The sequence below is a fragment of the Cryobacterium sp. TMB3-10 genome, from assembly GCF_004402305.1.
GTDB classification, from domain to species: Bacteria; Actinomycetota; Actinomycetes; order Actinomycetales; family Microbacteriaceae; genus Cryobacterium; species Cryobacterium zongtaii.
Genome location: NZ_SOGH01000021.1, coordinates 1 through 57,671, shown reverse-complemented (window position 1 = coordinate 57,671; position 57,671 = coordinate 1). Strand labels below are relative to the sequence as shown.

At 69.4% G+C, this 57,671-nt stretch carries 48 protein-coding genes (1 of these 48 running past the window's edge); 20 read left to right on the top strand and 28 right to left on the bottom strand.

Going from position 1 to position 57,671, the window contains the following annotated elements:
- The 5 genes from E3T22_RS11700 to nirD form a co-directional block, all read right to left on the bottom strand.
- Positions 1 to 431, bottom strand: partial view of a molybdopterin oxidoreductase family protein gene (locus tag E3T22_RS11700; RefSeq protein ID WP_134480638.1) — the beginning only. It extends 1,726 nt beyond the left edge of the window; 431 of the gene's 2,157 nt are visible here — the first part of the coding sequence; it begins with the start codon at positions 429 to 431; its stop codon lies beyond the left edge, outside the window.
- A gap of 102 nt (positions 432 to 533) precedes the next feature.
- Positions 534 to 1,952, bottom strand: coding sequence for an MFS transporter (locus E3T22_RS11695; protein WP_103459460.1), 1,419 nt, complete (start codon positions 1,950 to 1,952; stop codon positions 534 to 536).
- 229 nt (positions 1,953 to 2,181) lie between these two features.
- A complete protein-coding gene (locus E3T22_RS19045; protein ID WP_166789297.1) occupies positions 2,182 to 3,099 on the bottom strand; it encodes a hypothetical protein in 918 nt (305 codons plus the stop codon).
- A gap of 70 nt (positions 3,100 to 3,169) precedes the next feature.
- A complete protein-coding gene (locus tag E3T22_RS11680; protein ID WP_134480635.1) occupies positions 3,170 to 3,979 on the bottom strand; it encodes a sirohydrochlorin chelatase in 810 nt (269 codons plus the stop codon).
- Positions 3,976 to 4,428, bottom strand: a complete 453-nt coding sequence (gene nirD / locus E3T22_RS11675; RefSeq protein ID WP_134480634.1) for a nitrite reductase small subunit NirD — start codon at positions 4,426 to 4,428, stop codon at positions 3,976 to 3,978. The genes E3T22_RS11680 and nirD overlap by 4 nt, the downstream gene beginning before the upstream one ends.
- Before the next feature lie 251 nt (positions 4,429 to 4,679).
- On the opposite strand from nirD, the gene nirB reads away from it, so the two are divergent.
- The 3 genes from nirB to E3T22_RS11660 are packed head-to-tail and all read left to right on the top strand — an operon-like array spanning position 4,680 to position 9,806.
- Entirely contained in the window at positions 4,680 to 7,526 is a 2,847-nt protein-coding gene (gene nirB / locus E3T22_RS11670) for a nitrite reductase large subunit NirB (RefSeq protein WP_134480633.1), read from the top strand.
- Positions 7,527 to 7,530: 4 nt separating this feature from the next.
- Positions 7,531 to 8,631 (top strand): uroporphyrinogen-III C-methyltransferase, encoded by a 1,101-nt coding sequence (cobA, locus tag E3T22_RS11665; protein ID WP_134409546.1) that lies wholly within the window; start codon positions 7,531 to 7,533, stop codon positions 8,629 to 8,631.
- Positions 8,632 to 8,633: 2 nt separating this feature from the next.
- Positions 8,634 to 9,806, top strand: a complete 1,173-nt coding sequence (locus E3T22_RS11660; protein WP_370291491.1) for a uroporphyrinogen-III synthase — start codon at positions 8,634 to 8,636, stop codon at positions 9,804 to 9,806.
- A 206-nt stretch (positions 9,807 to 10,012) separates the two neighbouring features.
- On the opposite strand, the gene E3T22_RS11655 is transcribed toward E3T22_RS11660, so the two are convergent.
- The gene (locus tag E3T22_RS11655; RefSeq protein WP_088455668.1) at positions 10,013 to 10,891 is read right to left on the bottom strand and encodes an LLM class flavin-dependent oxidoreductase; all 879 of its coding nucleotides are present in this window, start codon (positions 10,889 to 10,891) and stop codon (positions 10,013 to 10,015) included.
- Positions 10,892 to 11,035: 144 nt separating this feature from the next.
- Between E3T22_RS11655 and E3T22_RS11650 the strand changes: the two genes are divergently transcribed.
- The 5 genes from E3T22_RS11650 to E3T22_RS11630 all read left to right on the top strand — a co-directional run bounded on the left by E3T22_RS11650 (position 11,036) and on the right by E3T22_RS11630 (position 15,028).
- On the top strand, positions 11,036 to 11,797 hold the full coding sequence (locus E3T22_RS11650; RefSeq protein WP_088455667.1) for an SDR family NAD(P)-dependent oxidoreductase: 762 nt from the start codon (positions 11,036 to 11,038) through the stop codon (positions 11,795 to 11,797).
- A 66-nt stretch (positions 11,798 to 11,863) separates the two neighbouring features.
- Positions 11,864 to 13,009: a M4 family metallopeptidase gene (locus E3T22_RS11645; RefSeq protein WP_088455666.1), complete on the top strand. Its 1,146-nt coding sequence runs from the start codon at positions 11,864 to 11,866 to the stop codon at positions 13,007 to 13,009.
- A 92-nt stretch (positions 13,010 to 13,101) separates the two neighbouring features.
- Entirely contained in the window at positions 13,102 to 13,368 is a 267-nt protein-coding gene (locus tag E3T22_RS11640; protein WP_134480632.1) for a protealysin inhibitor emfourin, read from the top strand.
- 109 nt (positions 13,369 to 13,477) lie between these two features.
- On the top strand, positions 13,478 to 14,539 hold the full coding sequence (locus tag E3T22_RS11635) for a hypothetical protein (protein ID WP_088455664.1): 1,062 nt from the start codon (positions 13,478 to 13,480) through the stop codon (positions 14,537 to 14,539).
- Positions 14,540 to 14,602: 63 nt separating this feature from the next.
- A complete protein-coding gene (locus E3T22_RS11630) occupies positions 14,603 to 15,028 on the top strand; it encodes a pyridoxamine 5'-phosphate oxidase family protein (RefSeq protein WP_088455663.1) in 426 nt (141 codons plus the stop codon).
- Between the two features lie 3 nt (positions 15,029 to 15,031).
- Here the strand turns inward: E3T22_RS11630 and E3T22_RS11625 are convergent, their stop codons facing one another.
- From E3T22_RS11625 to E3T22_RS11615, 3 genes are all read right to left on the bottom strand, one after another.
- Positions 15,032 to 15,472 (bottom strand): hypothetical protein, encoded by a 441-nt coding sequence (locus E3T22_RS11625; protein WP_088455662.1) that lies wholly within the window; start codon positions 15,470 to 15,472, stop codon positions 15,032 to 15,034.
- A gap of 185 nt (positions 15,473 to 15,657) precedes the next feature.
- Positions 15,658 to 16,029: an FKBP-type peptidyl-prolyl cis-trans isomerase gene (locus E3T22_RS11620; protein ID WP_088455661.1), complete on the bottom strand. Its 372-nt coding sequence runs from the start codon at positions 16,027 to 16,029 to the stop codon at positions 15,658 to 15,660.
- A 178-nt stretch (positions 16,030 to 16,207) separates the two neighbouring features.
- Positions 16,208 to 17,431, bottom strand: coding sequence for a PrsW family intramembrane metalloprotease (locus tag E3T22_RS11615; RefSeq protein WP_088455660.1), 1,224 nt, complete (start codon positions 17,429 to 17,431; stop codon positions 16,208 to 16,210).
- A 122-nt stretch (positions 17,432 to 17,553) separates the two neighbouring features.
- On the opposite strand from E3T22_RS11615, the gene E3T22_RS11610 reads away from it, so the two are divergent.
- From E3T22_RS11610 to E3T22_RS11600, 3 genes are read left to right on the top strand one after another with little or no spacing between them, the layout of a single operon-like run.
- On the top strand, positions 17,554 to 19,155 hold the full coding sequence (locus tag E3T22_RS11610; RefSeq protein ID WP_255453158.1) for an AlkA N-terminal domain-containing protein: 1,602 nt from the start codon (positions 17,554 to 17,556) through the stop codon (positions 19,153 to 19,155).
- Between the two features lie 4 nt (positions 19,156 to 19,159).
- Complete coding sequence (locus E3T22_RS11605) at positions 19,160 to 20,035, top strand: fumarylacetoacetate hydrolase family protein (RefSeq protein WP_088455658.1); 876 nt, start codon at positions 19,160 to 19,162, stop codon at positions 20,033 to 20,035.
- Positions 20,025 to 20,798, top strand: a complete 774-nt coding sequence (locus tag E3T22_RS11600) for a glycosyltransferase family 2 protein (protein WP_134480631.1) — start codon at positions 20,025 to 20,027, stop codon at positions 20,796 to 20,798. The genes E3T22_RS11605 and E3T22_RS11600 overlap by 11 nt, the downstream gene beginning before the upstream one ends.
- Positions 20,799 to 20,839: 41 nt before the next feature.
- Here the strand turns inward: E3T22_RS11600 and E3T22_RS11595 are convergent, their stop codons facing one another.
- From E3T22_RS11595 to E3T22_RS11580, 4 genes are all read right to left on the bottom strand, one after another.
- Positions 20,840 to 21,754, bottom strand: coding sequence for an alpha/beta fold hydrolase (locus tag E3T22_RS11595; RefSeq protein WP_370448629.1), 915 nt, complete (start codon positions 21,752 to 21,754; stop codon positions 20,840 to 20,842).
- Between the two features lie 38 nt (positions 21,755 to 21,792).
- Positions 21,793 to 23,313 carry an aspartate ammonia-lyase gene (locus E3T22_RS11590; protein ID WP_103431286.1) on the bottom strand — a complete coding sequence of 507 codons (1,521 nt, stop codon included), beginning with the start codon at positions 23,311 to 23,313 and terminating at the stop codon, positions 21,793 to 21,795.
- A 384-nt stretch (positions 23,314 to 23,697) separates the two neighbouring features.
- The gene (locus E3T22_RS11585; protein ID WP_241983671.1) at positions 23,698 to 25,164 is read right to left on the bottom strand and encodes an NCS2 family permease; all 1,467 of its coding nucleotides are present in this window, start codon (positions 25,162 to 25,164) and stop codon (positions 23,698 to 23,700) included.
- Positions 25,165 to 25,326: 162 nt separating this feature from the next.
- On the bottom strand, positions 25,327 to 26,937 hold the full coding sequence (locus E3T22_RS11580) for a carboxylesterase/lipase family protein (protein ID WP_134480629.1): 1,611 nt from the start codon (positions 26,935 to 26,937) through the stop codon (positions 25,327 to 25,329).
- Positions 26,938 to 27,062: 125 nt separating this feature from the next.
- Between E3T22_RS11580 and E3T22_RS11575 the strand changes: the two genes are divergently transcribed.
- Positions 27,063 to 28,337 carry a uracil-xanthine permease family protein gene (locus E3T22_RS11575; protein WP_134480628.1) on the top strand — a complete coding sequence of 425 codons (1,275 nt, stop codon included), beginning with the start codon at positions 27,063 to 27,065 and terminating at the stop codon, positions 28,335 to 28,337.
- A gap of 84 nt (positions 28,338 to 28,421) precedes the next feature.
- On the opposite strand, the gene E3T22_RS11570 is transcribed toward E3T22_RS11575, so the two are convergent.
- The 3 genes from E3T22_RS11570 to E3T22_RS11560 all read right to left on the bottom strand — a co-directional run bounded on the left by E3T22_RS11570 (position 28,422) and on the right by E3T22_RS11560 (position 30,588).
- The gene (locus tag E3T22_RS11570) at positions 28,422 to 28,754 is read right to left on the bottom strand and encodes a peptidase (RefSeq protein WP_088455652.1); all 333 of its coding nucleotides are present in this window, start codon (positions 28,752 to 28,754) and stop codon (positions 28,422 to 28,424) included.
- The gene (locus tag E3T22_RS11565) at positions 28,751 to 29,941 is read right to left on the bottom strand and encodes an inorganic phosphate transporter (RefSeq protein WP_088455651.1); all 1,191 of its coding nucleotides are present in this window, start codon (positions 29,939 to 29,941) and stop codon (positions 28,751 to 28,753) included. Before E3T22_RS11565 ends, E3T22_RS11570 begins: the two co-directional genes overlap by 4 nt.
- Positions 29,942 to 30,111: 170 nt before the next feature.
- Complete coding sequence (locus tag E3T22_RS11560; RefSeq protein WP_088455650.1) at positions 30,112 to 30,588, bottom strand: 8-oxo-dGTP diphosphatase; 477 nt, start codon at positions 30,586 to 30,588, stop codon at positions 30,112 to 30,114.
- Between the two features lie 57 nt (positions 30,589 to 30,645).
- Between E3T22_RS11560 and E3T22_RS11555 the strand changes: the two genes are divergently transcribed.
- On the top strand, positions 30,646 to 30,909 hold the full coding sequence (locus E3T22_RS11555) for a mycoredoxin (RefSeq protein WP_088455649.1): 264 nt from the start codon (positions 30,646 to 30,648) through the stop codon (positions 30,907 to 30,909).
- Positions 30,910 to 30,976: 67 nt separating this feature from the next.
- Here E3T22_RS11555 and E3T22_RS11550 read toward each other — a convergent pair whose 3' ends face one another.
- The 6 genes from E3T22_RS11550 to E3T22_RS11525 form a co-directional block, all read right to left on the bottom strand.
- Entirely contained in the window at positions 30,977 to 32,005 is a 1,029-nt protein-coding gene (locus E3T22_RS11550) for a 6-phosphofructokinase (RefSeq protein WP_088455648.1), read from the bottom strand.
- A 132-nt stretch (positions 32,006 to 32,137) separates the two neighbouring features.
- Complete coding sequence (locus tag E3T22_RS11545; protein ID WP_088455647.1) at positions 32,138 to 34,312, bottom strand: DEAD/DEAH box helicase; 2,175 nt, start codon at positions 34,310 to 34,312, stop codon at positions 32,138 to 32,140.
- A gap of 202 nt (positions 34,313 to 34,514) precedes the next feature.
- Entirely contained in the window at positions 34,515 to 34,853 is a 339-nt protein-coding gene (locus tag E3T22_RS11540) for a DUF6804 family protein (RefSeq protein WP_240632417.1), read from the bottom strand.
- Complete coding sequence (locus tag E3T22_RS11535; RefSeq protein ID WP_134480627.1) at positions 34,853 to 36,751, bottom strand: DUF2207 domain-containing protein; 1,899 nt, start codon at positions 36,749 to 36,751, stop codon at positions 34,853 to 34,855. The genes E3T22_RS11540 and E3T22_RS11535 overlap by 1 nt, the downstream gene beginning before the upstream one ends.
- Before the next feature lie 76 nt (positions 36,752 to 36,827).
- Positions 36,828 to 37,388 (bottom strand): GDSL-type esterase/lipase family protein, encoded by a 561-nt coding sequence (locus tag E3T22_RS11530; protein ID WP_088455645.1) that lies wholly within the window; start codon positions 37,386 to 37,388, stop codon positions 36,828 to 36,830.
- Between the two features lie 131 nt (positions 37,389 to 37,519).
- On the bottom strand, positions 37,520 to 39,091 hold the full coding sequence (locus tag E3T22_RS11525; protein WP_134480626.1) for an SDR family oxidoreductase: 1,572 nt from the start codon (positions 39,089 to 39,091) through the stop codon (positions 37,520 to 37,522).
- Between the two features lie 109 nt (positions 39,092 to 39,200).
- Between E3T22_RS11525 and E3T22_RS11520 the strand changes: the two genes are divergently transcribed.
- On the top strand, positions 39,201 to 40,106 hold the full coding sequence (locus tag E3T22_RS11520) for a TOMM precursor leader peptide-binding protein (RefSeq protein WP_166789296.1): 906 nt from the start codon (positions 39,201 to 39,203) through the stop codon (positions 40,104 to 40,106).
- On the opposite strand, the gene E3T22_RS11515 is transcribed toward E3T22_RS11520, so the two are convergent.
- Positions 39,997 to 41,718, bottom strand: coding sequence for an ATP-dependent helicase (locus E3T22_RS11515; protein ID WP_241980347.1), 1,722 nt, complete (start codon positions 41,716 to 41,718; stop codon positions 39,997 to 39,999). The two genes, E3T22_RS11520 and E3T22_RS11515, sit on opposite strands and share 110 nt — an antisense overlap.
- Positions 41,711 to 42,676 (bottom strand): NAD(+) diphosphatase, encoded by a 966-nt coding sequence (nudC, locus tag E3T22_RS11510; protein WP_088455642.1) that lies wholly within the window; start codon positions 42,674 to 42,676, stop codon positions 41,711 to 41,713. Before nudC ends, E3T22_RS11515 begins: the two co-directional genes overlap by 8 nt.
- Before the next feature lie 93 nt (positions 42,677 to 42,769).
- On the opposite strand from nudC, the gene E3T22_RS11505 reads away from it, so the two are divergent.
- Positions 42,770 to 44,008, top strand: coding sequence for a phosphotransferase (locus E3T22_RS11505; protein ID WP_088455641.1), 1,239 nt, complete (start codon positions 42,770 to 42,772; stop codon positions 44,006 to 44,008).
- Here E3T22_RS11505 and E3T22_RS11500 read toward each other — a convergent pair.
- On the bottom strand, positions 43,897 to 47,319 hold the full coding sequence (locus tag E3T22_RS11500; RefSeq protein WP_134480624.1) for an ATP-dependent DNA helicase: 3,423 nt from the start codon (positions 47,317 to 47,319) through the stop codon (positions 43,897 to 43,899). The two genes, E3T22_RS11505 and E3T22_RS11500, sit on opposite strands and share 112 nt — an antisense overlap.
- On the bottom strand, positions 47,316 to 50,732 hold the full coding sequence (locus E3T22_RS11495; protein WP_241983670.1) for an ATP-dependent DNA helicase: 3,417 nt from the start codon (positions 50,730 to 50,732) through the stop codon (positions 47,316 to 47,318). Before E3T22_RS11495 ends, E3T22_RS11500 begins: the two co-directional genes overlap by 4 nt.
- Positions 50,733 to 50,771: 39 nt before the next feature.
- Between E3T22_RS11495 and E3T22_RS11490 the strand changes: the two genes are divergently transcribed.
- Both E3T22_RS11490 and E3T22_RS11485 read left to right on the top strand, forming a co-directional pair.
- The gene (locus E3T22_RS11490) at positions 50,772 to 50,996 is read left to right on the top strand and encodes a DUF3107 domain-containing protein (RefSeq protein WP_088455638.1); all 225 of its coding nucleotides are present in this window, start codon (positions 50,772 to 50,774) and stop codon (positions 50,994 to 50,996) included.
- A gap of 7 nt (positions 50,997 to 51,003) precedes the next feature.
- Complete coding sequence (locus E3T22_RS11485) at positions 51,004 to 51,306, top strand: hypothetical protein (RefSeq protein WP_088455637.1); 303 nt, start codon at positions 51,004 to 51,006, stop codon at positions 51,304 to 51,306.
- Positions 51,307 to 51,373: 67 nt separating this feature from the next.
- Here the strand turns inward: E3T22_RS11485 and E3T22_RS11480 are convergent, their stop codons facing one another.
- Positions 51,374 to 52,075, bottom strand: coding sequence for a ferritin-like fold-containing protein (locus tag E3T22_RS11480; RefSeq protein ID WP_240632414.1), 702 nt, complete (start codon positions 52,073 to 52,075; stop codon positions 51,374 to 51,376).
- A 183-nt stretch (positions 52,076 to 52,258) separates the two neighbouring features.
- Here E3T22_RS11480 and E3T22_RS11475 point away from each other — a divergent pair, with 183 nt between their 5' ends.
- Positions 52,259 to 53,749: a DEAD/DEAH box helicase gene (locus E3T22_RS11475; RefSeq protein WP_088455636.1), complete on the top strand. Its 1,491-nt coding sequence runs from the start codon at positions 52,259 to 52,261 to the stop codon at positions 53,747 to 53,749.
- A 179-nt stretch (positions 53,750 to 53,928) separates the two neighbouring features.
- On the opposite strand, the gene E3T22_RS11470 is transcribed toward E3T22_RS11475, so the two are convergent.
- Entirely contained in the window at positions 53,929 to 54,801 is an 873-nt protein-coding gene (locus E3T22_RS11470; RefSeq protein ID WP_088455635.1) for a PHP domain-containing protein, read from the bottom strand.
- A 55-nt stretch (positions 54,802 to 54,856) separates the two neighbouring features.
- On the opposite strand from E3T22_RS11470, the gene E3T22_RS11465 reads away from it, so the two are divergent.
- The gene (locus E3T22_RS11465) at positions 54,857 to 55,915 is read left to right on the top strand and encodes an endonuclease/exonuclease/phosphatase family protein (protein WP_134480623.1); all 1,059 of its coding nucleotides are present in this window, start codon (positions 54,857 to 54,859) and stop codon (positions 55,913 to 55,915) included.
- Positions 55,916 to 55,957: 42 nt separating this feature from the next.
- Positions 55,958 to 57,514 (top strand): aminopeptidase P family protein, encoded by a 1,557-nt coding sequence (locus E3T22_RS11460; RefSeq protein WP_088455633.1) that lies wholly within the window; start codon positions 55,958 to 55,960, stop codon positions 57,512 to 57,514.
- Positions 57,515 to 57,671: the final 157 nt, after the last annotated feature.

The following is a 57,671-nucleotide window of genomic DNA, read 5'->3' as shown; positions in this document are numbered from 1 at the left end:
AACCGGCCGTTGTAATCGATTCGGGAGGAACCGAGCGCCAGCCGGGTGAACTTGCCCAGCTGGTAGGCCTTCTCGTTGGTCAGGCCCCCGCCTCCGAAGACGCCCACGGAGTCGGCGCCGTGCTCGGCCCGGCTCGTGCGGAGCTTCTCGGCGACAAGGTCGAGCGCCTCGGTCCAGGAGACCGGGGCGAAGCTGCCGTCGGACGCACGGAGCATGGGCTGCCGGATGCGGTCGGCCGAGCCGAGCAGGTCGGCCGCGGTCCAGCCCTTTTTGCAGAGGCCACCGCGGTTGGTGGGGAAGGCCCGGCCGGCGATGGTGACCGGCAGTCCGATCGCATCCGCGGGCCGGGCGGGGGTGCTGGCGGGCGAGGGTGTGAGCGTCATCGCGCACTGCAGTGCGCAGTACGGGCAGTGCGTGTCGACGGGGGTCACGGAGGTGCCTTTCGTGTTGGTACGGGTTCGCGAGAGCGGCCGTTCGGTTGCTTCGGTCGTGCTGAAGCAACCGAACGACCGCTTTCGCGGATGCTGCGGGAGCTAGATGCGGTGTCCGGCCACGGAGGAGTTGCGGCGGAGGTAGACGAACGCGGTGACGGCCATCATCACCAGATAGGCGCCGGCGAAGGCGTAGATCGCGCTGGAGTAGTCACCCGTGGAGGTCTTCGAGAATCCGAGCACCTGCGGGATGACGAACCCGCCGTAGGCCCCGATCGCGGAGATCAGGCCGAGCGCGGCCGCGGTCTTCCGCTGCGTGCCGACATCGCCGGAGTCCTTGTGCGCATCCGCGACCCCGCTCCTGGCGGCGAAGACGCTGGGGATCATGCGGTAGGTGGAGCCGTTGCCGACCCCGGTGGCCACGAAGATCAGCAGGAAGGTGACCAGGAAGAGCCAGAAGTTACCGAGTGGCAGTACCAGGTTCACCAGCACCGCCCCGGCGGCCATCACGCCGAAGGCGAAGACGGTGACCAGGGCGCCGCCGAACCGGTCCGCGAGGCGGCCGCCGAACGGTCGGGCCAGGGAGCCGGTGAGCGCGCCGAGAAAGGCGAGCGAGAGTGACGCGGAGACGACCTGGAAGGAGGAGTAGTCGGGGAACTGGTCGGCGATCAGCTTGGGGAAGACGCTCGCGAAGCCGATGAACGAGCCGAAGGTGCCGATGTAGAGGAACGCCATGATCCACAGGTGCGGTTCCTTCACCGCGGCGATCGAGCCGGCGAAGTCGGCCTTGGCGTTGGAGAGGTTGTCCATGTACTTCCAGGCGCCGAACATGGCGAGCAGGATGAACGGCACCCAGAAGAACCCCGCCAGCGGCAGGTTGAGCGTGCCGAGGGCGCCGAGGGTGATCACGATCGGAACGATCAACTGAGCCACAGCGGCACCGAGGTTGCCGCCGGCGGCGTTGAGGCCGAGTGCGTAACCCTTCTGGCTCTGCGGGTAGAAGTAGGTGATGTTCGACATCGAGCTGGCGAAGTTGCCGCCGCCGAGCCCGGCGAGCGCTGCGATGAGAAGCATGACCGGGAACGGGGTGTCCGGGTTGCCCACAGCGAAGCCCAGGGCGATCGACGGGATGAGGAGCAGGCCCGCGGAGATGATGGTCCAGTTGCGGCCGCCGAACTTGGGCACCAGGAAGGTGTACGGAAACCGCATGGTGGCCCCCACGAGCGTGGGGATGGAGATGAGCCAGAAGATCTGGCCGGTGTCGAAGGTGAAGCCCGCGTTCGGCAGCTGCACCACCACGATGCTCCAGAGCTGCCAGATGACGAAGCCGAGGAATTCGGCGAAGATCGACCATTTGAGGTTGCGGGAGGCGATGGCCTTGCCCCCATTGGCCCACTGCTGGGGGTTCTCGGCGTTCCAGTTGTCGATCCACCGGCCCGGGCGGTGCACCAGTTCGGCGGATGCGGCGGGGGCGGTGAACGTGGCGGGCGGGGCTGTCGCGGTGCCGGTCGTCGGGGTCATCAGGTTCTCCTCGCGAGAAATGGTGCGCTGTGAGTACGTGTCGCCGACGTTACGCAGGCCGTGTTTCCGGCAGCGGATGCCGCAGTTACCGTTCGATCACCGTGTACTCACACCCGCAACGGGCCGCTGATAGGCCTCCGTCACATGACCGACACAAAGCCAGGCGGGACCGGGTATCCCGGTCGGTCCCGGCCTCACATCCTCCTCCGGCGCTCGCCGGAACTCGGGCCTACTCGGAGCCGTCCGCGGCGCGGAGGGCCTGCACTCGGTGCAGCATCTGGCGCATCTCGTTGCTGGGCTGTGACGTGGCCCGATCGGCCTCCGGGAACAAGACCTGAATGTCGGGTCCCACCTCGGTTTGCACCGCAGCGGCAAGGTCGTGCCCGTCGATCAGGTAACCCAGAGTCGGCTCCGTCACCGCGATCCAGCGTTCGTTCCAGTCGGCCAGTCGGCCGACGAGCGGCCCGGACAGGCCCAGCACCGCAGGTTCAAGCCTGTCGTCGACCAGGTCGAGGAGAGGCGACCGGTTCCGCAGCGGGAGGCCGCCGTCCCGCGGCTCGAGGAGAATCCGCGTCGGTGTACGGCCGGGCGTCCACACCCACGCCGCAACATCGACGGTGCGGGTCATAGCTCTGAACTCGGCGTCGGGCATCGCCCACATCTGCTCCACGATTGACGATCGCGGGGGCGCCGGGCTGAACGTCTGACCGTCCCCGCCGACGGCGTGCCAGGCCGCGGCAGGCGGGGTGGCGGTCTGGGAAGCACGGGAGGTCTGGGGAGCACGGGAGGTCTGGGGAGCACGGGAGGTCTGGGGAGCACGGGAGCGCTCCGCGTCCGCGTCCAGGTAGAGAACGACGACGGCTGATCCGAACTCTTGTTGGAGCTCCGCGGCAAGGAGGTGTCCGTCGACGACAAAAGCGAGGTGCTCGGCCGGCGACGGCCACTCCTGTTGGTTCTGCCCCATCAGCAGCTCGTATCGCGAGTTCCAGCCGACCAGACGGTTCTCCAGGTCGTCGGACAGGCCGAGGACACCGCGAGGCAATGGACCGCCCCACGCGTCGGGCGACGGGGAGCGGTCCCACAACGGGAGCCCGGCGCAGTACTCGGCCATCAGCATCACTCTGGTCGGATAGGCATCGAGGTTCATGCCTCGACCCTACTGACAGAGGCGTACTGACACCGGCGTACCGACACCGGCGTACCGGTACCGGCTCGCGTCAGTCGGTGCGGCCGCGGCTGAACGACCAGGGCAGACCGGCCAGGGCCAGCTCGAGTCGAGCGCTGGAGGAGTAGAGGTCGATGACGACGTCCACCAGCTCGCGCGGCGGTGCCTCGCCGTCCACCAGCAGCGGGCGGCTCACCACATCCGCGCCGCACCGTTCGGCCAAGCCGGCGAAGTAGCCGGGGGCCAGCAGGTAGGTGGCCACCACGACCCGCACCGGTGCTGCGGCGCGGGCGGCGAGCACGGCTGCGGCGAGGCGGGGCTGGGCGGCAGAGATGAACCCGACGGTCACCGGGCGGCCGAGCACGGCGGCGAGGCGGTCGCCCATGGCGTGGCAGTCGGCGACCGCGTCGGCATCGGTGGATCCGGCCGCGGCCAGCACCACGGTGTCGTCGGGCCTGAGGCCGACCTCGTGCAAGCGGTCGGCCAGGATGCGGGCCAGCCGCCAGTCGGGGCCGAGTGCCCCGGTGACCCGGACGGGTTGCCCGGCGTCGTCGGCGGCCTCAGCCAGGTCGACGCGCACGTGGTAGCCCGCCGAGAGCAGCAGGGGAACGATCACGACGGGGCGGTCGGCTCCATCGGCGGGGCCTGAGTCGGTAGGGCCGGTGTCGCTGGGGCAGGACTCGGCGGCGATGGCGCGGAGGCAGCTGGGCACACCCGGGCTCTGCACATCGACGTAACCGCCCCGCACGGTGAGGTGCGGCGCCGCGGCGGCCACGGCGTCGACCAGGGCCAGGACGGCCCGCTGACCGGCCGGGTCGCTGGTGCCGTGCGAGGTCGCGAGCAACACCGGGGCGGTCGTCATGCTGCGGCGAATTCCACGGTGTCGGACAGCTCGGTCTCGGCGCGCTCGCCGGCCCGGCCGTGCGCGCTGCCCGGCACCTGGATCTGCACGGTGCCGTGATCGACGCGCACCGGGAAGGTGGGCAGGGCGTAGTCGGCAGAGGTGAAGCACTCCCCGGTTTCGAGGTCATAAACCTGCTTGTGCAGTGGGGAGGCCAGGGTGGGCCGGTCCCCGCGCGACCCGACGATGCCGCGGCTCATCACGCAGGAGCCCGTGGCGGGGTCCTGGTTGGATACTGCGAACAGGTGGCCGTCGGGCAGCAGCACCAGGGCCACCTGCACGCCGTCGATCAGCGCCGCCTCGGCCCACAGCGGTTCGAGTCGGTCGAGTTCGCAGACGCTGGTCCAGTCCGCGGAGCCAGCAGAGTCGTGGCCAGCAGAGTCGTGCGGGTGGGTGGGCGTTGTGTGCACGGGGTCCTCCAGTGGTTCTGCGGGCGAATGACACGGTCTGGGTCACGGCGACGTCGGTGCGGCCTGGCATCCACGGTAGGCAGACCTCGTGTCGGTCATCGTGCGGGGCCGTGACGATCGCGTAACGAAGACCTCTCACGCTGCCCGAAACGACGTGAGGACCCCGTCACACTCCGTTACCCGGGCGACACGGTCGGGAAATCGCCGAAATTTAGGCTGACGGAACAGCTCACCACTCGGAAAGGCACTCCATGGACCACGTCACCCCCGCAGCGGCCGACGCCGCCGCAGACGTCCCCGGCACGCCCCGACGCGTCGTGGTGATCGGCGGCGGCCCCGCCGCGCACCGGTTCACCGAGGCGATGGCCGCCCGCGCCACCGCATCCGGCAACACCGGGAACGTCGAGCACACCGTGACTGTATTCGGCGAGGAACCGCACCTGCCCTACGACAGGGTGGCGCTGTCCCGCCGCCTCGTCGACTCCGAAGACCTCACCCTCGGCGACACCGCCCTGTGGGACGCCGCCTTGATCAGTTACCGCGGCGGCAGCAGCGTCGTCGGCCTCGACACCGCGGCACAGGCGATCACCCTCGCCGACGGTGAACGGGTGCGGTACGACGACCTCGTCTTCGCCACCGGCTCCGCCGCCACCGTGCCGCCCATCCCCGGCGCCGAGGCCGGTCATGTGTACCGCACCATCGAAGACGTCGATTTCCTCGTCGGCGAGATCGGCCGGCTGCGCGAGCGCCTGGGGCGCCCGGCCAATGTCGTCGTCGTCGGCGGCGGACTGCTCGGCCTGGAAGCCGCCGGCGGTCTCGCCAGGCTCGGCGCCGCATCCACCCTGGTGCACTCGGGTGACTGGCTGATGTCGGCGCAACTCGACGAGGGCGCCGGCCAGGCGCTCGGCCGACTGATCGGCGCGCAGGGCATCGCCCTGGCGCTCGGCACCCGGCCCACCGAGATCCTGCGCTCCCCCACCGGCCGGGTCCTCGGTGTCTCGCTCACCAACGGCAGCCAGCTGCACGCCGACCTCGTGGTCTTCTCCATCGGCATCACCCCGCGCGACGAACTCGCCAGGGCCGCGGGTCTGGAGCTCGGCCCGCGCGGCGGCATCGTCATCGGCGACGACTGCCGCACCTCGGTAGCCGGGATCTGGGCCATCGGCGAGGTCGCCAGCATCGACGGCGTCTGCGTGGGACTGGTCGCCCCGGCCAACGCCATGGCCGAGGTCACCGCCGATCGGCTGCACGGCGGCGAAGCCGTCTTCCCCGGCATCGACGATGCCACCAAGCTCAAGCTCTCCGGGGTGGAGGTCGCCAGCTTCGGTGACGCCCTCGGCCGCACCGAACACTGTCTCGAGGTGGTCTACGCCGACCCGGCCCGCGGCCTGTACCAAAAGATCGTGGTCACCGGAGACGCCAAGACCCTGCTCGGCGGCATCTTCGTCGGCGACGCCTCGCCGTACACCTCGCTCCGGCCCCTGTTGGGCCGCGAACTGCCCGCGGAGCCCGGCGCCTACCTCTCCGCCGCCGGCGCCGAACCGCCCGCGAACAGCGACCTGCCCGACGATGTGCAGCTCTGCTCCTGCAACAACGTGTCGGTCGGCGCGGTGCGCGAAGCCGTCCGCGGCGACCACGGCGAGGCCTGCACCGAACTAGGCCCGCTCAAGGCCTGCACCCGTGCCGGCACCCAGTGCGGCTCCTGCGTCCCCCTGGTCAAGAAGATCCTCGAGACCGAGCTGCGCAAGGCCGGCGTCGAGGTGTCCAAGGCCCTCTGCGAGCACATCGCGTTCAGCCGCAGCGAACTGTTCGAGAGTGTGCGCATCCTGCAGCTCACCTCGTTCGACGACATCATGGAGCGCTTCGGTACCGGCCTCGGCTGCGACATCTGCAAGCCGACCATCGCGTCGATCCTGGCCACCCAGACCAACGGCTATGTGCTGGATGCCGGCCGTGGCGGCCTGCAGGACACGAATGACCGCGCCCTGGCCAACATGCAGAAGGACGGCACATACTCGGTGGTGCCGCGCATCCCGGGCGGGGAGATCACCCCGGCCAAGCTCAAGGTGATCGCCGAGGTCGCCGAGCAGTACAACCTCTATACGAAGATCACCGGCGGGCAGCGCATCGACCTGTTCGGTGCCCGTCTCGAGCAGCTGCCCGAGATCTGGACGATCTTGGTGGACGCCGGTTTCGAATCCGGTCAGGCCTACGGCAAGTCGTTGCGCACCGTGAAGAGCTGCGTGGGCAGCACCTGGTGCCGGTTCGGCGTGCAGGACTCGGTATCGATGGCCATCCAGTTGGAGCTGCGCTACCGGGGGCTGCGGTCGCCGCACAAATTCAAGCTCGGCGTCTCCGGCTGCGCCCGTGAGTGCGCCGAGGCGCGCGGTAAGGACATCGGCATCATCGCCACGGATGTGGGTTGGAACCTGTACGTGGGCGGCAACGGCGGCTTCCAGCCGGCGCACGCACAACTGCTCGCCCAGGACCTCGACGACGACACCCTGATCGCCTACATCGACAGGTACCTGATGTACTACATCCGCACCGGCGACAGGCTGCAGCGCACCGCGCGGTGGCAGGAGGAGTTGCCCGGTGGGCTCGAGCATGTGCGCGATGTTGTCGTGAACGACAGCCTGGGGCTGGCCGCCGAACTGGAACTGGCCATGGCCGCGCACGTGGGCAGCTACGAGGACGAATGGGCGGCGACCCTGAAGGATCCGGAGAGGCTCCGCCGGTTCCGCTCGTTCGTGAACGCGCCCACCACGCCGGACCCGGCGATCGTGCAGGTGCTCGAGCGCGGCCAGCCGCGCCCGGCCTGGCCCGGCGAGCGCGCGGCGCTGGCGGAGGCGTCACCGACGGATGCGGGTCAGACCAGCACTGTACAGACCGGCACGGTGCAGACCGGCGCTGACTTCTTCGGTGTCAGCGTCAACGAGCCCGACGACACCGCCCCGGCCACCGGGCCGGTGCTGCTCTCCGGCGCCCGGATCCCCCTGCGGCCGGCCGACCGGAACGACACCGACCTGCCTTCAACCGGGCGGAACGACTCCGGGCGACACACAACCGCTCACACCGCTCCAGTAGACGGAGAATAGTGCCATGCCGAATCCAACCCTCGACATCGGTCTGAACGTGACCGGTCGCCGCGTGCTCATCATCGGCGGGAGCCGCCCCGCCCGCCGGGTCATCGCCCGGTACCGTGCTGCGGGCGCCGTGCTCTATCTCGCGGCAGACACCTACGAGGTGCCCAACCCTCTCGTGCGCGCCGTGGCCTGGCCGCATTCGCCGCGCGGCTGGCGCGACCTGGTCTCCGCCGTTGACCTCGTCGTGGCCGTCGACCTGCCCGCGCACGACGAGCCGCTGCTCGTCGCCGCCTGCGCCGAGAAATCGGTCTGGCTCACCCGGGAGGCGGCCGCCCCGGTGTCCAGGCCCGGGCACGTCACCCTCGTCGGCGGCGGTCCCGGCGACGACGACCTGCTCACCGTCGCCGCGCTCACCGCGCTCCGCGGCGCCGACATCGTCTACTACGACAGGCTCGGTCCGCACGACAGGCTCGACGAGTGGGCGCCCGGAGCCGAACTGGTGAACGTGGGCAAACATCCGGGCCACCACGCCGTACCGCAGGCCGAGATCGAGCAGTTGCTCGTGACCAGCGCCCGCGCCGGCCTCACCGTCGTGCGCCTCAAGGGCGGCGACCCTTTCGTGTTCGGCCGTGGCGGTGAAGAAATGGCCGCCTGCCGGGCCGCCGGAGTTCCGGTCACCGTGATCTCCGGGGTCACCAGCGCCATCTCCGTGCCGGCGCTGGCGGGCATCCCGGTCACCCACCGCGACGTCTCCCGCCTGTTCACGGTGCTCAGCGGTCACCTGCCGCTCAGCGAGGAGGAGCTGGCCCACCTGGTGGGCCTGGGCGGCACCATCGTGGTGCTGATGGGCGTGGGTACCCTGCCGCACCTGGCCAGCGGCCTGGCCCGGCACGGCATGCGCGCCGACATGCCCATCGCCATCATCGAGCGCGGCTTCTCCGCGCACCAGCGCACCACCGTTGCCGACATCGAAACCGTGGTGAGGGTCGCCGGCGAGGTCGGCGCCCGCTCCCCCGCCGTGCTCGTGATCGGCGAGGTCGTGCGGCTGGCCCAGTGCGACGACGCCGCGGCCGTTGAAGTGCTCGCAAACGCCGCTACACTCTCAGGCCAGAGGTAACCCTGCCTGACACGTCAGCCACCAGAACCATCGGAGACACAGTTAACGACATCGGAACAGAAGCGGGGCTGCCCGGCTTCCGACCGGACCAGCTCGAGGGCTTCCGCATCGGAGTCACGTCCGACCGCCGGAGTGAGGACCTCATCGCCGCGTTCGAACGACGCGGCGCCGATGTTCTGCATGCCCCGGCGATCCGCATCGCTGCCGCGGCCGACGACTCGCAGATCACCGCCGACACCGCGGCGATCATCGCCGGCCGACCGGACATCCTGCTGGCGACCACGTCGTACGGCATCCGTCGCTGGCTCGAAGCAGCGGATGCGGCCGGGCTCGGCCACGACCTCACCGAGACCCTCGAGAACAGCCGCATCCTCGTGCGCGGCCCCAAGGCTCGCGGCGCCATCCGCGCCGCCAACCTTGACGACTCCGGCATGAGCGACGAGGAAACCACCAGCTCGCTCGTGGACAAGGTGCTCGGCGAGGGCGCGGCCGGGTTGACGGTGGCCGTGCAGCTGCATGGGTTCACCGACGAGTCCCAGATCCAGCGGCTGCTCGACGCCGGTGCCACGGTGCTCACCGTCGCGCCATACCGGTGGTTGCTGCCCGACGACTCCAGCCGGGTGCTCAAACTCATCGACGCGGTCTGCACCGGGTCGCTTGACGCCGTCACGTTCACCAGCGCACCCGCTGTCGAGGCGCTCTTCGGCGCGGCGGATGGCGTCGGCCGGCTCGAAGCTCTGCAGGAGGCCCTGCGCGGACCTGTCGTGGCCGCCGCGGTCGGGCATGTCACCGCCGCACCCCTGCTCGCGGCCGGCATCACCCCGATCGTGCCGGAACGGTTCCGCATGGGAGCGCTGATCAAGCTGGTCTGCGATTACCTCGCCGACGAACGGGTTCTGCGCCTGGACAGCCGGCACGGTCCGGTGGAACTGCGCGGACGGCGGGTGTCTGTCGCCGGCGCATCCGCCCTGCTGCCGCCGACGTCGCTCACCCTTCTGCGCGCCCTGCTCGCCGCACGGGGGTCGGTACTCTCCCGCGCCGATCTGACGGCCGCGCTGCCCGAAATCCAGGACGACCACGCCGTCGATGTGGCCATCAGCCGGCTGCGCCAGTCCCTGCCGGCGCCGGCGCTGGTCGCCACGGTGATCAAACGCGGCTACCGCATCGACGTGTAGCGGACGCTTCGCGCTCGCTCAGCAGGAGGCCACTCGAGTTGCCAGTTGAGGCCCTTCTGCCAGGGCACCTTTCGGCGATTCGACGAAACGTGCTGCGCCGATGTGCGCCAAAGTGCCCCTTCGCCCGCCCCGAAGCGGCGTAGTGCGGCAACTCGGCGGGCACTCCCCGCTGCGCGGGGGTGGCGAGTGGGGTGTGTCAGCTGCAGCTAGGTGAGGCGGGCGGCGACCTCGTCGAGGACCGACTCCGAGCCGGCGTAGATGCCGTCGGGCCGGGGCCAGTGACTGATCACGTCGGTGAAGCCGAGCTCGCCGGCCCGGCCGACGGCGTCATCGAAGGCACCGACACTCTCCAGCGAGTACGCCCCGCCGCTGTCGAGCGAGAGGTAGCGGTCCAGAGAGCCCGGCGCCCGGTCCGCCGCGGCGAGGGTGTCTTCCAGCCGGTGGACCAGCGCCGCCACCGCGCTCCACCATTCCTCGCCCACGGCACCGTCGGCGCCCGTGGTCACCCAGCCCGCACCGTGTTCGGCGACGAGCTTGAGGCCCTTCGGCCCGTTGGCGGCGATCACGAACGGAACCCGGGGCTGCTGCGCCGGCCGGCCCACCATACGGGCGTCCACCGCGGTGAACCAGTCGCCCGCGAAGTCGAAACCGCCCGCTCCCGGCTTCTCGTGGCGCAGCAGCAGGTCGAGGTCGGTGACGAACTCGGCGAACCTCTCGTGCCGCTGACGCGGGGTGTATGTCGGTTGCCCGAGCACGAAGGCGTCGAAGCCCGTTCCGCCCGATCCCAGCCCGAGCAGCATCCGCCCGCCGGAGATGTCGTCGACCGTGGCGACCTCCTTGGCGAACGGCACCGGATGCCGAAAGTTCGGTGAGGCGACGAAGGTGCCCAACCGGATCCGGTCGGTGACCGCCGCCGCGGCCGCCAGGGTGGGGATGGTGGCCTGCCACGGCTGATCGGCGAGGCTGCGCCAGGACAGGTGGTCGTAGGTCCAGGCGTGATCGAAACCGTACTGCTCGGCGCCCTGCCATTTCCGGCGGGCCTCGGGCCAGTCGAACTGGGGCAGGATGACGATTCCGTGGCGCATACCGGCAGTCTACAAACCCACCGGGCAGCCGGGCGGCCGGAGTCCCCGCATCCGCCTACCCCGCGCCGGGGCGACCAGAGGGTGCTATGACTGGTGCGTCGGCGCCGCGCCGCACTCGAGGAAGATCTGCAAAGGAGCACCCCGATGGACCCGATTGTGACCCCGGGCCGGTTCGCCGGCCAGACCGCCATCGTCACCGGAGCCGGCTCCGGGATCGGAAAAGCGACAGCCGTGCGACTGGCCAGGGAGGGCGCCAGGGTGATTGCCGGCGACGTGGTTCCCGCCCGTCTGCAGGAGCTCCTCGACCAGTTCGGCGACCTCGACATCGTGACCGTCGACGGCGACATCAGCCACCAGGACACCACCACACGGCTGGTCGCCGCGGCGAACGGCCGCATCGACGTCGTCGCCAACGTCGCCGGTGTCATGGACGGCTTCCTCCCGATCGCCGAGGTCGACGACGCCACCTGGGAGCGGGTTTTCGGCATCAACGTGACCGGCATGATGCGCCTGATCCGCGGGGCACTGCCGATCATGGTGGCCGGCGGCGGCGGGTCGATCGTCAACGTCACGTCCGAGGCCGGCCTTCGCGGCGGCGCGGCCGGGGTCGCCTACACGTCGTCCAAACACGCCGTGATCGGTCTGACCCGCAACACCTCCGTGATGTACTCGGCCCAGGGCATCCGCTGCAACGCGGTCGCGCCCGGCGGGGTTCAGACGAACATCGAGGCTCCGATGCGGTCTCCCCTGGCCGGGTCGGTGCTCGGCCCGGTGTTCCAGCACGTGTTGCCTCCGGTGGCCACCTCGGAGCAACTCGCCGCCACCATCACCTGGCTCGCCAGTCCGGACTCGGCCAATGTGACCGGCATCGTCCTGGCGTCGGACGGCGGCTGGTCGGCAATATGAGATCCGGTCTCCCTGTCGTCGCATGAGAGGGGTGCGGATGTCGGACGGTGCTGCCAGACTCACCGCATGACAGGCACAGACCAGACTCAGAGCCCCGTCCCGTTCCCCGGCCGCACGCACGGCCATGGCCGATCCGCCCCGCCGTTTCGGTGCGGCGTCGTGCCGCCCTACCTCCTCGAGCACCTGGCCGCGGTCGAGGACCCGCGCTTCGAGGCCGCGGCCGAGGCCGCCCGGCGATCGTTGCGCGTCGACGACCCCATCCGCAGCCTGCGCTTCGAGCGCCGCACCAGCGCGCTGCCCGCGCTACCCGTCGAGGCCGTGCCGGGCGTCAGCACCCGCACCATCAGCGACGCCGGTCAGCTGCAGCGGCTGCCCGGCCGCACCGTGCGCACCGAAGGTCAACCCCCGGTCGCCGACGTGGCGGTCAACGAGGCATACACCGGCCTCGGCGACACTCATGGCCTCTACTGGAGCCAGTACCAGCGCGACTCCATCGATGGGCGCGGCCTTCCGCTGGACGCCACGGTGCACTACGGACGGGACTATGACAACGCCTTCTGGGACGGCGAACGGATGGTGTTCGGCGATGGCGACGGCGAGGTCTTCAACAGGTTCACGATCTCGTTGAGCGTGATCGCGCACGAGCTCACCCACGGTGTCACCCAGTACAGCGCCAACCTCGCCTACCAGGGCCAGTCCGGTGCGCTCAACGAATCGGTGTCGGATGTCTTCGGCGCCCTCGTGGAGCAGTTCGCAGCCGGCCAGGACACCCGGTCGGCGAGCTGGTTGATCGGCGCAGGGCTCTTCACCGAGCAGGTGCAGGGCCAGGCGCTGCGTTCGATGAAGGCTCCGGGCACCGCCTATGACGACGATGTTCTCGGCACCGATCCGCAGCCGGCCTCGATGGACGGCTACATCGACACCGAAGACGACTATGGCGGAGTGCACCTCAATTCGGGCATCCCGAACCGGGCATTTTATCTGGTCGCCGAGGCCCTCGGCGGCAACGCGTGGGAGGCGCCGGGGCAGATCTGGTACGACACGCTCACCGGCCCCACCCTCGCCGTGAACGCCGACTTCACCGCATTCGCGACGGCGACGGCGACGGCCGCGATCACCCGCTATGGCGCGGGCTCCGCCGAGCACGACGCGGTTCTGGCGGGGTGGACCGGAGTGGGTGTGGTCTTCGATCCGCTGCGAGCGGCCTCCTGACGCGGCGGCGTCGGTTCAGCGTTCGCTGGCAAGCCGCCTTCGATCATGCCGACATCCCCGATCGTGGCCCCGGCCGGACGTACCATGGGGCCATGAAGGTCGTCGTCTCACGCAGCGGAGGCATCGCTGGGCTCCGGGTCACCTGGGACGTGCAGGTTGACGAGCAACCGGATGCTGCCGCGTGGATGCGTTTCCTTGAGGAACTGCCCTGGGACGAGGCCGTAGACAGCGCACCGATGCCGGACCGTTATGTGTACCGCATCCGGTGTGCCCCGCACGAGGTGGTGCTCGCCGAACCACAGGTGCACGGCGCCTGGAAAGACCTGATCGACAGGGTGCGCGCGGCGAGCGAACGCTGACGCAGAGCACCGAACATCGTGTCGTTAGCACCCTGTAATAACGCACGCCCGGCGATACTGATAACGTGACTCGAAAGGGGGTCACGGGGCCCCGTCGAGGGGGGCCATCATGGCAACGGCATATTCGTCTGCATCATCACTTCCTGGCGTCGCGGGCGCCGCCGCTTCACGCCGCAGAGCCGGCCGGCCAGCCGCCGGGCGACCCGGTGCCCTGCTGCGGCGCGGCCTCGCCGTCACCTTCGGCCTAGTGGTTGCCGCCGCCGCGATCCTCGGCACCACGCAGGCACCCGCCTCCGCGGCTCCGGTGCCCGGCACGGTCAACCAGTGCAACTACATCCAGGACGGTGGCGGTAACGAAATCGCCTGCGACGTCACCATCACGAACTACCTCGACCTCGACACCGGCCTGTCCCGCTCGGACATCACCGTGCGCACCTGTGAAGGCCCGGTCGGCGAACTGCTCTGCACCACCATCCCGGTGAGCTTCCCCACCGCCACCACCGTCGTCGACCAGTGCAACAACTCCGCCAACGGCGGCGGGTCGATCGCCACCTGCAACGTATCGGTGGAGAACGTCATCGTCGGCGATGCCACGACGTCCCCCGCAACTGTTGACCAGTGCGGCGGTTCCGGTGCGGAAGGACCCGAACCCACGCTCAACTGTGCTCCGGTGTCCACCACCACCTCGGCCACCATCACCCAGTGCAACGGCTCCGTCAACGGTGGCGGCGCCGCACTTCGCGTCACCTGCACGGTCGATCCGTCGACAGTCAGCGCGGCGCTGCCCGTGACCATCCGTCAGTGCAACGATTCCGTGAACGGCGGCGGCTCCTTGCTGACCTGCACCGCTTCCCTCACCCACCGGATCCTGCCCGCCGGAAGCGTCATCCCCACCCCGACACCGCCGGTCACCACCCCCTCGGCGACGCCTCCGGTCACCACCCCCTCGGCAACGCCTCCTACCGTCGAGGCAGGCCAGACTCCCACCCCGTCGGCGAACCCTCTCATCCCCATCGCCGGCGGCGGCGGCAGCGGCGCCGGCTATGGTACCGAACTGGCTGAGACCGGTACGGATGCCCTGCCGGTGTTCCTCATTGCGGCCGGAGCGCTGCTGATCGGTGGAATCCTCCTCACCGTGATGCTGGTGCGTCGCCGTTCCACCCAGCTGTAGGGCAACACGCCGCGGTCCACTCGGCATACTCGCCGAGTGGACCGCAAAGTGGGACTATGAGGTATGGACAACAACGACCTTGATCCCGTTCGCATTCTCAGCGAGGACGAGTGCTGGGAGTTGTTGCTGTCCTCAAGCTTCGGCCGTCTCGCCGCGGCTGTCGCGGATGACATCGAGATCTTTCCACTCAACTTCGTCATGGCCGACAAACGGCTTCTGTTCCGTACGGCCGAGGGAACCAAGCTTCTCGCCCTCACCGTGAACAACAAGGTGGCTCTTGAGACCGACGCCATCGGGCGCGGCGACGCGTGGAGCGTTGTCGTGAAGGGTCTCGCCCGAGTCCTCGACACCCAGGCCGAGATCGAAGCCGCCAACGCGCTCCCGCTCCGTCCGCTGGTGCCCACACTCAAGTACATCTGGGTTGAGATCACCCCGACCGAGCTGAGCGGGCGCCGGTTCGCCCTGGAACCGGAACCGGAGCGGTACTAGCCGTTAGTCGCTGGCCGCCGCCGGAGCGACCCGGCCCTCGCCAGAGAGTCCGATGAGCATCAACACCGCAGTGCCGTAGGCATCCGCCGCGGTGGCCGCCTCGAACACCTCGTCGACTCCGCGCACGTGCACGCTCACCCGGTACCGGTCGTCGCTGAGCCTGTGCAAGGAGCGAAACGTGCCGCGCAGGAGCGCCCGCATCTGGTCTTCCCTCGGCAGCCACAGGGCATCCTCGAGCGCGAGCGAATCCAGTGCCCACTCCGTCGTGCCGTTGAAACCGAGGATGGTGCCGGTGTCGAACTCGTGCGCCTCGATGGTCATCTCGCTGACAGTGAAGACCTCGGAGTCGAAGCCCGGTCGTTCGATGCGGAACGAGTCACCGGATACCGGATGCCAGGACAATCCGGCCTGCTGCAGGGCACGGGCACAGTCGATTGAGATCATGTCCCATTATCGGCGCGGGATACCGTTGAGCGCGAGGGCGTTTTTCGCACTCACACCAGGCCGTCAGGCACAGAAGAATGGCACGCGGGTGCGCCTGCGTGCCACATATTTCGGGGTGCCCCGGAGCGCCGTCAGCATTCTCCGGGGCCACCACTCACCCATCAGGCGGGTGCGGATCGAACGGTCTAGCTGACGCCGTTCAGGTCGATCACGAAGATCAGGGTCTTACCGGACAGCCGGTGACCGGATCCGGCCGGGCCGTAAGCCAGGTGCGGCGGCACGGTGAGCTTGCGACGGCCACCCACCTTCATTCCGGGGATACCCTGCTGCCAGCCGGCGATGAGGGAGCCCAGCGGGAAGTTGATCGTCTGGCCGCGGTTCCAGGACGAGTCGAATTCTTCGCCGGTGTCGTATTCGACGCCGAGGTAGTGCACGTCGACGGTGGCGCCGGCGGTGGCCTCGGCCCCGTCACCTACCACGATGTCGACGATGTCGAGCTGTTCGGGCGCGGGGCCCTCCGGGAAGTCGAGTTCGGGCTTGGAGTTCAAATCAGTCATGAGACCATCCAATCGGATTCCGGCTCCGGACGCACACCTGGAAATTACCCCTTGCGCGAACGCCGTGGCCAGGTGCAGTCTTAGTGCATAGAAACTCGCCGCACCGGGAGAGTTGTCGGCAGTGCCACACCACCGGGCGGCGAGTTTTCTCGTGGGGCCGTGAAACCGGGCGGCGCGGTCAGCCGATGACCTGGGCGCGGTCGTCCATCAGCAGGCCCAGCAGCCGGGCCTCCTCGACCTGGTCGGGGGTGGTTCCCGGCTGTGCCGCTGCGCCGCTGCGACGGGAGGGGCGCAGCTGGGCGCTGACCAGTCGTTGCCGCACCGATGCCAGCCGGGTGGCATCCGTGATGAAGCGGTTCATCGCGAGGCGACGCGCCTGCGGCTGGCCGTGTGCCCATGCCCGTGCCTGGCGTCGGCCGCGGGGAGTGGCCAGCATCGCCACCTCGGCCGGGGTGAACCAGCCCACGGCGGCATAGTCGCTGAGCCGTTGCACCGTCAGCGCCTCCTCTTTGCGCCGCAGCATGACCACGACCAGGATCGCGCCGAGGAACATCGGCACCTGTACGAGGAAGTAGTAGCCCACCAGGGATGCGTCGTCGGTGAGTAGGAAGAACGCCCCGTTCCACACCGCGTGCAGCAGAACCGCAGCGGCCAGGCCGATGAACACGGCGCCGAGATAACTTGAACCGCTCGCACGCCGGGCGGCGAAGCCGATGGCCAGGCCGGTGCAGGCCGTGAACAGCACGTGCGCGAACGGGGAGATCACCCCGCGCAACAGGAAGGTCACGCCGAGGTCGGCGATCCCGCCGTCGAGCATCGCCACACCGAAGTACTGGATGTTCTCCGAGAACGCGAAGCCGGCGGCGATCATGGCCGCGTAGACGACTCCGTCGATCGGACCGTTGAACTGGCCGCGGATCACCCAGAACAGCAGCAGGATGCCGAATCCCTTCGCCGACTCCTCCACGAGCGGCGCCTGGATGACGGCGGCCGTGAAGTCGCCCGCCGGTCGGGCCACGCCGCTGGTCGCGACGACGATCTGCACACCGAGGTCGAACACCAGCGCCGTCACGATAGAGACGCCGGCGCCCCAGAGGAAGGCAAACCAGAGCGCCGGCCGGGGTTCCGGCTCCCATCGGTCGATCCAACGCACCGCCAGCACCACCAGGGTGAGCGGCACCAGCGCCAGCAGCAGACAGACCAGCACCGCGCCCGGACCGAGGAAGGTCGAGAGGTATACCAGGACCAGCAACAGCGCGAGCGCGGCGACCACGATGCCGATGCTCGCCCACACGACAGTGCTCAGGTTTGTGCGCCGCACCGGCGAACTCCACACCGGCGTCTGGATGGGGGTGTCCTGCTGGGGCACGGCGAGCGGTCGGCCGGTCGGGTCGAGGGTCATGCCCGCCAGTTTACGGGGACCGGACCGGTTCGAACCGGGCAGATTCCGCCCGAGCGATGACCCCGAACGGCGATGTCTGATTCCCGCTACCGGTCGTGCGGTGCGCGTGTCAGTCTTGGGGGGTGACACCAGCGCCCAGCTCCCCCGACGACCCGGTCTTCGCCGAACGATACCGGGCCATGTCCTCCCGCGACGCCCGCTTCGACGGCCAGTTCATCACCGGCGTGCACTCCACGGGCATCTACTGCCGACCGAGCTGCCCGGCCGTGACCCCCAAGCCCGGCAATGTGTCGTTCTACCTCACGGCTGCCGCGGCTCATGAGGCGGGACTGCGGGCGTGCAAACGCTGCCTGCCCGATGCCGTGCCGGGGTCGCCGGCGTGGAACATCCGTGACGACCTGGCCGCCAGGGCGATGCGGCTGATCGGCGACGGCACCGTTGAACGAGAGGGCGTGCCCGGGCTGGCAAACCGGCTCGGCTACACCCCGCGACACCTCACCAGGGTGCTGGTCGCCGAGGTCGGCGCCGGCCCTCTGGCGCTGGCTCGCGCCCACCGCGCGCAGACCGCTCGCGTGCTGCTCATGAGCACCAACCTGCCGGTCACCGACATCGCATTCGCCGCCGGTTTCGGCAGCGTGCGGCAGTTCAACGACACCATCGCCGCGGTGTACGAGCGCACACCGTCGGCCCTGCGGGCCGGCGCCCGGGTGCGGGCCGGCAGCCGCGACCGGGACACCGAAACCGGCACCGGCACCGGCACCGGCACCGGCACCGGCACCGGCACCGGCACGAGGATCAGCCTGCTGCTGCCCGCCCGTGCACCGTTCGACGGCACGGGCCTGCTCGGCTTCCTGGGTGTGCGGGCCATCGACGGTGTCGAACGGTCCACCTCCGCCGGGTACGAACGCACCCTACGGCTCCCGCACGGCTGGGCCACCCTGCAGCTGGCCGTCGCGGGCACCCTCGAGGCACCCGCGATCGCCTGCACCGCCCGGCTGAGCAGCCTCGCCGACCTCGCTCCTCTCGTGAGCCGGGTGCGCCGCCTGTGCGACCTCGACGCGGATGCTCAGGCCATCGATCGTGCCCTGGCCGACGACCCGGCCCTGACCGGCTCCGTGCACGGTACCCCCGGCATCCGGGTGCCGGGCAGCCTCGACCCCGAGGAGACCCTGTTCCGGGCCCTGTTGGGCCAGCAGGTGTCTGTCGCCGCCGCCCGCACCGCCCTCGGCCGGCTCAGTGCGGCCCTCGGCGAGCCGGTGCCCGGCGCCACCGCCCCCGCCACCCCACAGCTGCTCTTCCCCACAGCCGCCAGCATCGCCGAACACGGCCGCGACGTGCTGCGCGGCCCTGCGGCCCGCATCGACACGATCATCCGCGTCGCCGCGGCGTTAGCTGCCGGCGACCTCGTGCTCGACGTCGGGGAAACCCGCGACGATCTGCAGGCCCGACTGACCGCCCTGCCCGGCATCGGACCGTGGACTGCCGGGTACGTGGCCATGCGGGTTCTCGGCAGCCCCGACATCCTGCTCACCAGCGACCTCGCCCTGCGCCAGGGCGCCGATCGGCTCGGCCTGCCCGCAACGGCCAGAGACCTCGCCGCCCACGGCAGCGTCTGGGCGCCATGGCGCAGTTACGCCGGCATGCACCTCTGGCGGGCGGCGGGAGCCCCACGACCGGCCGGGCAGGCAGTTCACGGCAAGAACGGTTCTGGCCGGTTACGCTGAAGAAGTGAAGTTTGCGCATCTCAGAGTTGAAGGCCAATCCACCCCCCGTCTAGCCATCGTGGTGGACGACGCGGCACTCTTCCTCGACGAGGTGATCGATGACGCCCCGCGCGACCTCCAGGACCTCCTCGAGAAGGGCGCCCCGGAATACGACAGGGTGCGGGCGCTCACCGCGAACGCGCTGACCCACGGTGCCAGCCTCACCCCCATCGACGATCTGCGGCACTCGTCTGCGGTGTTGCGCCCCCCGCAGATCATCGCGATCGGCGCCAACTACGCGGCCCACTCCTCCGAGCTCAAGCTGCGCAGCGAGACCGCCGCGACGGTGTTCTCGTTGTGGCCGAACTCGCTCACCGGCCACGAGTCGATCATCTCTTGGCCGAGCGACCTCACCGGCCAGGTCGACTACGAGGCCGAACTCGGCGTGATCATCGGCCGGCCCGCCCGCAACGTGTCGGTTCGCGACGCCCTCGACTACGTCTTCGGGTACACCGTCGTGAACGACATCACCGCCCGCGACCTGCAGTTTTCCGAGGCGCAGTGGTCCAGGTGCAAGTCGTTCGACGGGTTCACCCCCACCGGCCCGTTGGTGGTCACCGCAGACGAGATCGCCGACCCGCAGAACCTCTGGCTGACCACCCACGTCGACGGGCGCATCCTGCAGGACGCCTCCAGCGGCGACATGGTGCGCACGGTGGCCGAGATCATCGCCTACCTGTCGCTGACGTCCACGCTGCTACCCGGCACGCTGATCTCCACCGGCAGTCCCGGCGGCGCCGGCTACAGCCGCAAGCCGCAGGTGTTCCTCAAGGACGGCTCGACCGTCACCGTCTCCATCGACCGGATCGGGCTCCTCACGACCCACTGCCGTGAAATCTGAGCCTGGCCGGCCACCGGTCACCATCTCGGTCGTCATCCCGGTCTACAACGACGCCGACTTCCTGCGCACCTGTCTGCGCGCACTGTCTCAGCAGCGCCGGCCGGCCGACGAGATCATTGTGGTCGACAACGCCAGCACGGATGCGACGGCCGCAGTGGCCACCGCCGCCGGTGTGTGCCTGGTCCGCGAACCGCTGCGGGGAATCTGGCCGGCCGCCGCGGCCGGCTACGACGCGGCCACCGGCGACGTGATCGCCCGGCTCGACTCCGACTCGGTGCCCCCGGTGGACTGGCTGGAGCGGATCGAGGCCCGATTCACGACCCATCCCGACACCGCCGTGTACACCGGTCCCGGCGACTTCTACAACTGCGGCCCCGTCACAGCCTGGTTGGGTGGCCGGGTCTACATCGGCGGCTACTTCCGCTGGATGGGGTTCTGGCTGGGCCACCCGCCGCTGTTCGGATCGAATTTCGCGATGCGCCGACAGGTCTGGGCCGCCAATCGCGACAGGGTTCGCCGCACCCGCAACGATGTGCACGACGACCTCGACTTCAGCATGCACCTGGGCCGCGACGAACCGGTCACTCTCGACCGCTCCCTCAGAGTAGCGATCTCCGCCCGCCCGTTCGAGACCCCGCGCGGGCTCGGCCGCCGGGTGGCGTGGGCCGGCCGCACTCTCTTCTCGGGCTGGCCGGACTACTCGCCCTGGCGCATCCGCCGGCGCGCGGCGAGTCGCCGCAAAAGACCGCTTCGCGCGCTCTGACAGGTCGTTTTGCGGCAACTCACAACCAGGAATCCCTGCCGTCAGCGACCGCTCGCGTAGAGAGCGAGCAGGTCGCGGGCCAGCTGGTGCGGGGTGGTCTCGCAGGGGCTGTGCCCGGCAGGGTAGACGCGCAGGTCCGCGCCGATCCGGTGGGCGAAGCGCCGGTGCTGCGCCACCTTCCACAGGTCGCGGTCGCCCACGGCGATGAGCTTGGGCACCCGGCTGCTGGCCAGTTCCCTGCGCACATCTGGGGTGTGCTTCATCAGAGCCATGATCTGGTCGAGGCTGGTGCGCCGGGTGTAACCGAACCGCCTGCGCGCCAGGTCGAGACGGCCGGGCCGGGTGTGGTTGCGGTTGGTGACGATGCCCCAGATCATCAGGGACGCGATGGTGTGCGCGGGCACCAGGCCGCTGATCGAGCCGAGCCAGCGCACACCGCGAAAGGTCTGGCCGGGCCCCGGCGGCGTGGTCAGCAACACCAGCGAGGCGAACAGCTCCGGCCGCCGCGCCAGGGTCAGCTCGGCGACGAGGCCGGCGAACGAGTAGCCGAGCACGTGCACCGGGCTCTCCCCCGATTCCAGCACCGCGACCAGGTCGGCAACGAAGAGGTCGTAATCGAAACGCCGGCCCTGCACCGGCCCGGCCGCCGCGGACTCGTACTGGCCGGCGAGGTCGAAGCTCTCCACCCTGTAGCCGGCGTCGGCGATCAGCGGCGCGAGCAGCACGAAGTCCTCCTTCGACCCGGTGGCCCCCGGCACGAGAAGGACCCGCGGGTCGCCCCGCCGGCCCAGCCCGATGGCGGCCAGCCGGCCGCTGGGCGCGTGGAACCTGAACCGCTCGGTGCCCGGCGGCAGGATCGTCCAGTCGAGGTCGGGCAGGGCGGCGTCGAGCATCGCGAGTCGATCGGGCCGGATCGGCTCGTTCCTGTGGAGCGGTTGCCTCACACGCAGGGACACGGCACCAGAGTAGCGCCGCCCGCCTTTCCTCGGCGGGCCTACTCGATGATGGGGATCGAGGAAGTTCCGGTGTCGGGCCGCATCCCGGACAACCGGGCCGGTTCGAGCTCGCGCATCACGTCTTCCCTGGTCATCAGGTTGGCCTCGACCACCAGGTCGGACACGTTGCGCCCGGTGAGCAGCGCCGTCTGAGCGAGCGCCGCGGCGGCCGCGTAGCCGATGTGCGGGATGAGCGCGGTGATCACGCCGACACTCGAGCCGACCATAGCGGCGAGCCGGTCCTCGTTGGCGGTGATGCCGTCGATACAGTTCACCCGCAGGGTCCACATCGCCTGGGTCATCCAGGTGAGGCTCTGGAACAGGTAGTGCGCGATGACGGGTTCGAAGGCATTGAGCTGCAGCTGCCCGCCCTCTGCGGCCATCGTCACCGTCACATCCGCCCCGGCGACGGCGAAGGCAACCTGGTTGACGACCTCGGGGATGACCGGGTTGACCTTGCCGGGCATGATGCTCGAACCGGCCTGGCGGGGCGGCAGGTTGATCTCGCCGAACCCAGCCTGCGGGCCGGAGGAGAGCAGCCGCAGGTCGTTGCAGATCTTGGAGAGCTTGATGGCGCTGCGCTTGAGGTTGCCGCTGAACGACATGAAGCTGCCGGCATCGCTGGTCGACTCGATCAGGTCCGGCGCCGCCTCCAGCTTGAGCCCGGTGATCAGATTGAGGTGGCGGATGGCCGCGGCCGCGTACCCGGGATCGGCCGTGATGCCGGTGCCGATCGCGGTGGCGCCCAGGTTGACCTCGGCGAGAAGCCAGATCGTCTCGGTGAGCCTGTCGTAGTCCTCGCCGAGGGTGGTGGCGAAGCCGTGGAACTCCTGGCCGAGGGTCATCGGCACCGCGTCCTGCATCTGGGTGCGCCCCACCTTGAGGATCTGCTCGAACTCGTCGGCCTTGACCGAGAAGGAGCCCTGCAGCGCTTTCAGTTCGCGGAGCAGGTGCTTGAGGAAGAACGCCAGGGCGATCTTGATCGCGGTGGGATAGGTGTCGTTGGTGGACTGGCTGCGGTTGACGTGGTCGATCGGGCTGAGAATGTCGTAGCGGCCGCGCCCATAGCCCGCGTTTTCCAGCGCGAGGTTGCAGATGACCTCGTTGGCGTTCATGTTGGTGGAGGTGCCGGCGCCGCCCTGCATGACTCCCACCACGAACTGGTCGTGGTGCTTGCCCTCGATGATCTCCTGGCAGGCGGCGTCGATCCAGTCGGCCCGCTTTTGGGAGAGCGCGCCCACCTCGGCGTTCGCGCGGGCGCAGGCCTGCTTCACCGAGGCGAGGGCCACGACGAAGTCGGGGTAGACCGAGATCGGACGCTTGGCGATGGGAAAGTTCTCCAGCGCCCGCTTGGTGTGCACACCCCAGTAGGCGTCCGCGGGGACCTCGACTCGGCCGAGCGAATCGCGCTCGATGCGGAAGCCGGGGGTGACGGCGGGGATGTCGGCGCTGAGATCCTGGGGGCTGGTCGTGTCTTCTATGGTCAATTCGGCGTTCGTCGTTTCGGTTCTTGCGGACATGCTGCTGGTGGGGTGCACGTGGGCTCCATTGCCTTCGGTGAAGAGCTTGTGGCTCATGACCGACCCACTCTATCGCGAGGCCCCGGCCCGGCACCGGAGCCGCACGTTTCGCCTGCGTTACGCAGGTAACCGTCGTCTCCGGGCAGGGTCTGTGCAAGAAAACGCAGGTGCGACTCCACAAGTTACGTGGCGGCGGGCTCCTCGGGGAGGACGTCGTGTTCGATGGCCTCGTAGCCTTCAGCGGAGCTACGCGGCTTACTGGAGTAGCGCATCCCTCGCACGGCGCACGCACCAGAAGCCAGTTGAGGCCCCCTGGAACGCATCCAGGAGGCCTCAAATGTCAGGTCACAGCCGGCCAGTCGCGGTGGCGGGCGCGCGCATCCGTTAGACGCCGAACAGGACCTCGACGGGACCGCGCACGAAGAAGACCAGGAAGCCGACCGCGACGACCCAGAGCAGCGGGCTGATCTCACGCGCCTTGCCGGAGAGCGAGCGCACGATGACCCAGCTGATGAAGCCGGCGCCGATGCCGTTGGCGATCGAGTAACTCAGCGGCATCACGATGATGGTGAGGAACACCGGCAGCACGATGGAGAAGTCGCTGAAGTCGATAAACCGGATCTGCGACACCATCATGGCACCCACGATCACGAGGGCCGCTGCGGCAACCTCGAGCGGAACGATCTGGGTGAGCGGGGTGAAGAACATTGCGGCCAGGAACAAGAGCCCGGTGACGACGTTCGCGAAGCCCGTTCGGGCGCCCTCACCGATTCCGGCGCCGGACTCGATGAAGACAGTGTTCGACGAGGAGGAGGTGGCGCCACCGACGACGGCACCGACGCCCTCGACGATCAGCGCCGACTTGAGCCGGGGGAAGTTGCCGTCCTTGTCGGCGACACCGGCCTCGTTGGAGAGCCCGGTCATGGTGCCCATGGCGTCGAAGAAGTTCGTGAAGACCAGCGTGAAGACCAGCATCACTGCCGCAAGAACACCGATGCGCTCGAACGCGCCGAAGCTCACCTCGCCCACGAGGGACAGGTCGGGCAGTGCGACGAAGCTGGTCGGCAGCACCGGGGCGTTGAGGTTCCAACCGGCCGGGTTGGTGCCGAGCGAAGGACCGACCTTGAAGATGGCCTCCAGGATCACGGCGAGCACCGTGGTGCCGACGATACCGATGAGCAGGGCCCCCTTGACCTTGCGGGCCACAAGCACACCGATCAGCAAAAGCCCGATCACGAACACCGTTGTGGGCAGGCTGGCGACCGAACCGGACTCGCCTAGCTGCACGGGCGGGGAGGCGACGCCGCTGGAGCGCACAAAACCGGAGTCGACCAGGCCGATGAACGCGATGAAGAGGCCGATCCCCACGGTGATGGCGATCTTGAGCTGACGGGGCACGGCGGTGAAGATCATTTCGCGCAGGCCCGTGGATGCCAGCAACACGATGATGAGGCCGTTGATGACGACCAGGCCCATGGCCTCCGGCCAGGTGACCTGGCCCACGACGCTCACGGCCAGGAACGAGTTGATACCGAGCCCGGCGGCGAAACCGAACGGCAGTCGGGCGATGACACCGAACAGGATGGTCATCACCCCGGCCGTGAGCGCGGTCACCGCGGCGACCTGGCCGTTGGGCAGCCAGTTGCCGGCGACATCCACCGCGGCCTGGTCGGCACTGAAGCCGCCGAGGATCAGCGGGTTGAGGATGACGATGTAGGCCATCGTGACGAAGGTGACCAGGCCGCCACGCACCTCGCGGCTCCAGGTGGAGCCGCGGCGAGTGACCTCGAAATACCGGTCGAGCACGGACTTGGTACCGCGCCCCGTGGGCTCGGATGGACCGGACGCCAATGGTGTTCCGGTCGAGGTGCCTGTCGTGGCGGTTGGGGCTGCTGCGGTGGACTCGTGCTCTGATGCGGAAATGATGCTCTCCCGGTCGGTGTGCGGCGGCGTGCCAAACGCCTTAGTCTACGACGCGTCCCGCGGCCGTGATAATCGGCCCAACCTGGCTGGCTAAACGTGCGGCACGAATTTGCCCCAGGCGACCCGCCGTTCGGCCTGCGGATCGGCCTCGATCCGGTCGCGGCTGTCGATGACCAGCGTCAACCTGTCCGCCTCGGTATATGGCGGCCAGGCGGCATCCGGAACGCCCGTGCCGGCAAAACCCAGCCACCAACCCTGCATGCGCGCACCGATGGCCTTGAACTCCCGCCGGCCGCCGAGCACCGTCATGCCCCGGCCGAACCAGCCGTCCAGTCTGTCGAAGAGTGGGAACAGTTCGAGGCCGTGCGTGGCATCCAGGCCCATCCGACGCAGTAGCCGGGGCGCGGCGTCGAACCTGTAGAAGTACACCGGGGCGTATCTGGAGTGCCGCTCGCCCACCTTCACGCTCGGATACCAGAACGAGTAGTCGCCGCCGAAGTCGAGCGCGGCCCGCGCCGCGGGGATGCCCGGGTACTGCGCTTTGAGGGCCTTCTTGGCCTTCTTCTTGGTGTTGGCGAAGACCGCCCGCATGCGCGGCGGCGTTGACGCGAGAATGTCGATGCGGCCACTGAACAGCGAACCCTCGCGCTGGTTGGTGCCGATGAGCAGCGGGATGCGGTGCGCCCGGCCGTCGCGGAACGCGTCCAGCGGCCGTTCGGGCAAGAAATCACCGTCGATGACCGGGCAGAGCGGGATGGTGCCTGGGTACTGGTCGGGCGAGCGCACGGTGAGGGTGGTGGTGGCCTGGGCGAGGCGGGCGGGGTCGGCGTCCAGCAGCAGACGAACGGCCTCGGCGTCGGTCAGGCCCGAACTCACCGGCGGTTCGGCCTGGTGCCCTGCGCCGGCGGTCGGCGATGCCGGGGCAGCGGGGGCCTGCTCGGCGAGGATGCGCACGAATGTCGCCGCCCACTCGGCGGTCAGCGCCGGCGGGTACACGGCGTTCGGCGGGGCGCTCTGGGCGATGGCCCGCTGGAACAGCCCCGCGGCCGCCGGCACGGTCATCAGGGTGGTCACCGCGTTGCCGCCGGCCGATTCGCCGAACAGGGTCACCGCCTCCGGGTCGCCGCCGAACGCACGGATGTTGGCGCGCACCCAGGCAAGCGCCGCGACCTGGTCGCGGAGACCCAGGTTGCTCTCGAACGGCCGCTCGGGCGTGGAGTAGCGACTGAAGTCGAGGTAGCCGAGCGCGCCCAGCCTGTAGTTCATGCTCACGTACAGGATCCCGGCGCGGCGGACCAGTCCCTCACCCTGGCGGGGATTCTCGCGCGACGACCCGACGCTGTACGCGCCGCCGTGCACGAACACCATTACGGGGCGAAGCGCCCCGTCGTCGATCGGCGCATCCGGGGCGATCACGTTGAGGGCCAGGCAATCTTCGCTCTGCGGGATGCGCGGGTGCGCGCCGAGGAACTGGCCCTTATGGCTCTGGGCGGCGACCGGTCCGAACTCCGTCGCGTCGCGCACGCCCGGCCAGGGCGGAGCCGCGGCGGGGGCGCGGAAACGCAGTGGGCCCACCGGAGCAGCCGCATAGGGGATGCCTCGCCACGCGCGGATTCCGCGCTCGCTGACGCCGCGCACCAGCCCGCCGGACACCCGGATCTCGAGGGGATCGAGAGCGCGCGCGCCGGTATGCGAAGTCATGGGGTGATCCTAATCCGGTCCGCTGACCCCGGGGCAAACTCGGTGGTGCGGCTGGCGGAGCACTACGCTCAGCTAGGGCTGCGCGAGGTATGCGTGCGGCCGGATCCCAGAGAAACGAGACACCAATGGCACTGCCCTGGACCCTGCACGGCGACGGTAAGACCGTCGGCCCGACCGACGTCGTGGCCCCCGGCGAACGCCTGAATTGGCCGATTACGATCGGCATCGGAGCCCAGCACGTGGTCGCGATGTTCGGCGCGACCTTCCTGGTCCCGTTGATCACCGGTTTCCCGCCGAGCACCACCATCCTCTTCTCCGGCATCGGCACGATCCTGTTCCTGCTGATCACGCGCAACAAACTGCCGTCCTACCTCGGGTCGTCGTTCGCGTTCATCGCCCCGATCACCGCCGCCGTCGCTACCGCGGGCATGGGCAGCGCGCTGTTCGGCATCCTGGCCGTCGGAGTGCTGCTGGCACTGGTCGGCGCCATCGTGCAGTTCACCGGGGCCGGCTGGATCGACGCCCTGATGCCGCCGGTCGTGTCCGGTGCGATCGTCGCGCTGATCGGCTTCAACCTGGCACCGGTGGCGAAGGCCAACTTCACCCTCGCGCCGCTCACCGCGCTGATCACCCTCGCCGCCGTCATCCTCTCAACGGTGCTGTTCCGCGGCATCCTCGGCCGTCTGTCGATCTTCCTGGGCGTCATCGTCGGTTACATCGCCGCGGTCATCCAGGGCGAGGTCGACTTCAGCGCCGTCGGTGACGCCGCCTGGGTCGGCCTGCCGCCGCTGACCCTGCTGACGAACCCGTTCGAGAACCCCGCGGTGTGGGCGATCCTGCCGGCGTTCCTCCCCGTGGTGCTGGTGCTGATCGCCGAGAACGTGGGCCACATCCGCGGTGTCGCGCAGATGACCGACAGCTCGGTCAACAAGCTCACCGGCCGTGCCCTGCTCGCCGACGGCCTCGCCACGGTTCTGGCCGGTTTCGGCGGCGGCTCCGGCACCACCACCTACGGCGAGAACATCGGCGTGATGGCCGCCACCCGGATCTACTCGACGGCCGCGTACTGGGTGGCCGGCATCACCGCGGTGCTGCTGGGCCTCTCCCCCAAGATCGGCGCCGTCATCAGCACCATCCCGGCGGGCGTGCTCGGCGGCGTCACGACGGCCTTGTACGGGCTCATCGGCATCATCGGCGTGAAGATCTGGCTCGACAACAAAGTGGACTTCAGCAAGCCGGTCAACCAGTTCACCGCCGCCACCGCCCTGATCATCGGCATCGCCGACTACACCTTCAGCGCCGGCACCCTCACGTTCAACGGCATCGCGCTGGGCACCGTGGCCGCCATCGTGATCTACCACCTGATGACCTGGGTGGCCCGGGTGCGCCGCACGGCGTAGCCCCCCGCCGGCCCGCGAACTGTGAGCTGAGCACCTTCCCGAGCGGTTTTTCGGGGCTTTTCTCTCGGTTCGCGGGGCTGGTCGCTACTGGTGCAGCGCGGGGACTATCAGGTAGACGCCGTAGAGCACGATCAGGCCGCACAGCCCGAAGCAGAGGTAGCCTGCGTACTGAGCGACCGACTTCTGGATGTCGGTGAGCGGGTTGGCCTTGAGGGCCTTACGGGCGCGTTTGGCGTCCTTCGCGGCCCGCGCCGGGCTGAGCACGGTGATCGCGCCGGTGAACTCGGCGGGTTCCACCGTCGGGATGCGCCCGGCCGTGGTGAGCAGGCGCAGGCCCAGCGAGTAGAGCGAGACAACGACGGCCGAGGACACCAGCGCGGCTGCCGCGACAACGAGGAAAGCGGCCCAGTCGATCACAGTGCAACCTTCTGTCGGTCCTTGCGGGACGGTTTGCGGGGCGTTTTCCTGATCTTCACGACGTGGCCCGCGTCATCGATGTCGTGCAGGTTGTCGTGTGAGATCCTGTCGCGCTTGGACCACTGGAAGAGCACGTAGACCACGGCCGTGCCGATGACGACGTCGAGCACGATGCCGATCGGGCCGAGCAGGGCCAGACCTGCGGCGAACGCGCCCATGATGGCGGAAGCCGGCAGGGTGAGCAGCCAACCCAGCGCGATCTGGCCGGCCATGCCCCAACGCACCGTGGAGCCGCGTCGGCCCAGGCCGGAGCCGATGACCGACCCGGAGGCGACCTGGGTGGTGGAGAGAGCGAAGCCGAGGTGGCTGGACGCGAGGATGGTCGCGGCGGTGCTGGTCTCGGCAGCGAAGCCCTGGGCGGGCTTGATCTCGGTGAGCCCACGGCCCATGGTGAGAATGATGCGCCAGCCGCCGGTGTAGGTACCGATCGCGATCGCGAGGGCGCAGCACGCCACCACCCAGAACTGCGGTCCCGAACCCACGGCCTGGTAACCACCGGCGATGAGGGTCAGGGTGATGACGCCCATGGTCTTCTGCGCGTCGTTGGTGCCGTGCGAGAGGGCCACCAGCGACGAGGAGAAGATCTGCGCGTAGCGGAAGCCGCCGCGGCCATCAGGCTTGCCGGCGTCGCGGCGGGTGATGGCGTAGGCCAGGCGGGTGGCGAGGTACGCGACGATGCCGACGGTGATCGGAGCGATCAGCGCGGGCAGGATCACCTTGGCCAGGACGACGTCGAAGGCCACGGCCTGCGCCCCCACCCCGATGATGGTGGCGCCGATGAGGCCGCCGAACAGGGCGTGGCTGGAACTGGACGGCAGGCCGCGCAGCCAGGTGATCAGGTTCCAGACGATCGCGCCGATCAGTCCGGCGAAGATCATTTCCGGGCTGATCTGGATTCCTCCGTCACCCTCCTTGATGATGCCGCCGGACACCGTCTTGGCGACCTCGGTGGACAGGAACGCTCCGACGAGGTTGAGAACCGCCGCGACACCGACCGCGACCTTGGGCTTCATGGCCCCGGTTGCGATCGGGGTGGCCATGGCGTTGGCCGTGTCGTGGAATCCGTTGGTGAAGTCGAAGATGAGTGCCAGTGCGATGACCAGCGCGACGATAAGGGTGAAATCCACCGGCGTCTTTCCTTGTATTACCCGAACCGTGGTCGGGTACATACATAACCGGCACGCAAGAGAGATGGCTGGCTCGAAACCGGGCCTCGTTGATCCTGACAGCCTGAGGCGGGCAGGTCAATTCAGGGTGCGTTCATTCGTCGTTCACCCGGAATTCAGGTGGCAGGACGTCAGTCGCGGGCCACGACAGTGGCGAGGTCCGCACCGAAGGTGAACGTGGCCTCGACCCGCTGTCCGGCCAGCACACCGGGCAGCCAGTGCCTGGCGTCATCCCACATCTCGTCGACGGGTAGCCGGGCGATCGTGAACCATTCAGGGTTCAGCTCGTCGGATTCGCGGGGAATTCCGCTGAACCGGTCGGTGACGAAGACGTTCGACCGCTGGCTCCAGGCGGGTTTGTGCGGGAACAGGTAGGTGAGCACCCCCATCGGGGTGAGCGCGTCGGCTCCCACGGTCAGGCCCGACTCCTCCTCGATCTCCCGCACCGCGGCATCCAGGGCGGATTCACCGGGTTCGAGCTTGCCGCCGAGCCCGACGATGTTGCCCAGACCCAGGCCCTTCTTCTTGCGGCCGAGCAGAACCTGGGGCTCGCCGGTCTCGGAGAGGCGGGTGAGGTAGCACACGCACACCTGGGGCAGTTCGGTCATGGTGTCATCGTAGCGAGCGCCCCGCGGGGCTCCAGAATCCTCGGTTACGCTGTACCCATGGATTTTGTGCCTGAGACCGGAACTATCACGATGTTCACCACGACCTGGTGCGGCTACTGCTCGCGCCTGAAGAGTCAGCTCGACAAGGTCGGCATCGGCTACACCGAGGTGAACGTCGAAGAGGTCGACGGCACGTCAGAGCTCGTCATGAGCCTCAACGGCGGCAACCGCACCGTGCCGACAGTGCTGTTCCCGGATGGCTCGGCCGCGACGAACCCGTCGCTCGCGCAGGTGCAGGCCAAGCTCGCACCCGCCGCCTGACTTGTCGTCAGACAGAAACTGCCCGGCCGACCTGAGTCGTCCGGGCAGTTCTGTCATGAGTACGGGTTTAGCCGAAGAGCACGGCCGCTTCGTCGTAACGCTCCTGGGTGACCCGGTTGAGGTCCATGGTGGCGTCGGCGATGCTGACGTTACGGATGTCGGTGCCCTTGAGGGAAACCATCGAACCCCACTTGCCCTCGATGACGGCGTCGACCGCTGACATGCCGAGGCGGGTGGCCAGCACCCGGTCGTAGGCCGACGGGGCGCCACCACGCTGGGTGTGGCCGAGTACGGTCGCCCGTGCTTCGATGCCGGTGCGTTCTTCGATCATCGGGGCAATGAGCTCGCTGATGCCGCCGAGGCGCGGACGGTTGAACGCGTCCAGGCCCTTGTGCGAGTGCGCCTCGCCCATTTCGGCGAGCAGGAATCCTTCGGAAACCACGAGGACCGGCGCGCGGCCGCGGTCGCGGACGCTCTCGACCCACTCGCAGATCTGCTCGATGGTCTGCGGCTGCTCGGGGATGAGGATGGCGTGTGCTCCGCCGGCCATGCCGGAGTGCAGGGCGATCCAGCCCACGTGGCGGCCCATGACCTCGACGACCATGCAGCGGCCGTGGGAGTCAGCGGTGGTGCGGAGACGGTCGATGGCTTCGGTGGCGATCTCGACGGCGGTGTTGAAGCCGAAGGAGTAGTCGGTGGCGGCGAGGTCGTTGTCGATGGTCTTGGGCACGCCGACGATCTTGATACCGGCATCCGTGAGGCGGCGGGCAGCCGTGAGGGTGCCCTCCCCGCCGATGGCGATGATGGCGTCGATACCCTCGGCGTCCATAGTCTTCTGGATGTTTTCCGGACCCGCGTTCTCGCCCTCGTAAGGGTTGGTGCGCGAGCTACCCAGGATGGTGCCGCCCTGGCGGGACAGGCCACGAACGCTGTGCCGGTCGAGCTTCATGAACTCGCCCTGTACCAGCCCGCGCCAGCCGTTGCGGATGCCCACGAACTCCGAGTCGTATGCGCGTCCCCCCTTGAGGACGGCACCCCGAATCACTGCGTTGAGGCCCGGGCAGTCTCCGCCGCTGGTGAGGATACCGATCTTCATTTCTTGGCTACTCCTTATTACATGCATGTGTGTTTCGGCGGATCGCCCGTCCACCATCATGGCGGCGAGCATTGGCCTGGATCAAGTCAACACCGGCGGCGCTGCTCTGAGGTAGGGACTTCCGGCCCGGTGTTACAGCTCACCGTCCAGCGCCTGCGTGAGTACGTATACCAACGCGCTGGCCTGCACTGAATCTGCCGCGGAGACGTCTTCGTCTGCCCCGTCGAGCGCGCGGGCCGCGAGGCCCTGCTTGCTGCCGATGAGTTCGGCGATGCGCGCGTCAATAGTGTGTGCGGCGATGATCCGCCAGGCGGTGACAGGCTCGGCCTGGCCGATCCGGTGCACCCGGTCGATGGCCTGGGTCTGCTCGGCCGCCGTCCAGCTCAGTTCCGCGAGCACCACGTTGGATGCCGCCTGCAGGTTCACGCCGACTCCGGCCGCGGTCAGCGAGCACACCACGACGGCGACCTCGGGGTCGGTGTTGAACGAGTCGATCGCGGCCTGGCGGGCCAGGGCACTCTGATCGCCCCGCAGCGACACCGTGCGCAGGCCGCGTTTGGCGAAGATCTCCTCCGCGGCATCCATCACGTCGATGTGCTTGGCGAAGAAGACGACCTTGCCCACCGAGTGGGCCAGCTGGGCCGCGTAGTCCGCGGCGAGCCCGGCCTTGGCCTGACCGATCTTGCGCACCATGGTGAACACGTTCTCACCGGTGCTGGTGCCCTTGGATTCCTCGAGATCGGCGTGGGCGACGGCGCGGATGTACGCGGCGCGCTGCTCGTCGTCGATCTCCGGGTTGCGCACGCCGGGGTGGCGCGCGGCGACGAGGGCCTTGTACCGCTGCACCAGGCGGGCGCCGAGCTCACGTTCGGCCTTCTGGATGGAACGGCCCAGTTCGCTGTCGAGCTCCACCGGAAGGTCGGCGATGCGCTTGGCGGGCAGGTCGGCGGCGACGTCGACCTTGCGGCGGCGCACGATGCCCATGTCGATGACCGCGGCGCGGGCCGCGGTGTAGAAGCCGGCATCGGCGGGGGTGAGCCCGGTTTCCTCCAGGCGTGCCATGAGCTTGGCGGTCGGCTTGTCGCCGTCGATCCAGCCGAGGAATTGCCAGATGGCGCGGAAGTCGTCGACGTCGTTGATCAGCGGGGTTCCGGTCAGCGCCATCAGCAGCGGGTTGTTGCCCGGGGTGCGGCGGCGGATCTGCTCGGCGAGGCTGAGCACGTGCTTGGACCGCTGCGACTGCAGGTTCTTGATGAAGTGGGCCTCGTCGACGACCATGCCCTTGAAGCCCAGGGTGCCGAGCCAGGCCAGGTGCCGGTCGAGAACGTCGTAGTTGACCACGACGACATCGGCGAAGGCGTCGAGGGTGTCGCCGTCACCGTGGATGACCGTGGCGCGACGGTGCGGCGTCCACAGTTCGACCTCGCGCACCCAGTTCATCTTCACGACGTTGGGCACGATCGCCAGCAGCGGGTAGGCACCGGCGACGGAGGCGGCGAGCAGGCTCTGCGCGGTCTTGCCGAGGCCGGGCTCGTCGGCGAGCAGGTAGCTGCGGTGGCCGAGGCGGGCGCTTTCCACGAACCGTGCCTGGTGGCGCATAAGCTCCATGCCGCGCGGAGAGAACCTGTCGACGTTGGGCGCTTCGGGCAGGTCCATACTGGCGGCCTGGCCGCCGGAACCGAACTCGAAGGCCTTGAACAGCGGGCCGAGCAGTTCCCAGTTGGCCAGGCGACGGGCGGCAGAGACCGGCGCGGCCTTCACGGCGCTGAAGTCGGGGGCCAGGAACGGATTGGCCATCTGGCGGGCACGCACGGACTGCGGGATGACCTGGTTCTGCGGCACCTCGGGCTTGGCCTCGGGTTCGCGGGTGATGATGAGTTCGTCCGGGCTGAGTTCCGCGCCCGATTCCAACAGCCAGTCGCGGCGGAACCGCTGGGCGACGGTGGAGACGCCGGCATCCGGTTCGAGCAGGGTGATCAGACTGGTGTCGCGGGCCGCGGTCTTCGCGAGGATCTGGGCGATACCGTCGAGGCGTTTGAGAAGTTCGGCGCGGTTCGCGTCGGTCAGTTCGGGGTCGGTCTTCACGCGGGCGCGTTCTTCGCGCATCAGCAGCGCGATGACCTGGTACTTGGTGCGGTTGGTGGGGCCGAGCTTGGTGCCGCTCTGAGCCTTGGCTTCGACCTCGCGCACCTTGCGGGCGAGGATCGGGATGATCGGGGCGTCGTCGTCGCGCGAGCGCGGTCGTTGACGTGTTCGACCGCTGCCGGCTCCAGCGCGGCCCGCTCCGTTGGGGCGGGTGTGTGCCATTTTTCTCCACTTCACACCAGCGCATCACTCAATGCGCGCTGGTCGTGTTGCGCATCCGCAGGATGCCTGTGCGATCGATACGCCGAACCCCATGATCGAGCAGCGGGACGCCGCAGCTTTCAGTCACTTGTGCACTGATGGCCGCGGGGCCACGGTCGAGCCCGGCTCCAGACGCATCCTTAGTCTATGCCCGCCCCCGGATTTAGCGGTGCACAGCGGTCGGGACCTTGGTCCGGATTCCGACGATGATGAAGACCAGAGCGGCAATGAACTGAGCGGACACCCAGCCCTGCCCGTGCAGTTCGATCACGACGATCGGATTCCACAGCACCGCGATCGGCACCAGCCCGATGAGCCACCACCACGCCTTGGCCTGAATGACGAAGACGCAGATGATGAGAGCCAGGATGCTGACGATGTACCGGATGATTACAAAGCTGTCGACATCGAGCAGGGCCAGCCCGGCCAGCAGCGCGATCGCGCCGAGCAGGCCGGGTGCCAGGGCCGAGCGGGTATAGGCAGGTTCTGCCGGGGTGCCCATCAGACGCCCCCTCCCCCGCCGCCGCCGCCTCCGCCGCCGACGGAGCCACCACCGCTCGAACCGGAACCGGCCGAGCTGGCTGCGATACCCGTCGATGCTGACGTGGCGAACGCTGAGACGCCGGTGGCGAAGTACGCGGCGCTGAACGGCGCGGTACCGACGTACCAGTCCGGCTGCTGGTGGGCACCGGCATAGTAGTCGCCCAGCACCGTGGACCACTCCTTCTCCTGACCGGTCAGCACGGCGAACGGCAGCAGTCGCTCGTAGAGCTTGAGCACCTGCACGGGGTCGGTCGCCACCGCACCGGGAGTCTTATCCGGCCGGGACGGCGTGCGCAGGGCGCCGGCGGGGCTCTGCAGCACCCGAAGTCGGTCCGCTTCGGCCAGTGAGATGTACACGGAAACACCCTTCAGGTAGTCGCGCAGTTCGGCGCCGCGGGCCGTGAGCGGGCGCACGTCGGCCGTCACGGCGATCGTAAGTATCGCGGCGCCCAGGCCAACGACCAGGAGCAGCGCGGGCCACGCGCCGGCGACCTCGGTGGCGAACGACACTATGCTCGCGATCATCGCGACGAGGCCGGCGACGATGGCCACACCGAACAGCCAACCGCTGAGGGCGCCGCCCTTCTTCTCTCGGAGCCCGTCGGTGATCAACTGCTTGCGGGCGTCACTCTTGGCGGCGGTCAGGGCGGTGCCCAGTTTCGCATCCGTCTTCTTGAAGTCCCGAATGGTGCCGATGGGCCGGTGGGCGGGGAACAGGGCGTCGAGGACGGCACGCTCGGTGGGGTCAATGCCCGCCCGGCTGCGCAACTCGAGGAGGTAGTGGTTCTTGCCGTCGCCCTCGAGGACCCGCACGTTGCCGTTCACGGCGAACTGCAGGAACTGGGCGGTGAGGGACTTGCCGCTGGCCTTGGCGCCGAGAACACCGCCGGCCTGCAACAGGTTCACGCCCGTGGGCGGCAGGTATTCGGCGATGATGGTGGGCCGGCCGGGCCGGTTGCGCCAGCGGGTGTTGCGCAGGGCGACGCCGATCACGGCCGTGGTCAGCGCGGCCAGAGCCGCGAGCAACGCGATCGTCGGGAACACGTTGGCGGTGAACGAATCGTCCCTGGGGACGAAAGTACCCTCGTCGAAGCCCACAGCGAGGGCGAGGCCCTCGTGCGGGCCCAGGTCGCGTGCGGTGGCCTCAATGACCCATTCGTCGCCGTCGGCGGCGCTGTCGAGCGTGTCGCAGGTCGCGCCGGATGTCGACACGCCCTGGTAGCAGGCGGTCTGACCGGTGAGGGCGGGAACCAGGTCGGCTGCCACGTGCACCGTGGCGGAGACGGTGCCGAACGGCTGGGCCCAGCCGGTGCCGTTCACCTCCCAGAAGAACTCCTCATCCGTCGTGTCATCGGGGAAGTGGGCGACGTTCTTCTGGGTATAGCTGATGACGTAGGTCTGTTCGCCGTGGACGAAGTCATCGTCGGCGATGGTGATGATGAGGAACTCGTCATCGGAGTCGTCGCTGTCGGTGTCGGTTTCGTAGTCCCGCTCGGTGCCGTTCTCGTCGGTGACCCTGACGTTGGTCGGGTTGGTGGGCTCACCCCGGTAGTGGGTGGGGATCTGCCGCCGGATGCCCTTGTTCTGGTCGGTCTCGGGGAACTGGGCGACGAGGGTCTCGGTGGTGGCCAGGGTGGAATGGCCCTCCTCGTCACGGTCGAGCCTGTAGTCGGCGTGCAGGGACGCGAAGCTGAAATCGTCGACGCCGGCCGAAACCGACTGGGGCGCGAATGTCGCTCCGGCAGCGCGGGCCGGGGCGGCCAAAGCCGACGCAGGGCTCGCGCCGAGGAGGGTGAGCCCGGCGAGAATCGTCGCGGCCAACGACAGTCGGAGGCGGAAACTGACGGGTCGGTGCATGGTCTCATGGTACCGAGGGAGGTCAGACACCGGTCACCGGCCGTGTGCGTTTCTCTCCGGTGCCGCGACGGGTGCGTCAGGCGGGGTGCCGGCTGACGGACAGCGTTTCCGGCGGGTGTTCAAGCAGGTCGACGAGTGCGGGCCGTAGCTCGGTGAACCAGACGACGTAGCCGGCTTCGATGAGGTGCAGGTGATCGGCCGACCATTCGGCGCTGAGCGTGCCGTCCTCGGCGGCCAACACCGGCCAGAGATCCAGGTAGCGAGCCTTGACGGTCGGCGCGAACTGGCGCAGGTGTCGGTTGACCGACCGGATCACGTGCACGAATTCCTTCTCCCTCGGGGGCACGGACTGGATGAGCAGCCGGGTGCCGGGCAGCTGCTTGCGCAGGGTGCACAGGATGGTCTCAATGTTGCGCACGATGTACTCGTCCGAACGGTTCCAGCCCACATCGTTGGTACCCACCTGCAGGACGACGGCATCGGGGTCGGCCTGCACAACCTGATCGAGCCGACCCAGGACCTCATCTGTCGTGTCCCCGTTCACGCCGAGGTTCTGCACCTCAAGGTCGGGGAACCGTTCCTCCCATCGAGCGCCCGCGCTGAGACCATCGCCGACGAACACCACCGCACCGGACATCTGGACTCCTCACCGCTTGCTTCCATGATGCGCTCCGCGGTGCACGGTGGCTAGGGTCGAAACTGGCAAGGTCCCGTCAGCCGGCTCCCCCTCGAGCTCGCCGGACGGATGAGCGGTCAGCGGGGGGCGGGTCAGGAGCCGATGGCGGCCTCCGCGGTCGTGGCCGCCGGTGGGGCACCGATCGGGATCCCCGGCTGGGTGGCGAGGGTGGCGCCTTCGGTTTCGGCAGCTTCGGTTTCGGCGGCGGCGGTGATGCGGTTGGCCATGCCGCTGAAGATCACGCCGTGGAACGGCAGGATCGAGAACCAGTACAGCCGGCCGCCGAGTCCGCGCGGGAAGAACACCGCACGCTGGCGGTAAATCGAGCCACCGTCATCCGTGGGCTCGGCACGCATCTCGAGCCAGGCCCGGCCGGGCACCCGCATCTCGGCGCGCAACCGCAGAAAGCTGCCTCGATCGATGCGTTCGACGCGCCAGAAGTCGAGCACGTCGCCGGTCTGCAGCCGGTCGGGATGCCGGCGGCCGCGGCGCAGGCCCACTCCTCCGACGACCTTGTCCATCCAACCGCGCACCGCCCAGGCGAGCGGGAACGAGTACCAACCGTTCTCCCCGCCGATGCTCTCGATGACCCGCCACAGGTCCGCCGGCTTGGCGGAGGTGCGCTTCTCCTTGAGGTCGGTGTACACGAGGTGACCGGCCCAGTCGGGGTCGCTGGGCAGCGGGTTGCTCGATGCCCCTTCCGTCGCGGCGTTCTGCCAGCTGGTTTCCACGTCGCCGTCGCGCACCCGGCCCAGGGCCAGGCGCACGGCCCGGCGATAGGTGGTGAGGCCGCCGGCCGGCGGTGGGATCACCGCGTCGATGTCGTGTTCGTGCATGACGCAGTCGTATTGCAGCGACGCGATTATCGGCACGGCCAGGCTGCGCGGGATGGGCGTGACCAGGTTGACCCACTGCGACGCGAGCCACGGGGTGAGCACCGGCAGTGGCGCGATCGGGCGCTGGTGCAGGCCCGCTTCGACGGCGTAGCCGTTCATCATCTGGCCGTACCGCAGCACGTCCGGACCGCCGATGTCGAAGGTGCGGTTGACGTCCGCGGGCACATCGGCGGCGGCGACCAGGTAGTGCAAAACGTCGCGCACCGCGATGGGCTGGATGAAGTTGCGCACCCACCGTGGCGCCGGCATGTACGGCAGCACATCGGTCAGGTGCCGGATCATCTCGAACGACGTCGACCCGGAGCCGATGACGACCCCGGCCTGGAAGGCGACAGTGGGCACGCCGGAGTCCAGCAGGATGCGGCCGACCTCGGCGCGAGAACGCAGGTGCGGCGAGAGGGTCGGGCTGTCGGGGTGCAGGCCGCCGAGATAGACGATGCGCGAAACCATCGCCTCGGCCGCAGCGCCGGCCACGTTCCGGGCCGCGGTGCGTTCGGTCTGCTCGAAGTCGCCCCTGGCTCCCATCGAGTGCACCAGGTAGTAGAGCACGTCGATGCCGGCGCTGGCCCTGTCCACCGAGGCCCGATCGCCGAGGTCGCCCTCGACGATCTCGACGTCATCGGCCCACGGCACGTCGGTCAGTTTCTGGGGCGAGCGCACGAGCACCCGCACGGTATGACCGGCCTCGAGGAGTTTGGGAACCAGTCGGCCCCCGATGTAGCCGGTGGCTCCGGTGACCAGTACGCGGCGTGCGGTCTTCTCAATCATTGCGTCAGCCTAGGGGTGGAGTCTGGGCTGGACCTGCATATTCCCAGGCGGCAATCCGGGCCTGTGGATGGATCCGACGGCGACGGCCGGTCTGAGGGAAGATCGCCGGATGATCCTTCGACTCGACCCGCGGTATCCGCTCGTCTGGCGCACGCCGGACACCATCCAGCTGGGCATCGACCGGCCGTTGGCGATCGTACCGGGGGTGACGGCTCCGCTGGAGAGCGTCATCGCCGCGCTCCGGGTGGGGATTCCCCGGTCGGGTGCGCTGATGCTCGGGCGACAGTCCGGTGCGACGGATGCGGCGACCGCCGCCCTGCTCTCCGCCCTGGCCCCCGCGCTGGTCGGCCTCGACACTCAGCCGGCGGAGCCCGGTACCGACACCGCCCCTCTCACAGCCACCTGGTTCGGCAGCAGGAGGGCCACCCCGGTGCACCGCGGCAACCGTCCGGTGGTCTGCGTGGACGGCGCCGGGGCCACCGCCGACCGCATTCGGCACCTGCTGGTCGACCTGGGCATCACGGTTGCGACGCCAGGGCAGCTCCCTGATCTGGCCGTGATCGTGGACCATTTCGTGCTCGCTCCGGAGCGGCACGGTCACTGGTTGCGGCGGGATGTGCCGCACCTGCCGGTGCTGTTCAGCGACGCCGAAGTGCGGGTCGGCCCGCTCGTGGAACCCGGGGCCGGCCCGTGCCTGACCTGCCTGGACCTCGAGCAGGTCGACCTCGACCCGGCCTGGCCCGCGATCGCCAGCCAGTTGCTGCACCGCACGGCACCCACCGAAACGACCCGGATGGGCATCGAGGTGGCCTCGACGGCGGCCGGCATCGTGCACGAGCGGGTGTTCGCGTCCTCGAACGAGTTCGCGGCCGCGTCACTGGCGATCGACGCTGAATCGCTGACGGTCAGACGCCGCGCGCACCGGCCGCACGAGCGGTGCGGATGCCGATTTCTGCCAGAAAGCGTGATCGTTCTCGCGGGGAACGCTGCTGGCTTCCGGCCGCGGACCAGCTGAGCGAGAGGCGTTTCCGCGCCCGGGTGACACCCACGTAGAGCAACCGGCGTTCCTCGTCGACCTGCTCGAAGGTGCCGGCGTAGCTGATCGGCACCAGACCCTCGGAGAGCCCCACCACGAACACGGCGTCCCATTCCAGGCCCTTGGCCGAGTGCAGGGTGGCCAGGGTCACCGCGGCGACGGTCGGTTCGTGCTGGCCGGCCTGGCGTTCCATCAGCTCGTCGGTGAACTGACGGAAGGTGGTGCCGGGGGCGGCCTGGTCGACGAGCCCCATGATCGCGTTCAACGCCTCCCAGCGGTCGCGCACCGCGCCGCGGGTTTCCGGCGCGGTCTGGCTCCAGCCCAGGCCCCGCAGCACGTCGCTGACCGATTTGAACAGCGGTTCGCCCATGATCGACACGGATGCCGCGCGCAGCGACATCACCGCCTGCTTCACCTCGGGCAGGTCGAAGAACCGCTTCGATCCGCGGATCTGGAAGCTCACGCCGACATCACCGAGCGCGGTCTCGAGCAGCGCGGCCTGCACGTTGACCCTGTACAACACCGCGATGTTCTCCGGTGGCACCCCGGCTTCGACGAGTTCGAAGATGCTTTGGGCCACCCCGCGGGCCTCGGCCATGTCGTTGGGGTATTCCCGTACGGCGGGCTCCACCCCGGTCTCGGCGACGGCGGCGTGCAGCGACAGCGCGCCGGGCCGGCCGCGCATCAGCTGGTTGGCGGTAGCGACGATGGCGGCCGTTGACCGGTAGTTCTGTTCCAGGCGTACCACTGTGGCGTCCTCGTAGTGCTTGGGAAAGTCGAGCAGGTAGTCGCTCCGGGCCCCGGCGAAGGAGTAGATGGTCTGACTGGCATCGCCGACCACGCACAGGTCCCGCCGGTCGCCGAGCCACAGTTTGAGCAGGTCGTACTGCAGCGGGGAGACGTCCTGGAACTCGTCGACGACGAAGAACCGGTACTGCTCACGCACTTGCAGCGCCACGGAGGGTTCGGCTTCGATCATGCCGGCCATGGCCAGCAGCACGTCCTCGAAGTCGATCTGTTTGCGGTCGTCCTTGAGCCGTTCGTAGCCGGCCTGCATGTCCAGGGTCTGGTCGATGTCGAGCCGGCCGGGCAGGGCACGGCCGGCGGTGGCGTACTGGTCCAGGCTGAGGCCGCTGGTTTTGCGCCACTCGATCTCGCCGGCCAGGTCGCGCAGGGTGGCGGTGTCCAGCTTGAGTTTGAGGACCTCGGCGGCGTGACCGAGCAGCCGGCCCTTGCCCTCGAGGATGCGGGGCGCTTGGCCGCCGACGACGTGCGGCCAGAAGTAGTTCAGCTGGCTCAGCGCGGCCGCGTGGAAGGTGCGCGCGGCGACGCCGCCGGCGCCGAGCTGGCGGAGCCGGCCGCGGAGCTCCGCGGCGGAGCGGGCGGTGAAGGTGAGCGCCATCACCCGGTTCGGCGAGTAGGCGCCGCTCATCACGCCGTAGGCGATGCGGTGGGTGATGGCGCGGGTCTTGCCGGTGCCGGCGCCGGCGAGCATGCAGACCGGCCCGATCAGGGCTTCGGCGGCGATGCGCTGTTGCTCGTCGAGTCCGGTGAGCAAGGACTCGGCGGTGGGGGTCAACCGGTCAGACACCGGGCTGCTCCGGCTGAGCCAGCCAGTCGTCGAGGAGTGCGCGGGCGATCGACGATGGGCCGGGCAGCATGATGCCGTTTTCGGGGTCGGCGAGCTCGGCGCGGCTGAACCAGCGCAGATCCAGGATCTCGGTGCCGTCGGGTACCAGAGAGCCGGCCTGCTGGCTATCGGCCAGACGGGCGGTGAAGCCGACCATGATCGACGCCGGAAACGGCCACGGCTGCGACCCGCGGTAGACCGGGTCGGTGACCCGCATGCCGGATTCCTCGAACACCTCACGCACCACGGCGGACTCGAACGATTCGCCGGGTTCGACGAAGCCGGCCAGCAGCGAATACCGGTTCGCCTCCCACATGGCGTTGGAGCCCAGCAGCACCCTGTCGCGGTCGTCGGTGATCAGCACGATCACGGCCGCGTCGGTGCGGGGGAAAATCTGGCTGCCGTCCTCGGGGCAGTGTCGCACCCAACCGGCTGTGGTCACGTCGGTCGCCGCGCCGCAGCGCGGGCAGTGCGGGTGCGAATCGTGCCAGTGCAGGATGCCGAGGGATTCGGTGAGGATGCCGGTGTCCCGGTCCGAGAGGAGGGTGGCGTAGTCGCGCAGGCCCACCCACCTCGACGCGTCGGGTTCCAGCGCGGCGGCCTGGTCATCGTCCAGCGGCACGGCCACGAGCGGGGTGCCGACGGGTTCGGCGGCGTCGGCGTCCAGCGACAGGCCGAGGTAGACCCGCAGGGCGGCCGCCGGGTCGATGGTGAGATCGGCCGGCTCGAGCAACAACAACCGGGGCCGGTCGTTCCCGGCGGCGGCGGCGAGCAGCACGGTACCGCGCCAGAGCGGCAGAACCCGGGTGCCGGCATCCGCCCAGAGCCGCTCGAACAAATCGGGTTGGGCGCGGGCGTCGTTGTCGCGATCAACGGCGTGCCTGGACAGTGGCAGCGTGGCCGTGAACCTGAACGACATGAGACCCCTCAAAAATCGGGCAACACGTGCCGAAGTTGTCTGCAGGCGTGGCGAATGGCCTCACCGGGAGGAACTCGACCTAACCTAGTAGGCATGGCCAGATCCCACCTCACTCTAGCCGCGTTGGCCACCAATGCAGTGCCGGAGCTCGACGTCGCCCACGCCCGAAACCACAGTCTCGGCGGCGGCGGGTTGTTCGACTCTGCCTTGCTGATCACCCGCGATGAGAAGGAACTGATCATCAGGGTTCCCACGTCGCAGGCGGCCGAAACCGAGCAGTCAGCCGACCTCGTGGCGTTGCGCGCTCTGACGACGGGCAACCGCAGCAGGCTGCCGTTCGACGTGCCGGTGTTCGTGGGCCAGGCGCCGTTCGAAGGCACCAGGGCTGTGGTCTACGAGCGTCTGCCCGGCGCCTCGTACGATGCGGATGCGCTCACCGGGCATGAGGGAGTGTCCGGGTCGATCGGCCGCGCGATCGCCGCCATCCACGGGCTGCCGTCGGCATTCATCGGCGACGCCGGCCTCGTGCAGCAGAGCGCCCAGGATTGCCGCACCGCCACCATCGACCTGATCGACCGGGCCGCGAACACCGGCAAGCTGCCCGCAGCGCTGCTGCGGCGCTGGGAACTCGCCACCGACGACAACGCTCTCTGGCAGTTCGCGCCGACGGTGATCCACGGGTCACTCACCGCGGAGTCCTTCCTGATCAGCGACGACGCCGTGTGTGGGGTGCTCGGCTGGTCTGGACTCTGTGTCGGCGACCCGGCCCGCGACCTGAACTGGTTGCTCGCCGCGCGCGGTGACGCCGCCGAGACTGCCGTGGCCACCTACACCGCAGCGCGGCAGGGCAACGACCCGCTGATCACCCAGCGGGCGATGCTCTACGCCGAGCTGGAACTGGCCCGCTGGCTGCTGCACGGCGTCGACACCCACGACGAGGCCATCGTCGACGACGCGGTGTCGATGCTGGACGGTCTGGTCGACAACGTGCACAGCCACACCATGAACTCGCTCTCCCCCGATACCGGGCCCATCCTCAGCGTCTCCGACGTCGAGTCGATGCTCAAGGACACCCCGCGCACCCAGGCCACCGGGTCCGCCGGTCGCAACAGCGACGACAACTCCGAGTACGGCACCAGCGAGTTCGCCGACACCGGCTCGTTCAGCAGGGTCACCAGCTTCGACGGCACCGGTTTCGACGGTGCCGGGTTCGATACCGGTTACGGCGACGACTCGACGGGTCCGATCCCCACGGTCGACGGCACGGCAGACGGCCGCGCGGACGACCCGGCCACCGACGACCACGCCGCCAGAAGGTCCTCCTCCGAGTAGAGCCGCTCGGGTGCGACGATGCGGTCGTCCGCGACGAAGTAGAAGACAGCGTCGACGCTGGCCGGGTCGATGCCCTTCCAGCGGGCGTAAGCGAGCCGGTACAGGGCCAGCTGGGTCTGCTTGAGTTCGAGGTCGGCGGCGTCCTTGGGCGCCTTGCCGGTCTTCCAGTCCACCACCTGATAGCCGGTGGGGGTCTTGTAGACGGCGTCGAGTTTGCAGATGAAGACCTGATCACCCAGCACGTGGTGGATCTCGATCTCCACCTCCTCGGGTGCCAGCGTCGCCCAGGGTGACCTCTCGAAGGTGGCCTTGAACCGGTCCAGCTGTTCCAGCTCGAGCGGCATCCCGTCACCGGTGTCGATGTCGATGTCGGTGTCGGGGTCCACGTCGAGTTCGTCCGGCCCGACGTCGATGAGGTCGCCGGCCGACGCCCCGGTGGAGCGCTGTTCGACCCAGGAATGGAACAGGGTGCCCAGGCGGGTGGCCCGGTATGGGCGCTCCGGCATCGGCCGGCGCAGCCTGGCGAGCACCGCGGCGGGGTCGTCGACGTAGTCCTTGAACCGGGAGGCCGGGATGCGGGTGGGCACGCCGAGGACGCCGGGTCCGGCCAGGCGTTGGGCGCGTTCGGCCAGCAGCAGGGTCACCTCCCTAGACCAGGGCGTTTCGATGCGGGCGCCGTCGTCTTCGGCATCCGTGCCCGTGTCATCGTGCGCGCGCACCAGGGCAGCGGCGGCCTCGACCACGGGGCGGCGGGTGCCGAGCGGGTCGAACGGCCACACCTCGGTGGCGTCTTGGTCCGTCTGCGGCTTCTCGTCGAACTCGCTGCCCTCCGGCAGGGCGTCGATGAGACCCGCCTCGGCCAGTTCGAGCAGGTACCGGCTGGCCTTCCGCACGGTCGTGCCGCCGCCCCAGAACGCCCCGGTGAGCAGCAACTGCTGCTGGGCGCGGGTGGTGGCCACGTAGATCAGCCGGCGTTCCTCGGCGTCGTGCCGGTCGGCGAGCTGCTCTTTGTACTGCTCGAAATCGATGTCGAACGACATCTGGGTCTCATGGCCGAGGCGTTTGAGTTCCGGCAGCTCCGCCCGGTCGCCCCGGCAGGGGTAGGGCAGTTCACCGAAGCGCAACCAGCCGGAGACCTCGCGGGACGGGGCGGGCAGGTTCTTCTCGGTGAGGCCGGGGATGGCCACATAGTCCCACTCCAGTCCCTTGGAGCCGTGGATGGTGAGGAGCTGCACCGTGCCCGGTTCGGCGGCCTCGCCGCGCGGGCCGAGGTCGTCCTGGCGTTCGGCGCGGGCCAGCCAGCGCAGGAAGCTGGCCAGGGTGCCCTGCTCGTCGCTGTCCAGGAACGCCGAAACGGCATCGTGGAAGGCATACAGGTTGGCCAGGGCCCGGCCGTGGCTCTCGTTGGCGACCAGTTCCAGGTCGAGCAGGGTTTCCTGTTCGATCAAACGCACGAAGTCGAGCAGGCCCAGGCCCGAACGGCTGCGGAGCCAGGCCAGCTGCCGGCCGGCCTGGCGCAGGCGCTGCCGGCCGTCGTCGCTGAAGGCGGCCAGTTGGCCGTGCGATTCGGGTGCGGAGGCCACAAAATCCAGCGCGTCCACGAGCGACCGGCTCTCCTCGGTGGCCACGGAGGCGCGCAGCTTGGCCTTGAGTTCGTCGGTCACGGCCTTCTGCGCCCAGTCGTGCGTGGCCAGCCAGCCCGCCACACCGGAGAGGGCCTGCAGGTCGCGCACGCCGATCCGCCAGCGGCCGCCGGTGAGCAGCCGGATCAGGTCGCTGCCGGCGGACGGGTCGTGCACCACGCGTAGCACGGCGAGTACGTCGGCCACTTCCGGGGTCGACAGCAGGCCGCCGAGGCCGAGCACGTGCGCGGGCACACCGTGTTCGCGCAGCACCTCGGCGTAGAACTCCATGTCGCGGCGGGCGCGGAACAGCATCGCGCCGGACTCGGGCTCAGCATCCACGCCGGCCGGCGCCGTGCCGAGCCTGGCGGCGAACCAGCGGGCGATCGCGGCGGCCTCGTCGGCGATGCTCTCGTACATTGCCGCGTCTACTCGGCCGGCGGCCTTGCCCGGCGGCACCTTGAGGGTCTCCACCTGAATGCCGTTGGGCCGGGCGCGCAGCTGCGCGCTCAGGGGCGCGACCAGGGCGTTGGCGGTCTCGAGCACGGTGACCGGGTTGCGCCAGGTGAACGAGAGCGACATCGACGGCGCCTCGGTGTTGGCCAGAGCAGCGAAGTCGGTGGAGAAGCCGAGCAGGTTCGCGGAGCTCGCGCCCCGCCAACCGTAGATGGACTGGTGCGGGTCGCCGACGGCCATCACCGGGTGGTGGGCGAACAGGGTGCGCAACAGCTCGGTCTGCAGCACCGAGGTGTCCTGGTACTCGTCGAGCAACACGATGCGGTACTGCTCGCGGTAGCGGGCCACCACGGCCGGCACCTTGCGGCAGACCTGCAGGGCCAGGGCCACCTGATCGGAGAATTCGATCAGGCCCTGGCGGCGTTTCTCGGCCCCGTAGGCAGCCGCCAGCTCGGCCAGCACCGGCAACGGAGCGACGGCACTGATGGCCTCCAGCACCGAGTCGTAGGCCTTCTTCTTACGCGGGTTGCCGAAGGGCAGGTCGGCGAGGTAGCCGAAGCTGTTCGCCAGGCGCGCGAGGTCGTGCGGCACCGGCTCCTCGCCGGGCACGAACGGGGGCGGGTTCTCGGCCAGGGCGCGGCTGAGCGAGAGCACAGCGTCGGTGACGGCGTCGACGCCCTTGCCGTACTGCACGAGCCGGCCGTCGCCGTTGGCCACGACCACCCGGCGGGCGAGCAGCCAGGCGCTGGTTTCGCTGAGCAGCACCGATTCGGGTTCGCGGCCGAGCAGCAGCGCGTTGTCGGTGAACAGCCGGCTGGCGAACGAGTTGTAGGTGGAGACCGCGGGGGCGTTGAACAGGTCGGCGGAGTCGAGGCTATGCATGGAGCCGGGTGCCGGCGGTGCGGTATCCGCATCGGCGCTCGTGGGCATCAGCCCGGCCTCGCTGAGCTGGCGGATGCGATCGTTGATGCGTTCAGCGAGCTCGCCGGCGGCCTTGCGGGTGAAGGTGAGCCCGAGGATCTGGTCCGGCCTGGCATGCCCGTTGGCCAGCAGCCAGAGCACCCGGTTGGCCATGGTCTCGGTCTTGCCACTGCCGGCACCGGCCACCACCAGGGTGGGCGTGAGGGGCGCCTCGATCACGGCCTGCTGCTCGCCTGTGGGCGGGAACATCTTCAGCGCCGCGGCGATGTCGAGGGCGGAGACCGCCCTGTTCTGAGAAGACGGGGTACTCATGAGCTGACCTGCTTGATGACGTGGATCCGGCACGAGCCGTAGGAGCGGGGGTTGAGGCAGTGGTCGGCGATCTCGGCCACGAAGGTGGCGCCGCCCATGCCTGCGGCGTCGTCGGTGACCCTGGTGGTGAAGGCCGCCAGTTCGTCCGGACTGAAGGCCGGCTGGGTGGGATTGCGGTAGTTCTGCTTCTGGGTGCCGGAGGACACGATCACCAGGCGCGCGCCGGCCAGCTCCATGCCGGGTTCGAGGCCGTCGATGACACCGGCCGAGAAGGCCAACTGGTAGGCGCCGAGCTGCGGGTGCTCGGCCACCCCGGTGTCGCTGGTCGGGTCGCCCTTGCCGGTCTTCAGGTCCACGATCACGGCGCGGCCGTCCGGCAGCCTCTCCACCCTGTCGATGGTGCCGGAGAGCACGGCGCCGTCCAGCTCCAGGGCGAACCGGCCCTCGGCACTGAGCAGTCGGGTGCCGTCGCGGGCACCGTCGCCGAGGTACGCGGCGAGCCTGTCGGTGAGTTCGCGGGCCTGGGTCTTCTGCACCCTGGACTGCCAGTCGGCGTCGAAGACGAGTTCGTCCCAGCGGGCCTCGACGCCGGCCCAGAGCGCGTCGGCGGTGATCCCGGCCGGGTCCGGCGTGCGGGCCGGGTCGGTGGCGTCTTCCATCACCTTGTGGATGATGGTGCCGAGGTTGGCCGCGGTGCTGGAGTCGCCGCCGCCGATCTGGCCGATCAGCCAGTGCAGCGGGCAGGTTTCGAACGCGCTCATCCGCGACGGCGACACGCGCACGGGTCCGTCGCCGGCCTCGGGATCGTTGAGCGGCCGGACCGTGCTGGCCGGGCGGAGGCCGTACCAGTCGTCGGGTGACGCGCCGGGCACCTTCTCGCCGGCCAGGCGGGCGAGGGTGGCGGCGGCATCCGTGGCCCTGGCCGGCAACACGGCGGGCAGCGCGGCGACGGGGTCGGCTTCGGTCCCGTCGGCGGGCTGCAGCCGGGGTCGCAGGGTCTGGGTGAGGTCCCGGCGGAGGCGCCCGACCAACCCGCGCAGCGACAGCGGGTACCGGGCCAGCGGGGCGGGGTCGGGCTGCGGCAGCAGGCGCAGGAACGCGGAGGGCTGGTTCTCGTCGTTGTCGACGGCGGTCACCAGCAGCTCGGTGGTGCTGCGGGAGGCGGCCTGGGCGAACATCCGCAGCTCGTCGTGCAGCACACTCGTGCGGGCGCCGGCCGGGTCGGGGGTCTCCCCGGCTGCCAGCAGGGCCAGGTCGCCGGCTCCGAGCAGCGAACCGCGGATGCGCAGGTCGGGCCAGACGTTCTCCTGCACTCCGGCGAGCACGACCAGGTCGAAGTCGCGGCCGATGGTGCCGCTGGGGGTGGACACGAGCACGGACTCGGCCAGGGCGCGGGGGGCGAGGGTGTCTTCGGGCACATCGGTGTCGACGAGGTGTTCGACGAAGAGCACGGGCGGGGCCGCCGGGGTGCGTTCGACGAAGCGCTGCGCGGCGGAGAACAGGGCCACGACGGCGTCGAGGTTGTGGTTGGCCTCGTCGGCGTCGATGCCGGTGCCGGTGGACTGCTCGGCCCAGGCCGGGGCGAGGCCGCTGCGCTGCCAGAGGCCCCAGAGCAGTTCCTCGATGGTGGCGCCGGCGGCGTAGGCGGTGCGGGTCTGCCGGAGGTTCTTGGCGCAGGATGCGGCGCGCCGGGCGGTGCGGTTGTCGATGCGCTCGAGCAGGGCCGGGCTGTGGAAGACCTCCACGAGCAGGTCGTCCGCGCTGCGGGCGCCGTCGGCGGTGAGTTCCTCGTGGCTGAGTTCCTGTTGGCGCAGCGCCGCGCGCAGCCGTCGCAGGGTGATCGGGTCGAGGCCGCCGAGCGGGCCGCGGAGCAGGTCCACCGCCGCGTCGGCGTCGAGCGGGCGGCGGCCCAGGGTGATGTCGAGGGCGAGGACGAAGGCGCGCACGGCCGGTTCGTCGCGGAGGGCGGTCTGCGCGGCGGCCACCTGGGTGGGCACCTCGAGCGCGGCCAGCCCCTTGGACAGCGCCGGCACGAGCGCGCCGGTGCGCACGATCACGGCCATCCGCCCCCAGGGCAGGCCGTCGAGCACGTGGCGTTCGCGCAGGCGCCGGGCGATCACGGCGAGCTGGTCGGCGGGGCTGGCGGTGACGACGGTCTGCACGGCGGTCGGCGCGGCGGCGGTTTCCGGAGTGGTCGGTGCGAGCTCGGCGCTGCCGGCCGCGCGTTGGGTGCCGGCGGCGGCGGCGCCGATCCGCCCGGTGAACTCGCGGATGACCGCGCGCAGCTCGGTGCCGTGCCGGTACACGGTGTCGAGGGTGAGGGTGGCCACGTCGGGCAGCCGCAGGTAGTGGCCGAGCCGGCCGAGGGCATCCGGGTGGGCGCCGCGGAACGACCCTGTGCTCAGGTCGGGGTCGCCGAACGCCACGATCGTGACGCCACGGGCGGCGAACTGGGCCAGCAGCGCCAGGGTGGACTCGGTGGCCTCCTGGGCGTCGTCGAGCACGATGAGTTTGAGCGCACCGAGCGGGCCGAGCGGGTTGTTCGGCGTCACGGCGGCCAGGGTCGTGGGTCCGGCGGTGCCCGCCGGCCTGGCGGGCAGGCGCGGGGCATCCTGCACGATCGCCGCGGCGAACTGCACGAGCTCGGTGGAGTCGAACTGGCCGGGCCGGCTCTGGTCCTTGATGTCCTGGTAGTCGTCGATGAAGGCGGCCGCGGCGGCCCACTCCGGGCGGTCGTTCGCGGCGGCGAGGGTGGCCAGCCGTGCCGGGGTGACGCCGTACTCCACGGCGCGCATCATCAGGTCGCGCAGTTCGGTGCGGAAGCCGCGCAGACTGCGCACCTCGGCGTCGAGCGGGCTCGGCCAGGCCGGTCCGGTGCCGGAGGCGATGTCGCCGGCCAGGATCTCGGCGATGATCTGGTCCTGCTCGCCGCCGGTGAGCAGGGTCGGGCTGGTGCGGCCGGCCGCCACCTCGGCATCCCGCACGATCTGGAAGGCCACGGAGTTCATGGTGCGAGCCAGCGGGCCGTTGGTGGGCACCCTGAGGCGCAGGGCCAGCCTGTCGCGAAGCACCGTGGCGCCGGTGCGGGTGGGCACCAGCACCAGCACTTCGCTGGGCGAGATTCCGTGGGTCAGCACCCGGTCGGCGACGAACTCGACGAGGGTGTGGGTCTTGCCAGAGCCCGGGGCGCCTATCACGGCGGCCGACCTGTCCAGGCCCAGGCGCAGGACGGCCTCCTGGGAGGCATCCAGGCCGAGGGTACGGCCGGGCACACCCGGTTCGGCCGACCACGCCGGTGTCTCAGCAGCGTCGGAGACGGCGGGATCGTCGAGCAGTTCGGACACCGGGTTCATCACGGTCCAACGGTAACGGGTTGCGCCGACAGTGAACGTGGCGGGCCGAGCATGGGGCATGTCGTAATCTGAGCGGGTAGGCAACCGAAAGGCGCATCCGTGGACATTCGCATTGGCATTTTCAACTCCCCCCGGGAGATCAGCTTCGAGACGGCCCAGCCCGCCAACGAGATCGAGGAGACCGTCGCGGCCGCCCTCGCGGGGCAGACCGGGTACCTCAAGCTCAGTGACAAGAAGGGGCACGTATACATCGTCCCCACCATCGGCCTCGCCTACGTCGAGCTGGGCTCTGAGTCCTCCCGCCGCGTCGGCTTCGTAGCCTAAACCTGCGATGGAGCTCCTGTTCGTCGCCCTCGGCGGCGCGCTGCTCGGGCTGGCGGCTCGGTACGCCCTGCCCCGTCGCCTCACGCACGGTTCCGTGTTGGTGCCGGCGGTGGGTACCGGTGTCGCGTCGCTGGTCTGGGTCGTGCTGACCTGGCTCGGCTGGGCGTGGGACGGCGGCTGGATCTGGTGGGTGTCCTTCGTGGTCGCTGCCATCGCCGCCGTCGTGGTGGATGTGGTTCTGGGCCGTCGCCGCGAGGCCGCGGACCTGGCGATGCTGCACAGGATCAGCAGGACCGGGCTGCCGGCGTAACGTCAGCTGACGAAAAGACCCTCATCGATCTCGATGAGGGTCTTTTTCGCATGGCCGCGAGCGGATGTCACGCGGTGAGGCCGAGGCCGTCCATCCGGCGGGTGTGCGCGGCGATCAGCTCGGTGAAGACCGGTTCGATGCGGGAGTCCTGCGTCACCGCCATGGCCGATCGTGCCACGAGCAGGGTGTCGCCGACCAGGCGTCGACCCCACAGTGCCAGGCGGGATTCGAGCGCCGGCTGCGCGGCGATGGCCGCGGCCAGCTCGTGCACCAGGACGTCGGCACCGCCGTGCTCGCCGAGCAAGTGGGCGATGCGCGGGCCGACATCGCCGGGCAACGCGTCGGAGAGCCTGATGAAGAAGTCGTCGAGCAGGCCACCGGTCAGGTAGCAGCTGAGCAGCAGCTCCTGCCAGTCCTCGCCCGCGGTGATCGCGCGAAAGTTATCCAGTGCGGGAACGAACGGGCCCATCACACTGGCCGGTTCACCATCACGACGGCGGATCTCCTCGATGAGTCCGTGGTGCTTCGACAGCGCACGCCCGGCGGCCAGGCTCAGGCCCTCCTTGGCGGCGAGGGTGGGCGCCGTGATGACCGCCGTCGACAGGCTCTCGAACATGCCCAGTTCGAAATAGGCGGCCTGCCCGAGGTAGGTGAGCAGGTCCGGCACCAGTTCGGTGATGTCCACCTTCGTGGTGGCGCGCCGGTCGCCCCGGGCCGACAGCCGCGGCGTCTCTGCCCGTTTCGGGCGTTCACCTAACCAGGAGATCACTTGCCAAGCATAGGTCCACGTCCCCGGCTTCGTTGCGAATAACGTGCCTGGTGCGGTGCGCCCACGGGCTGTTGCCCAGGGCCGCACTATAGTCTGGTGTCATTCACCGGCGCAGGATCGGTGGACTTGCGCCTGAGGCAAAGACGGGCGCATCCCGCTTCGAGCTAGACAGGCAACCATAACGTGACCTTTTCCGAACTCAATATCGACCAGGACATGGTCGAGGCTCTCGCCGCCAAGGGCATCCTCGAACCGTTCCCCATCCAGACCCAGACGATCCCCCTCGCCCTCAGCGGCCAGGACATCATCGGCCAGGCCAAGACCGGTACCGGCAAGACCCTGGGCTTCGGTCTGCCGCTGATCCAGCGTCTCGGCCTCAACCCCGAGCCCGGTGTGCAGGCGCTCGTCGTCGTGCCCACCCGCGAGCTGTGCGTCCAGGTCAGTGAAGACCTCGAACTCGCCGCGAGCAACCGTGGCACCACCATCGTCTCCATCTACGGCGGCAAGGCCTACGAGGGCCAGATCGAGCAGCTCAAGGCCGGCGCGCAGATCGTCGTCGGCACCCCCGGGCGTCTGCTCGACCTCGCCAGCCAGCGCCTGCTCAGCCTCGCCAACGTGCGCGAGATGGTGCTCGACGAGGCCGACAAGATGCTCGACCTCGGCTTCCTCGCCGACATCGAGAAGCTGTTCTCGCAGACGCCGTCCACCCGCCACACGATGCTGTTCTCGGCCACCATGCCGGGCCCGATCGTGGCGCTGGCCCGCCGGTTCATGACCAAGCCCATCCACATCCGTGCGAGCGACCCCGACGAGGGCCTCATGCAGGCCAACATCGAGCACCTCGTGTACCGCGCGCACAACATGGACAAGGACGAGGTCATCGGCCGCATCCTGATGGCAGAAGGTCGCGGCAAGACCGTGATCTTCACCCGCACCAAGCGTGCCGCCGCCAAGCTCGTCGAAGAACTCGGTGACCGTGGCTTCAACGCCACCGCCGTGCACGGCGACCTCAACCAGGAGCAGCGCGAGCGCGCCATGGCGTCGTTCAAGGCCGGCAAGAAAGACATCCTGATCGCCACGGATGTCGCCGCGCGCGGCATCGACGTCGACGACGTCACCCACGTGATCAACCACACGATCCCCGAGGACGAGAAGGCCTACCTGCACCGCGTGGGTCGCACCGGCCGCGCCGGCAAGACCGGCATCGCCGTCACCTTCGTGGACTGGGACGACATGCCCAAGTGGACCCTGATCAACAAGGCCCTCGACTTCGGCACCCCGGAGCCGCAGGAAACCTACTCCTCGTCGCCGCACCTCTACACCGACCTGAAGATCCCCGCCGGGTCGAAGGGCCGCCTGCGTGCGACCCCGATCAAGGAGGCCGTCGCCGGCGCTCCCGCCGGACGCGACTCCGGTCGTGGCGGCCGCAGCGACAGCCGTTCCGGTGGTCGCTCTGACGGTCGCTCCGCCGATCGCTCCGGTTCGGGTCGCTCCGCCGACCAGGCTCCCCGCACCCGCGTGCGCGTGAGCTCGACCACCAACCCGGATGCCCCCGCCGCCACCCCGGCGGCCGGCACCCACGACGGTGGCGGCTCAGAGCACCACGACGGCAACAGTGCGCCACGTCGCCGCAGCCGCACCCGCCGCCGCTCCCCGCAGGCGCCCACCGCATAGCGGGCTCTGCACACCGACTTGCCGCAAACGGCCCCTTGACACCCCGTCAAGGGGCCGTTTGCTTCATCTCGGTGACGGATGCGGTGCCGACTTGCCAGTTGAGGCCTCCTGGGCGTCGCGGACGGGGCACGAACTGTCATGTCACCAGATCGCCGACGTGATGGGCCGGGCGGGCGAGCTCAGTCGGGGTAGACCGGCTCCGAGCCGCGGCCCTCGGCGATGAGCCGCTCGAGCACCTCGGGAGTGGTGGTGTTCTCGCCGAGCCGGTTGGGCTTGCCCTCACCGTGGTAGTCGCTGGAGCCGGTGACGGCCAGGCCGTACTTCACGGCGAGCATGGTCAGCCGGGCGGTGGCCTCCGGCTTGTTCTCGCGGTGCCGAAGCTCCAGACCGAACAGACCGGCATCCACCAGGGCCGCCAGCCGGCTCTCTGCCATCACGTCGGCGACGCCGCGGGTGGCCGGATGGGCGATCACGGGCACTCCCCCGGCCGCACGCACCAGGGCCACCGCACGTAACGGATCCGGGGCGTAGTGCGGCTGGAAGTAGCCCGCCTCCCAGTGCAGGATCCCGGCGAACGCCTCACTGCGGGTGAGAGCGAGCCCGTTGGCGACCAGGGCGTCGGCGATGTGCGGACGACCCACGGTGCCGCCCGTGGTGGTCTGGGCGAGAACGTCGTCCCAGGTCAGCTCGTAGTCGGCGCCGATGCGGGCCACCATCTGCTCGGCACGGGTGAGCCGGGCCTTCCTGATGTGCGCCGTCTCGGCGACGATCCCGGCATCGGACGGGTCGAACAGGTAGGCCAGCAGGTGGATGCTGGTGTGGCCGACGCGGGTGCTGAACTCCATCCCGGGGATCAGGGTGATGCCCGCTGTCCGGGCGGCGATCGAGGCCTCCGACCAACCCGCCGTGGAGTCGTGGTCGGTGATCGCCACGGTGCCCAGGCCCGCGGCCGCGGCGGCGCGCACGAGCTGCGAAGGCGTCTCGGTGCCGTCGGAGACGCTGGAGTGGGTATGTAGGTCGATCGGACCCGTGGAACGCCGTTCGACTGCCATTCCCCCATGCTAGTTGGCGCGGGAATACAGCTTGGTCGCCTACAGTGACTCATCTATGCTCTCCACGCTCATTCGCACCATCGTCGTGCTCGCAACCTTGGCCTTCCTCACCGTGCTGGCCTGGCCCGCGATCGCCGGGCTACAGAACTCCTGGGTCATCGCGCACGCCGTGTCCTTCCGCGGCCTCGCCGTGGCGGTGGCCATCGCCCTGCTGGCGCTGCTGGCGATTCTGCTGCTCCTTGTGCGGCCGCTGCGCGCCACCACGGCTCTGTTGATGGTGCTCCTGGTAATTTTCGGCGCCGTCAATTCCGGCATCCTGCTGCACCGCGGTCTGGGCTCGGATGCGGCGGCGGCCGTGGCGCCGGAGCCCGCCGACGCGGCGGTCACGGTGCTGAGCTGGAACACCCTCGGCGACGCCCCGGGGGCCGCGGCCATCGCCGACCTCGCCCTCGCCGAGGAGGCCGATGTGCTCACCCTCCCCGAGACGACCGAGGAAACCGGTGTGCTCATCGCCGAGGCCATGCGTGCCGCCGGCCGGCCGATGTGGGTGCACACCGTCTCCTTCGACCTCATCTCCAAGGCACGGTCGACGACCCTGCTGATCAGCCCGGACCTCGGCGACTACACGGTCACCTCGGCCGCGGGCTCCGGCCCGCCCGGCAACACCAACGTGCTTCCCACCGTCATCGCGGAGCCCGTGGACGGCGCCGGCCCGACGATCATCGCCGTGCACGCCGTCGCCCCGATCCGGTGGGAAATGGCCAACTGGAGATCCGACCTGGACTGGTTGGCCGAGCAGTGCAGCGGCGGGTCCTCCGGCGGCGACGGCGTGATCATGGCCGGCGACTTCAACGCCACGATCGACCACTTCGCCGGGCGGGCCACCTCCGACGGCGCCGTTCTCGGCGACTGCCGGGATGCCGCCGCAGCCACCGGTTCCGGCGGGGTGGGCACCTGGCCGGCCTGGGCGCCCGCCCTGCTCGGGGCCCCCATCGACCACGTCCTGGCCACGCCAGACTGGCGGGTCGAGCGGATGCGCGTGATCGGTACCGAGGACACCGCCGGCAGCGACCACCGTCCCGTCGTGGCCACGCTGTCCCCCGCCACCGAATAGGCAACCGGCGGGCTCCAAGCCGGCGAGTGGGACAATGGAGGAATGGCTGACTCCACCGACACCGCACCCGCACCCACCCCGGCCGCTCCGGCCGCCCGCTCGAACGAGAACCGCTCGACCACGCCGGGCTCCGCGGGGTTCAAGGAGTACATCTCCAGCGGCTGGGCCGACCGCGCCGAAACCGTGCCGCCCGCCCGCGAACAGGCCCCCTTCGCGGCCGCCCGGCGGGAGCGCATCTCCCAGCAGTACCGCGGACACCGCCTGATCGTGCCCGCCGGGCGCCTCAAGCAGCGCGCCAACGACACCGACTACCCGTTCCGCGCCCACTCCGCGTTCGCGCATCTCACCGGTTGGGGCAGCGACTCCGAGCCCGGCGCCGTGCTCGTGTTCGAACCGACCGCCACCGGCCATGAGACCACCGTGTACTTCCGGGAGCGCGCCGGCCGCGACTCCGACGAGTTCTACGCCAACTCCGAGATCGGCGAGTTCTGGATCGGCCCGCGGCCCTCCATCGCCCAGGTCGCCGGCGACCTCGGCATCACCGTGCGCGGCATCGACGGTTTCGCCGACGTACTCCGCCGCGTCGACAGCGAAACCCTGCTCGTGCGCGAGGCAGACCCGTTCCTCACCGGCCAGGTCGACGACGCACGCCTGCGCAACGCCGCCGAGAAGATGATCACCGGCAACGGCTCTGACGCCCCGTTCAGCATCGAGATCAACCACGAGCACGACGCGGATGCCGGTCTCGCCCGCGACCTGTCCGAGCTACGGCTCGTGAAGGACGCCTACGAAATCGGCCAGATGCGCCTGGCCGTGGCGGCCACCGCCCGTGGTTTTGAGGACGTCATCCGCGACCTGCCCCGCTCCAGCACGCACCAGCGTGGTGAGCGTCTGGTCGAGGGTGTCTTCAACACCCGCGCCAGGGCCGACGGCAACACCGTCGGCTACGACACCATCGCGGCTTCCGGCCCGCACGCCTGCATCCTGCACTGGACCCGCAACGACGGCCCGGTTCTGTCCGGAGACGTCATGCTGCTGGATGCCGGTGTCGAGGTGGACAGCTACTACACCGCCGACATCACCCGCACCCTGCCGATCGATGGTTCCTTCACCGATGTGCAACGCCGGGTGTACGACGCCGTCCGCGAGGCCGCCGATGCCGCGTTCCTCGTGGCCCGTCCCGGCGCGATCTTCCGGGAGGTGCACGCGGCCGCGATGGCCGTGATCGCCCGGCACACCGCCGACTGGGGCATGCTGCCCGTCACCGCCGAGGAGGCGCTGCGGCCGGAGAACGGCCAGCACCGCCGCTACATGGTGCACGGCACCAGCCACCACCTCGGCCTCGACGTGCACGACTGCGCGCAGGCCCGCCGCGACATGTACATGGACGGCGTGATCGAGGCCGGCATGGTCTTCACGATCGAGCCCGGCCTGTACTTCCAGCCCGACGACCTCACCGTGCCCGCCGAGTACCGGGGCATCGGCGTGCGCATCGAAGACGACATCCTGATCACCGAGACCGGCGCCGAGAACCTCTCCGCCGGCATCCCCCGCGACTCCGCCGCGGTCGAAGCCTGGATGGCGGAGCTGCAGGCCTAGCCGCCCGTCCCCTTCAGGGAGCTAACTGTTCCCGAAGCGGACAATTGGTCCCCTTGGGTTCAGGGGGTCGTTGCAACACCTGATTGATTGAGGTGTTGGTTATGGGTGGTCGTGTTGGGTTTCCGCGTGAGGTTCGTCGTCGGTTCTGGGAGGAGCT

Coding starts and splice junctions, on each gene's coding strand:
- E3T22_RS11695 (WP_103459460.1), bottom strand. CDS start 1,952: ATGACCCCGACGACCGGCACCGCGACAGCCCCGCCCGCCACGTTCACC.
- E3T22_RS19045 (WP_166789297.1), bottom strand. CDS start 3,099: ATGAACCTCGATGCCTATCCGACCAGAGTGATGCTGATGGCCGAGTAC.
- E3T22_RS11680 (WP_134480635.1), bottom strand. CDS start 3,979: ATGACGACCGCCCCGGTGTTGCTCGCGACCTCGCACGGCACCAGCGAC.
- nirB (WP_134480633.1), top strand. CDS start 4,680: ATGGACCACGTCACCCCCGCAGCGGCCGACGCCGCCGCAGACGTCCCC.
- cobA (WP_134409546.1), top strand. CDS start 7,531: ATGCCGAATCCAACCCTCGACATCGGTCTGAACGTGACCGGTCGCCGC.
- E3T22_RS11655 (WP_088455668.1), bottom strand. CDS start 10,891: ATGCGCCACGGAATCGTCATCCTGCCCCAGTTCGACTGGCCCGAGGCC.
- E3T22_RS11650 (WP_088455667.1), top strand. CDS start 11,036: ATGGACCCGATTGTGACCCCGGGCCGGTTCGCCGGCCAGACCGCCATC.
- E3T22_RS11645 (WP_088455666.1), top strand. CDS start 11,864: ATGACAGGCACAGACCAGACTCAGAGCCCCGTCCCGTTCCCCGGCCGC.
- E3T22_RS11640 (WP_134480632.1), top strand. CDS start 13,102: ATGAAGGTCGTCGTCTCACGCAGCGGAGGCATCGCTGGGCTCCGGGTC.
- E3T22_RS11635 (WP_088455664.1), top strand. CDS start 13,478: ATGGCAACGGCATATTCGTCTGCATCATCACTTCCTGGCGTCGCGGGC.
- E3T22_RS11630 (WP_088455663.1), top strand. CDS start 14,603: ATGGACAACAACGACCTTGATCCCGTTCGCATTCTCAGCGAGGACGAG.
- E3T22_RS11625 (WP_088455662.1), bottom strand. CDS start 15,472: ATGATCTCAATCGACTGTGCCCGTGCCCTGCAGCAGGCCGGATTGTCC.
- E3T22_RS11620 (WP_088455661.1), bottom strand. CDS start 16,029: ATGACTGATTTGAACTCCAAGCCCGAACTCGACTTCCCGGAGGGCCCC.
- E3T22_RS11615 (WP_088455660.1), bottom strand. CDS start 17,431: ATGACCCTCGACCCGACCGGCCGACCGCTCGCCGTGCCCCAGCAGGAC.
- E3T22_RS11590 (WP_103431286.1), bottom strand. CDS start 23,313: ATGTCCGCAAGAACCGAAACGACGAACGCCGAATTGACCATAGAAGAC.
- E3T22_RS11580 (WP_134480629.1), bottom strand. CDS start 26,937: ATGACTTCGCATACCGGCGCGCGCGCTCTCGATCCCCTCGAGATCCGG.
- E3T22_RS11575 (WP_134480628.1), top strand. CDS start 27,063: ATGGCACTGCCCTGGACCCTGCACGGCGACGGTAAGACCGTCGGCCCG.
- E3T22_RS11560 (WP_088455650.1), bottom strand. CDS start 30,588: ATGACCGAACTGCCCCAGGTGTGCGTGTGCTACCTCACCCGCCTCTCC.
- E3T22_RS11555 (WP_088455649.1), top strand. CDS start 30,646: ATGGATTTTGTGCCTGAGACCGGAACTATCACGATGTTCACCACGACC.
- E3T22_RS11550 (WP_088455648.1), bottom strand. CDS start 32,005: ATGAAGATCGGTATCCTCACCAGCGGCGGAGACTGCCCGGGCCTCAAC.
- E3T22_RS11545 (WP_088455647.1), bottom strand. CDS start 34,312: ATGGCACACACCCGCCCCAACGGAGCGGGCCGCGCTGGAGCCGGCAGC.
- E3T22_RS11540 (WP_240632417.1), bottom strand. CDS start 34,853: ATGGGCACCCCGGCAGAACCTGCCTATACCCGCTCGGCCCTGGCACCC.
- E3T22_RS11535 (WP_134480627.1), bottom strand. CDS start 36,751: ATGCACCGACCCGTCAGTTTCCGCCTCCGACTGTCGTTGGCCGCGACG.
- E3T22_RS11530 (WP_088455645.1), bottom strand. CDS start 37,388: ATGTCCGGTGCGGTGGTGTTCGTCGGCGATGGTCTCAGCGCGGGCGCT.
- E3T22_RS11525 (WP_134480626.1), bottom strand. CDS start 39,091: ATGATTGAGAAGACCGCACGCCGCGTACTGGTCACCGGAGCCACCGGC.
- E3T22_RS11520 (WP_166789296.1), top strand. CDS start 39,201: ATGATCCTTCGACTCGACCCGCGGTATCCGCTCGTCTGGCGCACGCCG.
- nudC (WP_088455642.1), bottom strand. CDS start 42,676: ATGTCGTTCAGGTTCACGGCCACGCTGCCACTGTCCAGGCACGCCGTT.
- E3T22_RS11505 (WP_088455641.1), top strand. CDS start 42,770: ATGGCCAGATCCCACCTCACTCTAGCCGCGTTGGCCACCAATGCAGTG.
- E3T22_RS11500 (WP_134480624.1), bottom strand. CDS start 47,319: ATGAGTACCCCGTCTTCTCAGAACAGGGCGGTCTCCGCCCTCGACATC.
- E3T22_RS11495 (WP_241983670.1), bottom strand. CDS start 50,732: ATGCCCCATGCTCGGCCCGCCACGTTCACTGTCGGCGCAACCCGTTAC.
- E3T22_RS11485 (WP_088455637.1), top strand. CDS start 51,004: ATGGAGCTCCTGTTCGTCGCCCTCGGCGGCGCGCTGCTCGGGCTGGCG.
- E3T22_RS11470 (WP_088455635.1), bottom strand. CDS start 54,801: ATGGCAGTCGAACGGCGTTCCACGGGTCCGATCGACCTACATACCCAC.
- E3T22_RS11465 (WP_134480623.1), top strand. CDS start 54,857: ATGCTCTCCACGCTCATTCGCACCATCGTCGTGCTCGCAACCTTGGCC.
- E3T22_RS11460 (WP_088455633.1), top strand. CDS start 55,958: ATGGCTGACTCCACCGACACCGCACCCGCACCCACCCCGGCCGCTCCG.